The 40,608-nt window shown below is 60.7% G+C and carries 34 protein-coding genes (1 of these 34 only partly in view); 23 read left to right on the top strand and 11 right to left on the bottom strand.

The genetic code is table 11. The annotated features are described in order from the left end of the window. The 3 genes from J5M72_RS18860 to J5M72_RS18850 all read left to right on the top strand — a co-directional run. A partial coding sequence (locus J5M72_RS18860; RefSeq protein ID WP_207866765.1) for a glycosyltransferase family 1 protein occupies positions 1-965 on the top strand: 965 nt, incomplete at its 5' end. Next, positions 958-1,734, top strand: coding sequence for a polysaccharide deacetylase family protein (locus tag J5M72_RS18855; RefSeq protein WP_207866764.1), 777 nt, complete (start codon positions 958-960; stop codon positions 1,732-1,734). The genes J5M72_RS18860 and J5M72_RS18855, both read left to right, overlap by 8 nt. Further along, the gene (locus J5M72_RS18850) at positions 1,731-2,729 is read left to right on the top strand and encodes a lysylphosphatidylglycerol synthase transmembrane domain-containing protein (RefSeq protein ID WP_207866763.1); all 999 of its coding nucleotides are present in this window, start codon (positions 1,731-1,733) and stop codon (positions 2,727-2,729) included. Before J5M72_RS18855 ends, J5M72_RS18850 begins: the two co-directional genes overlap by 4 nt. On the opposite strand, the gene J5M72_RS18845 is transcribed toward J5M72_RS18850, so the two are convergent. Both J5M72_RS18845 and purU read right to left on the bottom strand, forming a co-directional pair. Continuing rightward, complete coding sequence (locus tag J5M72_RS18845) at positions 2,713-2,889, bottom strand: hypothetical protein (RefSeq protein ID WP_007951232.1); 177 nt, start codon at positions 2,887-2,889, stop codon at positions 2,713-2,715. The two genes, J5M72_RS18850 and J5M72_RS18845, sit on opposite strands and share 17 nt — an antisense overlap. Positions 2,890-2,981: 92 nt before the next feature. Further along, positions 2,982-3,830: a formyltetrahydrofolate deformylase gene (gene purU, locus J5M72_RS18840; RefSeq protein ID WP_007912774.1), complete on the bottom strand. Its 849-nt coding sequence runs from the start codon at positions 3,828-3,830 to the stop codon at positions 2,982-2,984. A 339-nt stretch (positions 3,831-4,169) separates the two neighbouring features. Between purU and mvaT the strand changes: the two genes are divergently transcribed. After that, the gene (mvaT, locus tag J5M72_RS18835) at positions 4,170-4,547 is read left to right on the top strand and encodes a histone-like nucleoid-structuring protein MvaT (protein WP_007951234.1); all 378 of its coding nucleotides are present in this window, start codon (positions 4,170-4,172) and stop codon (positions 4,545-4,547) included. A gap of 100 nt (positions 4,548-4,647) precedes the next feature. Here mvaT and sbcB read toward each other — a convergent pair whose 3' ends face one another. After that, positions 4,648-6,078, bottom strand: a complete 1,431-nt coding sequence (gene sbcB, locus J5M72_RS18830) for an exodeoxyribonuclease I (protein WP_207866762.1) — start codon at positions 6,076-6,078, stop codon at positions 4,648-4,650. A 180-nt stretch (positions 6,079-6,258) separates the two neighbouring features. On the opposite strand from sbcB, the gene J5M72_RS18825 reads away from it, so the two are divergent. From J5M72_RS18825 to J5M72_RS18790, 8 genes are all read left to right on the top strand, one after another. Beyond that, positions 6,259-6,984, top strand: a complete 726-nt coding sequence (locus J5M72_RS18825) for an RDD family protein (RefSeq protein WP_207866761.1) — start codon at positions 6,259-6,261, stop codon at positions 6,982-6,984. After that, positions 6,981-7,958, top strand: a complete 978-nt coding sequence (locus J5M72_RS18820; RefSeq protein WP_169431648.1) for a stage II sporulation protein M — start codon at positions 6,981-6,983, stop codon at positions 7,956-7,958. Before J5M72_RS18825 ends, J5M72_RS18820 begins: the two co-directional genes overlap by 4 nt. Beyond that, on the top strand, positions 7,945-9,489 hold the full coding sequence (locus J5M72_RS18815) for a DUF4129 domain-containing protein (RefSeq protein ID WP_207866760.1): 1,545 nt from the start codon (positions 7,945-7,947) through the stop codon (positions 9,487-9,489). Before J5M72_RS18820 ends, J5M72_RS18815 begins: the two co-directional genes overlap by 14 nt. Continuing rightward, entirely contained in the window at positions 9,486-10,649 is a 1,164-nt protein-coding gene (locus tag J5M72_RS18810) for a DUF4350 domain-containing protein (RefSeq protein WP_207866759.1), read from the top strand. Before J5M72_RS18815 ends, J5M72_RS18810 begins: the two co-directional genes overlap by 4 nt. Further along, positions 10,646-11,647 (top strand): MoxR family ATPase, encoded by a 1,002-nt coding sequence (locus tag J5M72_RS18805; protein ID WP_207866758.1) that lies wholly within the window; start codon positions 10,646-10,648, stop codon positions 11,645-11,647. The genes J5M72_RS18810 and J5M72_RS18805 overlap by 4 nt, the downstream gene beginning before the upstream one ends. After that, positions 11,644-12,978, top strand: a complete 1,335-nt coding sequence (locus J5M72_RS18800) for a DUF58 domain-containing protein (protein ID WP_169431652.1) — start codon at positions 11,644-11,646, stop codon at positions 12,976-12,978. The genes J5M72_RS18805 and J5M72_RS18800 overlap by 4 nt, the downstream gene beginning before the upstream one ends. 193 nt (positions 12,979-13,171) lie before the next feature. Next, positions 13,172-13,387: a hypothetical protein gene (locus J5M72_RS18795; protein ID WP_169431653.1), complete on the top strand. Its 216-nt coding sequence runs from the start codon at positions 13,172-13,174 to the stop codon at positions 13,385-13,387. Between the two features lie 542 nt (positions 13,388-13,929). Then, positions 13,930-14,334, top strand: a complete 405-nt coding sequence (locus J5M72_RS18790; protein WP_207866757.1) for a DUF6124 family protein — start codon at positions 13,930-13,932, stop codon at positions 14,332-14,334. A 46-nt stretch (positions 14,335-14,380) separates the two neighbouring features. On the opposite strand, the gene J5M72_RS18785 is transcribed toward J5M72_RS18790, so the two are convergent. Together J5M72_RS18785 and J5M72_RS18780 are read right to left on the bottom strand one after the other, a co-directional pair. Further along, positions 14,381-14,740: a PilZ domain-containing protein gene (locus J5M72_RS18785; protein ID WP_169431655.1), complete on the bottom strand. Its 360-nt coding sequence runs from the start codon at positions 14,738-14,740 to the stop codon at positions 14,381-14,383. A 219-nt stretch (positions 14,741-14,959) separates the two neighbouring features. After that, entirely contained in the window at positions 14,960-15,346 is a 387-nt protein-coding gene (locus tag J5M72_RS18780; protein WP_007951249.1) for a hypothetical protein, read from the bottom strand. Positions 15,347-15,518: 172 nt separating this feature from the next. Between J5M72_RS18780 and pyk the strand changes: the two genes are divergently transcribed. Continuing rightward, positions 15,519-16,970 (top strand): pyruvate kinase, encoded by a 1,452-nt coding sequence (gene pyk, locus J5M72_RS18775; RefSeq protein WP_169431656.1) that lies wholly within the window; start codon positions 15,519-15,521, stop codon positions 16,968-16,970. Between the two features lie 55 nt (positions 16,971-17,025). On the opposite strand, the gene J5M72_RS18770 is transcribed toward pyk, so the two are convergent. From J5M72_RS18770 to J5M72_RS18760, 3 genes are read right to left on the bottom strand one after another with little or no spacing between them, the layout of a single operon-like run. Further along, complete coding sequence (locus J5M72_RS18770) at positions 17,026-17,775, bottom strand: enoyl-CoA hydratase-related protein (protein WP_207866756.1); 750 nt, start codon at positions 17,773-17,775, stop codon at positions 17,026-17,028. 29 nt (positions 17,776-17,804) lie between these two features. After that, positions 17,805-18,740, bottom strand: coding sequence for an iron-sulfur-binding ferredoxin reductase (locus J5M72_RS18765; protein WP_207866755.1), 936 nt, complete (start codon positions 18,738-18,740; stop codon positions 17,805-17,807). Then, on the bottom strand, positions 18,733-19,839 hold the full coding sequence (locus tag J5M72_RS18760; RefSeq protein ID WP_169431659.1) for a GGDEF domain-containing protein: 1,107 nt from the start codon (positions 19,837-19,839) through the stop codon (positions 18,733-18,735). The genes J5M72_RS18765 and J5M72_RS18760 overlap by 8 nt, the downstream gene beginning before the upstream one ends. Positions 19,840-20,360: 521 nt before the next feature. Between J5M72_RS18760 and J5M72_RS18755 the strand changes: the two genes are divergently transcribed. The 9 genes from J5M72_RS18755 (at position 20,361) to J5M72_RS18715 (ending at position 38,254) form a co-directional block, all read left to right on the top strand. After that, positions 20,361-21,884, top strand: a complete 1,524-nt coding sequence (locus J5M72_RS18755) for a fumarate hydratase (RefSeq protein WP_007960181.1) — start codon at positions 20,361-20,363, stop codon at positions 21,882-21,884. 163 nt (positions 21,885-22,047) lie between these two features. Next, positions 22,048-26,502, top strand: a complete 4,455-nt coding sequence (locus J5M72_RS18750) for a SpvB/TcaC N-terminal domain-containing protein (protein ID WP_207866754.1) — start codon at positions 22,048-22,050, stop codon at positions 26,500-26,502. An 8-nt stretch (positions 26,503-26,510) separates the two neighbouring features. Next, on the top strand, positions 26,511-29,246 hold the full coding sequence (locus J5M72_RS18745; protein ID WP_347709522.1) for an RHS repeat-associated core domain-containing protein: 2,736 nt from the start codon (positions 26,511-26,513) through the stop codon (positions 29,244-29,246). A 24-nt stretch (positions 29,247-29,270) separates the two neighbouring features. Then, entirely contained in the window at positions 29,271-32,102 is a 2,832-nt protein-coding gene (locus J5M72_RS18740; RefSeq protein ID WP_207866752.1) for an RHS repeat-associated core domain-containing protein, read from the top strand. An 87-nt stretch (positions 32,103-32,189) separates the two neighbouring features. Continuing rightward, positions 32,190-33,950 carry an ATP-binding protein gene (locus J5M72_RS18735; protein WP_169431660.1) on the top strand — a complete coding sequence of 587 codons (1,761 nt, stop codon included), beginning with the start codon at positions 32,190-32,192 and terminating at the stop codon, positions 33,948-33,950. Next, positions 33,950-35,281 carry a sigma-54 dependent transcriptional regulator gene (locus J5M72_RS18730; RefSeq protein ID WP_207866751.1) on the top strand — a complete coding sequence of 444 codons (1,332 nt, stop codon included), beginning with the start codon at positions 33,950-33,952 and terminating at the stop codon, positions 35,279-35,281. Before J5M72_RS18735 ends, J5M72_RS18730 begins: the two co-directional genes overlap by 1 nt. A gap of 321 nt (positions 35,282-35,602) precedes the next feature. Then, entirely contained in the window at positions 35,603-36,922 is a 1,320-nt protein-coding gene (locus tag J5M72_RS18725) for an MFS transporter (protein ID WP_169431662.1), read from the top strand. A gap of 302 nt (positions 36,923-37,224) precedes the next feature. Beyond that, positions 37,225-37,500, top strand: a complete 276-nt coding sequence (locus J5M72_RS18720; RefSeq protein WP_074688408.1) for a hypothetical protein — start codon at positions 37,225-37,227, stop codon at positions 37,498-37,500. A gap of 124 nt (positions 37,501-37,624) precedes the next feature. Continuing rightward, on the top strand, positions 37,625-38,254 hold the full coding sequence (locus tag J5M72_RS18715) for a flavin reductase family protein (protein WP_169431663.1): 630 nt from the start codon (positions 37,625-37,627) through the stop codon (positions 38,252-38,254). A 6-nt stretch (positions 38,255-38,260) separates the two neighbouring features. Here the strand turns inward: J5M72_RS18715 and J5M72_RS18710 are convergent, their stop codons facing one another. Next, positions 38,261-38,503, bottom strand: coding sequence for a hypothetical protein (locus tag J5M72_RS18710; RefSeq protein ID WP_096818378.1), 243 nt, complete (start codon positions 38,501-38,503; stop codon positions 38,261-38,263). A gap of 43 nt (positions 38,504-38,546) precedes the next feature. After that, the gene (locus J5M72_RS18705; protein WP_119427821.1) at positions 38,547-38,900 is read right to left on the bottom strand and encodes an antibiotic biosynthesis monooxygenase family protein; all 354 of its coding nucleotides are present in this window, start codon (positions 38,898-38,900) and stop codon (positions 38,547-38,549) included. A 336-nt stretch (positions 38,901-39,236) separates the two neighbouring features. Here J5M72_RS18705 and J5M72_RS18700 point away from each other — a divergent pair, with 336 nt between their 5' ends. Continuing rightward, a complete protein-coding gene (locus tag J5M72_RS18700) occupies positions 39,237-40,166 on the top strand; it encodes an AraC family transcriptional regulator (RefSeq protein WP_207866750.1) in 930 nt (309 codons plus the stop codon). A gap of 111 nt (positions 40,167-40,277) precedes the next feature. On the opposite strand, the gene J5M72_RS18695 is transcribed toward J5M72_RS18700, so the two are convergent. Continuing rightward, positions 40,278-40,608, bottom strand: partial view of an ABC transporter ATP-binding protein gene (locus J5M72_RS18695; protein ID WP_207866749.1) — the 3' end only. Its footprint extends 725 nt past the window's final position; only the last 331 of its 1,056 coding nucleotides appear in the window; its start codon lies off the right edge, out of view; its stop codon occupies positions 40,278-40,280.

The raw sequence follows: 40,608 nt of genomic DNA, 5'->3' as shown, positions 1-40,608 counted from the left end.
GCGTTTACACGGTTCCCGCCCCCGCCCTGCCCTTCGGCAAAGGCTATCGTTTTCCCCTGCGCCTGGCCCCGTGGCGAAACGTCCTGCAGGACTTGCAACCGGATCTGATCGAAGTCGGCGATCCGTACCTCACCGCCTGGGCCGCGCTCGATGCGCGTCGGCAACTGGATGTGCCGGTAATCGGTTTCTATCACTCCGACCTGCCGCTGTTGGTGGGCAACCGAATGGGCCACTGGGTCACGCCGAATATCGATGCGTATGTGCGCAAGTTGTACGGTAATTTCGACCGGGTGCTGGCGCCCAGCCAGGTCATGGCCGACAAGCTCAGCGGGCTGGGCGTGCGCAACGTCTTCGTGCAGCCGCTGGGCGTTGACCTGCAGACCTTCCACCCCGATGCCCGCGACGCCGCGTTGCGCAGCGAACTGGGGATCGCCGAGGACACACGCCTGTTGATCTTCGCCGGTCGGGGCTCCAAAGAGAAAAACCTGCCGGTGCTGCTCGATTGCATGAAACGCCTGGGCCCGCGTTATCACTTGCTGCTGGTCGGCTCGTCGATGCCGGCGTCCGTCCCGGCCAACGTCAGCGTGATCGACCGGTTCTGCCCGGCCACCCAGGTCGCACGCCTGATGGCCAGTGCCGACGCGCTGATCCATGCCGGCGATCAGGAAACCTTCGGCCTGGTGATTCTGGAGGCCATGGCCTGCGGCATTCCGGTGGTGGCGGTGGCGGCCGGGGCGTTCGAGGAAATCGTCAGCGAATCCTGCGGCCTGCTCTGTGCGCCGAACAATGCGCAATCCATGGCCAATGCCGTGCGCGAACTGTTCAGTCGCGGGACTGGCTCACTTGGTCAACAGGCGCGCCAACATGTCGAGCGCAATTACGCCTGGGACACCGTGGTCGACAGCCTGCTGGGCCACTACCACGCCGTACTCGGCGATTCGGCTCCGTGGGTGGCCAATGGCTGAATCTCACGAGCGCCCGGCGGTGATGCTGGTGCTGCATGACGTGGCCCCCTCCACGTGGGCCGATTATCGAGGATTCGTCGACGCCGTTGACCGGTTGGGCAACGTACCGATGACGTGGCTGGTGGTCCCGGACTTCCATCGACACGATGCCCTTGAGGCTCACCCGGCGTTCTGTCGAATGCTCGACGAGCGCGTCGCACGCGGCGATGAACTGGCCTTGCACGGCCATTTCCATGAAGACACCGAACCCGGCCCGCGAACGGCGCGCGACTGGTTCATGCGCCGGGTCTACACCCATGAAGGCGAGTTTTATCAACTGTCCCGTGAAGCCGCCCTCGCCCGCCTGCACCCAGGTATCGATCTGTTTCGGCGCCACGACTGGCCGCTGCACGGTTTCGTCGCCCCGGCCTGGCTGATGAGCGCCGGCACACGCCAGGCACTGCGCGAACTGCCGCTGCGCTACACCAGCGATCCGCAGCATCTTTATCACTTGCCGGATTTCACTGCGGTCGAGGCCCCGGGACTGGTCTGGAGCGCACGCAGCGCCTGGCGTCGCGGCATGTCGAAGGTCATCAGCGAACAGCGTGAGCAGCGCTGGCGTCAGGCGCCGGTGATTCGTCTAGGCTTGCACCCGGTGGACATGCGCCATCGGTTTTCCCGGGATTACTGGTGGCGCACCCTTGAACGACTGTTGGCGGACGGACGCGTGCCCATGACCAAAATCGACTGGCTGACGCGCCAGCGCACTCAAGCCGAGCGTGCCGCTTGAGTCGCGGCATTCTGTTACTGATCGGCCTGCTGGTGGCCGTGGCGGTGCCCGTCCTGCTCGGCGGCGGCGAGACTTTGGAGCGCTTGCAGGCTTTTCCGCTGAATTGGCTGTTGATCATGTTCGCCATGGTGCTGCTGTGCTGGGGCATCAACACCCTGCGCCTGCGGCTGCTGCTCGGCGATCAGCGTGACCGGGTCACGCCCGTCAAAAGCCTTGGGGTGGTCATGGCCGCCGAATTCGCCTGGTGCGCCACGCCCGGCGGCAGCGGCGGGCCGTTGACGATCATGGCGCTGCTGGCGCGCAGCGGCGTGCGCCCGGCCCGGGGCAGTGCCGTGTTTGCGATGGATCAGTTGAGCGATCTGCTGTTTTTTCTCTGCGCCCTGAGCGGGATCCTGATCTACGCGCTGTTCCAGCATCTCAGCGACCGTATGGAATGGCTGCTGACCGTCAGTGCCCTGTCGTTGACCGGCGGTCTGTTCAGTTGCGTGCTGGTCGCGCGCTATCACCGTCGATTGATTCGCCTGAGCGGACGCCTGCTGGCCGGGATGAACGTCGAACCGCGTACCCGACGGCGCTGGGCGCGGCAGTTGCTGCACTTTCTGGCCGCATTCACCGATGCGCTGAAATTGCCGTGGCAGACATTGATCAAGGTGTTCGTCCTGACCTGCGTGCATTGGTCGCTGCGTTACAGCGTGCTGTATCTGGCGCTGCGCGGGCTGGGGGCGGATGTGCAGTGGGCCTGGACGTTTCTGATTCAGATGCTTTCGCTGGGTGCGGGGCAGTTCAGCCTGCTGCCGGGCGGTGCCGGTGCGGCGGAATTGACCTCGGCGGCGCTGCTGGCGCCGATGGTCGGCAAATCGACCGCGGCGGCGGCGATCCTGATCTGGCGGGTGGTGACGTATTACTTCTACCTGCTGGTGGGTGGCCCGGTGTTTCTGTTGATGCTGGGCAGGCCGTTGCTGAAAAAATTGCTGAGCGTCAGACAGGCTTCTTGAGGTCGTCCTCTTCGTCCTTGAGTTGCTCCCACAGTTCGGCGGCACCGGGAAACTCCGTGCCGTCCTCCGGGCTCAGGTCATCCGGGTCATAGCGGCTCAGGCAGCCTTCGCCAAGGGTGGCGGGGGCTTTGGAAGTGGCTTTGTCCAGTGGATCGCTCATGAACGCTTCCTCACAGGGCTGCAACAAGGCAAAAAAAAGGGCCTGAGGCGATTGAACGCCCAGGCCCTTTGTTTTTCAACCGAAAGCTTCGATCAGAACACCACGGTCTTGTTGCCGTGCACCAGCACGCGGTCTTCCAGGTGATAGCGCAGGCCACGGGCCAGCACCATCTTCTCGACGTCACGGCCGAAACGCACCATGTCTTCAATGCTGTCGCTGTGGCTGACACGCACTACGTCCTGCTCGATGATCGGGCCGGCATCCAGCTCTTCGGTCACGTAGTGGCAGGTTGCGCCGATCAGCTTCACGCCACGCAGCGAGGCCTGGTGATACGGCTTGGCACCGACGAACGACGGCAGGAAGCTGTGGTGAATGTTGATGACCTTGTGAGCGTATTCGCGGCACATGTCCGGCGGCAGGATCTGCATGTAGCGCGCCAGCACCACCACTTCGGCGTCATGCTGCTTGACCAGGCGCGACACTTCGTCGAAGGCCGGCTGCTTGTCCTGCGGATTGACCGGGACGTGGTAATAAGGAATGCCGTGCCACTCGACCATGCTGCGCAGGTCATCGTGGTTGGAAATCACGCAGGAGATCTCGCAATCGAGTTCATCGCTGTGCCAGCGGTGCAACAGGTCGGCCAGGCAGTGGGATTCACGGCTGGCCATCAGCACCACGCGCTTCTTCTGCTCGGTGTCGGTGATGCGCCAGTCCATCGAGAACTCTTCGGCGATCGGCGCAAACTTCTCGCGCAATACCTCGATACCGAAAGGCAGGGAATCGGCACGGATTTCGTGACGCATGAAGAACCAGCCGACCTGATTGTCCGAGTGGTGGCTCGCTTCGGTGATCCAGCCATTGTGGGCCGCCAGAAAATTACTGACTTTGGCAACGATGCCAACGCGGTCCGGGCAAGAAATCACCAGCCGAAAAGTGCGCATGAGGGGGAAACTCCAGAACTTCGCAAAGGCGGCCATTCTAGCGACTGCGCGGGAAAACTGCAGTATTGATGCCCCCCGGAACCTCGCGGCAGTCCGTCACAGATTTTTTGACGCTGGCAAACGCCAGAATGATGGCGCAGCAATAGCCATGCATGAACAGTCCTGTGTGAATATCTGTGAAGACTCCATCACAATATTTAACTGAACATTCAATTCAGGGCTTTTCAACGTAACTAATTCAAATAAAAACCCCGGTTAAATGTTTACTTGATGAAACAGCCTGACTATTATTGCGGCACTGTCCCCTGCCATCGCGCACTCCCACATAAGGTAGTAATCATGTCCTTGATCAACGAATACCGTGCCACCGAAGAAGCTATCAAAGAGCTGCAAGCTCGTTTGAAGAACCTGTCGCAAGACGACAAACTGCAAGCCGAGCTGGAATTTGAAGGCAAACTGCGCACACTGATGGGCGAATATTCCAAATCCCTGCGCGACATCATCGCGCTGCTGGATCCAGAATCCAAAACCAAAGCACCACGTGGCGGCGCAGCCAAAACTACCGGCACCAAGCGTGCTCGCAAAGTTAAACAATACAAAAACCCGCACAACGGCGAAGTCATCGAAACCAAAGGTGGCAACCACAAAACTCTGAAAGAGTGGAAAGCCAAGTGGGGCGGTGATGTGGTTGAAGGCTGGGCTACCCTGCTGGGCTAAGCCGCAACCCCCGTCGCAGCCCCCTGCGCGGCATAAAAAAACGCCAGCATCCGCTGGCGTTTTTTTATGCCCGTCATTCAGGCGACGGACATGTTCGATTTCAAAGATTCAAACGTTTGCGTAATGCCTGGACATAGTTCTGCCATTCAATCAACACCTGGGCCTGCATCGGCGCAGCACTAAGCAGCCATTGCTTCATGGCCTCGGCAAAAGATTGCAAGGTATTAGGGGCACCCCACTCCGGCTCGGACAAGCGTTGCCGACAAAAGATTTGCCAGCGTTCTTGCTCTTCGAAACTCAACGTATCCGGAAAGTTACGCGCTCGATATCGAAACAACAATTCGGGCAAGCGTTCGTCATCGAACGGCCATTGCTCTCGCGCCAATTGTGCAGGATCTGCCGTCCTCACTTGCTCACATAGTCGCCGGTCTCGATCACCGATAAATCCGTCGTACAACTGTTGTTCCGGATCTTCACTCGGGGTGAAATCTTCGCTGGCATAAATCGCCGAGACTTTATCTTTCCAAACTTGTTGTGCGTCACTTAGTCGCAATGCGCGCGCCTGATAAAGCGCCATGTCCAGCCCCAGACGCTGCTGATCTTCAGCTCTCAGCACCGACAACGGCGCCACCACCGGGCACTTGTTGATGTGAATCAGCTTGAGCGGCACCGGCAGCTCACCCTCGGCCAGATCGTCGCGACGGGTATACAGGCGCTGGCGCAAGGCCTGTGCATCCAGATCCAGCAGGCCCTGCGGGTCCAGATGCAGATCACAGACGATCAACGCATTCTTGTTGCGCGGATGCCAGGCCAGCGGCAGCACCACACCGACAAAACTGCGGGCCGCCGAAAAGCGTCCGGAAATGTGCACCATCGGCTGCAACAGGCGAATCTGGTCCATGACCTTCTGCTTGCTGCGCAGCTGGAACAGCCAGTCATACAACCGGGGCTGTTTCTCGCGGATCAACCGGGCCAGGGCGATGGTGGCGCGCACGTCCGACAGCGCCTCGTGGGCGTTGCCGTGATCAATGCCATTGGCAGCGGTCAGGCGTTCGAGCTTGAGCGTCACCCGGCCTTCGTCATCGGTTGGCCAGACCAGCCCGTCGGGACGCAACGCATAAGCGGCGCGCACCACATCGATCAGGTCCCAGCGACTGTTGCCGCCCTGCCATTCACGGGCGTAAGGATCGAAAAAATTGCGGTACAGGCTGTAGCGGGTCATCTCGTCATCGAAGCGCAGGGTGTTGTACCCCGCGCCGCAGGTGCCGGGGGCGGCGAGCTGGGCATGAACCCGGGTCATGAAGTCGGCTTCGCTCAAACCTTGCTCGGCGAGGCGGCTCGGAGTGATGCCGGTGATCGCGCACGCGGCCGGGTGCGGCAGGATGTCTTCGCTGGGCTGGCAGTAAAGATTGACCGGTTCGTCGATTTCGTTGAGTTCGTGGTCGGTGCGGATCCCGGCCACTTGCAACGGACGGTCGCATCGGGGATTGATGCCGGTGGTTTCGTAGTCGTACCAGAAGATGGAAGTCACGGGCGGTTCCTGAACTGAAGATCGGCAAAGTCTAGGCGTTCGACCGCCGTCGCGGCCAGCACCGCATCATTCAGTCACCTTTGGTTGAAAGATGTGTATGACATAGTGATGTCGTTTCCCCCCGAGAGGCTGCTAGCATCGGATTCACTCGCATCCCGATCCGGCAACATCAGGTAGCCCATGCTCGAGACCACAGCACCGCCAAGGAAAGCACCGCTGGCCCCGCCACTGGAAACGCGGCACCAGGTTGAAACGCCGGAAGGCATCGACCTGCCGCTGCGTCCCGCCGGTCTGATGGTGCGTGCCGTGGCGTTTACCATTGATCTGGGGTTGCGCGGGCTGATCCTGGGCCTGCTGCTGATGTTGCTGGCGCTGCTCGGCAAACTCGGCATCGGCCTCGGCTCATTGCTGCTGTTTGTGGTGAGCTGGTGGTACATGGTGCTGTTCGAAGTACTGCGTCAGGGCCGCTCGCCGGGTAAACAATGGATGGGCCTGCGGGTGGTGCACGACGACGGCACGCCGGTCGGCTGGTCGGCCTCCCTGTTGCGCAACCTGCTGCGTTTTGTCGACCTGATGCCATTCGGCTACTTCCTCGGCGCGATCAGTTGCCTGCAACACCCGACCTTCAAACGCCTCGGCGACATCGCTGCCGGCACGCTGGTGATCTACAGCGAACGCCCGCTCAGGCACCCGCAGTTACCCGATGCCGAACCACGCCGCTCGCCGATCCCGCTGACCCTGACTGAACAACGCGCCCTGCTCGCCTTCGCCGAACGCCAGGGGGAACTGTCGACCGCGCGGGTCAACGAGCTCGCCGCATTGCTGGCCCAGCCGCTGCGCATCAGCGCCCCCAAAGCCGTCGGCGAGCTCAACGGCATCGCCCGTGGCCTGATGGGGCCGACATGAAACAAAGCCTTTTCGAAAGCCGCCACAAGGCCGAATGGGAGCGCTTTACACTCGCTCTCGAACGATTGGAACGAGGCAAGGACACTTCGCAGGTGGCCGAATTTCCCAAGGCCTATCGCCGACTCTGCCAACATCTGGCTCTGGCGCAGGAGCGTGGCTACAGCAGCTTTCTCGTCGACTCCTTGCAACAGCTCGTGCTACGCGGTCATCAACAGCTTTACCGTCATCGCCGACAGCTCGGTGCCAGCCTGCTGAGTTTCATCCTCGCCGGATTCCCGCGGCTGGTACGGGCGCAATGGCCTTTCGTGCTCGTGGCCGGGCTGCTGTTCTTCGGCAGCCTGGCCAGTTTCGGGGTACTGGTGTATCTGAATCCCGAATTGATCTACAACATGATCCCCGCCGAGCAGGTCCGCGAGATGCAGAGCATGTACGATCCGGTCGCCGGCCACCTCGGGCGCTCGGCCGAGCGCGCCGCCAGTGAAAACTGGGTGATGTTCGGCTACTACATCATGCACAACATCGGCATCGCCTTTCAGACCTTCGCCAGCGGTTTGCTGCTGGGTCTGGGCAGTGCGTTTTTCCTGTTCTACAACGGCCTGACCATCGGTGCAGTGGCCGGGCACCTGAGTGAAATCGGCTTCGGTCAGACCTTCTGGCCTTTCGTGATCGGTCACGGCGCATTTGAACTCAGCGCAATTGTCCTGGCCGGCGCAGCGGGGTTGAAACTGGGTTGGACACTGATTGCACCGGGACGCCTGACTCGCGGTGAGGCCTTGAGACACGCGGCGCGCCAGAGTGTCTTGCTGATCTGCGGGGTGATGCTGTTCCTGCTGATCGCCGCGTTCATCGAGGCGTACTGGTCATCACGCACCGGGGTCACGTCGCAGACCAAATACCTGGTCGGCGCGGGACTCTGGCTCTGCGTGGCGATTTATCTGCTGTTCGCCGGAAGGAGCCGCCATGCGCCTGAGTGACGCGACGGTGGTGATCCGCCCACGCAGCACCTGGGAAGCCATGGACCTGGGCGTGCGCATGAGCCAGCAGCATCGGCGCTTGCTGATGACCAGCTGGGCCATCGTCACCCTGACATTGTTTGCGGTCCTGAGCCTGTTGTTCTGGGATTCTCCGTCGCTCGCGGTGTTCATCTTCTGGTGGCTGAAACCGGCCTATGAGCGTTTGCCGCTGTACATCCTCTCCAAAGCCCTGTTCGGCGAAACACCCACTTTGCAACAGGCGTTACGCCAATGGCCGCACTTGCTCAAACCGCAACTGCTGGCCAGCCTGACCTGGCGACGCCTGAGCTTGAGTCGCAGCTTCCTGATGCCGGTGGTGCAACTCGAGGGCCTGGGCGGCCTCGCACGACAGCAGCGTGTGCCGGTGCTTCTGCAACGCAACGCCGGCGCGGCCCAGTGGCTGACGATCATCGGCGTCCATCTGGAAACGGCACTGTGGATTGGCCTGATGGTGCTGTTCTATTTACTCCTGCCACAACAGGTCGAAACCGACTGGGACTGGCAAAGCCTGATCTTCGCCGCCGATCACCAATGGCGCTGGCTCGAGCACTTGACCAATGCCCTCTACGCTCTGGTACTGGTGATCTGGGAACCGATCTACGTCGCCTGCGGTTTCAGCCTCTACCTCAACCGGCGCACCATCCTCGAAGCGTGGGACATCGAACTGGTGTTCCGCCGCCTGCGCCAGCGCCTGAACAGCAGCGCGCTCGGTGTGCTGCTGGTGGTTTGCCTGTTGCTGCCGGGAGTTCCCTCGGCATGGGCAGCCGCCCCCGCCACCGCTCCGGATGCGCCCCGGCTTTTGAATCAGCCACTGACCAGCCAGGCGTCTCGCGACAGCATCAACGCCTTGCTCGAACAACCGCCGTTCAAGAACAAGGAAACCGTCACCCGCTATCGCTTTGGCGAAGATCCCGCCACCGCCGAAAAAGCCAAGGACGGCAAGGCGCCGCAATGGCTGAAAACCCTGCTCGGCTGGCTCAACGGTCAACACCTCAACGGGTTGGCCAAGGCGATTGAAGTGTTGCTGTGGGCCGTGGTGATCGCAGCACTCGGCTGGTTGATCTGGCGCTATCGCGAGTTTCTGCAGACGTTCGTCAGTCGTCGCCCGCCATTGTCCAAGCGGATAAAACGCCCCTTGCCACAGCAAGCCTTCGGCCTCGACCTGAGCCGGGAAACACTGCCCGACGACATCGCCGCCAGTGCCGAACAGCTCTGGCAGACCCAGCCCCGCGCGGCGCTCGGTCTGCTGTATCGGGCGCTGCTCAGTCACCTGCTGCACGATTTCAACCTGACGCTGAAACCCGCTGACACCGAAAGCGAAGTACTGGCACGGATCGAACACTTGCAGCGTCCGGACCTGCTCGCCTACAGCCGTCATCTCACCGGCCACTGGCAGAACATGGCCTACGGACACCGCGTGCCGGCGGCGCATCTGCAACAGGAACTGTGCGATGGCTGGCGGTCACTGTTCGGCCATGGAGCCGCCCGTTGAACCGGCGCACGATCTGGCTGGCCGGCGCGCTGATCGTCGCTCTGCTGAGTGCGCTGGGCGTTTATCTGTACCTCAAGGCCACGCCTTACCAGACCGTGGTCGATCACGGCCCCTCGCCCGCCGCGCAAGCCAATCCTTATCTGGCGGCGGAGATGTTTCTGCGCGGTCACGGGATAACCGTCGGCCATGCCGAAAGCCTGTCCGTGCTGCTCGAGATCGATCCGCGCCAACACACCCTGCTGTTGTTCAACGATCGTTCGAAAATGACGCCGCGTCAGGTCGATCAAGTCTTGAACTGGGCCCGGGCCGGCGGGCGGCTGGTATTCGTTGCCGAGTCGCTGTGGGATGAAAAGACCGGCCAGAGCAACGACCTGCTGCTCGACCGTGTGCAACTGCATCAGTCCCTGAGCAAGGATCTCAAAGACCCGCCGCCGGATGCCGACGAAGATCCCTACCCCAACCTGACCAAGCTCTATCTGGAAGACGAAGACGCGCCGGCCTACGCCGGGTTCGACACCGCGTTCCACCTCGACGACCCGAAAAACCTCGCCCAGGCCTGGGCCAACAGCGCCAGAGCCACCCACATGATGCAACTGCCCTACGGCGTCGGCTCGGTCACCGTGGTAACCGACGCCGAACTGTGGAAAACCCCGGCCATCGCTCAGCACGACAATGCCTGGCTGCTTTGGTACCTGAGCGCCGACACCTCCGTAACCCTGCTGTACAACACCGAACACGACGGTCTGCTGACTCTGCTCTGGCGCTACTTCCCACAAGCCATCGTCGCCCTGCTCGCCTTGATCGGACTGTGGTTGTGGCATGTCGGCGTGCGTCACGGGCCGGTGCAGGCCCCTGTCCCGAGCGGTCGTCGTCAGTTGATGGAACACCTGCGCGCCAGCGCCGATTTCATCCTGCGCCACAACGGCCAACAGACCTTGCTGCAAGCCCTGCAGCAGGACGTCCTGCGCCGCGCCCGTCACCGTCATCCCGGTTTCGACCAATTGAACGTCGCCGAACAATGGCTGGCCTTGTCGCGCCTGACCCGCCAACCGACCCGTGCCATCAGCCAGGCCCTGAGCCCGGCACCGAAGCGGCGCCTGTCCAGCGCCGAATTCTGCCGTCAGGTCGCCCACCTGCAAGCCTTGAGGAACTCGCTATGACCGAACACATCGAACCCGGCTCGCCCAGCCACGCCGCCCAGCAACGTCACCGTGCCAGCCAGTTGGCACAAGCGGTACGCGGTGAACTGCAAAAGGTGCTGATCGGCCAGAACCCGGTGATCGACGACGTGCTGACCGCGCTGATCGCCGGCGGTCACGTGCTGCTCGAAGGCGTTCCCGGCCTCGGCAAAACCTTGTTGGTACGCGCCCTGGCAAAATGCTTCGGGGGCGAGTTCGCGCGCATCCAGTTCACCCCGGACCTGATGCCCAGCGACGTCACCGGCCACGCTGTCTACGACCTGCAGACCGAGCAGTTCAAACTGCGCAAAGGCCCGCTGTTCACCAACCTGCTGCTGGCCGACGAGATCAACCGCGCCCCGGCCAAGACCCAGGCCGCTCTGCTCGAAGCGATGCAGGAACGTCAGGTCACTCTCGAAGGCCGCCCCCTGCCGATTGCCCAGCCGTTCATGGTGCTCGCCACGCAGAACCCGATCGAACAGGAAGGCACTTACCCGCTGCCCGAAGCCGAGCTCGACCGTTTCATGCTCAAAGTACGCATGGATTACCCCGAAGCCGACCAGGAGCTGGACATGGTGCGCCAGGTCAGCCGCTCGACCCGCGCCGACATGCTCGACGTGCAACCGCTGCGCACCGTGTTGCAAGCCAAGGACGTGCAAGCCCTGCAGCGCATCGCCAGCGATCTGCCACTGGACGATCAGGTGCTCGATTACGCCGTGCGCCTGGCCCGCAGCACCCGTACCTGGCCGGGGCTGAGCCTGGGCGCCGGGCCACGCGCCTCCATCGCACTGGTGCGCTGCGCCCGCGCCCGGTCCCTGTTGCGCGGCGGCGAATTCGTGATCCCGGACGACATCAAGGGCTGCGCACTGGCGGTGCTGCGTCACCGGGTACGCCTTGCACCGGAGCTGGACATCGAAGGGCTGCAAATCGATCAAGTCCTTCAGCAACTGCTCGACCAAGTACCGGCGCCGCGCCTGTGAAACCCTCGCGCCTGCTGTTGATCTGGCTGGCGATCCTGCTGGTCATCGGCATTGTGCTGGGCGCGTTGCAGGCGCTGGACGTCGAGGTGCCATCGAGCCTGTTGTCGATCAACTGGGGATTGTTGCTGGCGCTGTTTGCGCTGAGCCTGCTGGACGCGCTGCGCCTCAAGCGCCTGCCCTCGCCCCGCGTACATCGGCATATGCCCGGCAGCCTGGCCCTCGGTCGCTGGAGCGAAATCCGGCTGGAGGTCGAACACGATTTCGCCCAGCCACTGCCCCTTCAACTCTTCGACCATGTACCCGACGGCCTTAGCTACGAAAACCTGCCGCTCTCGACCGAGCTGCAACCTGGCCAGCGCAGCCTGATCGGCTATCGCCTGCGCCCACTCAAGCGCGGCCACTTCAGCTTCGACACCTGCGAACTCAACCTGCCGAGCCCTTTCGGCCTGTGGTCCGGCAAACGCCTGCTGAACATCACTGATCACACCCGCGTCTACCCCGACTTCGCCCGCCTCTACGACGGCCAGCTGCTGGCGGTCGACAACTGGCTCAGCCAGCTCGGCGTACGCCAGCGCCAGCGCCGTGGCCAGGGAATGGAATTTCATCAGCTAAGGGAATTTCGCGAAGGCGACAGCCTGCGCCAGATCGACTGGAAAGCCACCGCCCGCCATCGCACACCGATTGCCCGGGAGTACGAAGACGAGCGGGATCAACAGATTGTTTTCATGCTCGATTGCGGGCGGCAGATGCGAAGTCAGGATGGGGAGCTGTCGCATTTCGATCATGCGTTGAATGCGTGTTTACTGTTGAGTCATGTGGCGTTGCGGCAGGGGGATGCGGTGGGCTTGTCCACCTTCGCCAGTGATCAGCCGCGGTTTATTGCACCGGTCAAAGGTGCGGGGCAGCTCAAGGTGTTGCTCAATGGTGTTTACGATCTGGATAGCACGCGGCGTTCGGCGGACTATCCGGCTGCGGTGAATCAGTTACTGGCCAGACAAAAGCGTCGGGCGCTGGTGGTGCTGGTGACGAATGTGCGGGATAAGGATGATGAGGAATTGCTGAACGCCGTCAGACAACTAAGCCACCGGCATCGAGTACTCGTGGCCAGCCTGCGTGAAAGCAAGCTTGAAGATAGACGGTATGCTCAGGTGCAAACGATTGAGCAAGCGCTTGAATACTGCGCAACAGTGGATTACCTGAACGCCCGATCGGTGCTCCATGAAAAATTGAGTGCCCAAGGAGTACAAGTGATAGATGTCCCCCCAAGTGAATTGAGCACAGACGTAATTTCGCGGTATCTGAACTGGAAAAAATCTGGAGCACTCTGCTAACACACTGTGAAATTCACACAGGAGGGCCAGATTAAAATTACGAAAATCAAAAAGTTCTAAACAATAAGCTGGCTCAGTTCACCCGCGGAGCATCACAGCTGATGCAGCTCACCATTTGAGTAGAAATCGCTAGCCAACTAACACTCGCAAATGCCACTGCTATGCTTAGTTTTTTGCAAAAAGGAGACTAAGAATGGCCGATCAATATTCTCTATCAGACGTGTTGGAAAGGATGTATCAGAATCAACTCGGCTTGGAAGCCGCTCTGATGGAATTTGTACTCCTGGTCGAAGCACAGGGAATGGTGGATACCGGAAACAACGTCCGGGAAGCACTTTTTACTATTGGAGAAAACGCTGGCTTCATCAAGCAAGGTTTGGCAAAGCTGAAAGGAAACCGTCCCAGCTAAAGCTTTCGGACTCTCACCGATGTCCAAGATCTTTCGATGTATTTCTTCTACGGTTCACGTTCTCTAAAACCAATCATTAACCGGGGGGGTTCTTACAGCTCGGCTCTCAAAAAAGCCCCCCTTTGCCTACGAATACGCTAGCCCTGCCCCGCGTGTAAAAACCCTCAAAAGAGATGCAGAACTGTTGTTCTCTCACTTTTTGTGGAGAACAAAAAAACGGTGGAATTGAGGCTACAACACGTGACGCTTTTGCCTACGTGTAAGCGCGAATCCGCTGGCTTGTGCACCTTGGCGTTGCCCCGTAACTTGATACCCGTCGCTGCCAATCAGCGGCCGGGTTTAGTCGCCCGAGGTAAGATAGGTTTGCAAACGCATCGTCCAGTCGGGTATTCCCTATCCCTGCACTCGATGGTGGCTGTGAGCAGGGTGCCCCCGGGCACGCCGGAAAAAGCCTACTTCCCCGGTCGACTAACCTGCTTACAGCTGCCACCCCCTCGTTTAGTCGCGAAGCGGTAACAGCCCAACTTATTAGGAAGTTAGGTATGTTCAAAGCTACACCAAATCCCCCATCAGACACCGATCCAAAGGACCCGACCGATCAACCCGATCCGGTCTCCCCCTACGCTTCAATCGATTCGAAAAAACTTCACGACGCAGCCCACAAGGCCCTCGACTTCTACCTGAACCCCAAGGCCGAAAAACCGCGCAACTCCGTGGATCGCGGCATGCAGATGTTCAAGGTCGACCCGGACATCAACCCCGAGGCGATCGCCATCCAGACCTACGAAACCTTTTCTTCGGTGAGCATCCTGCTGCTGGACCTGGCCGACAGCCTGGACGACAAGCCGCGGCATCTGGCGATGGCGATCTATCAGTTGAGCGAGATGGGATTGTTGCTGGCAGAGAGGACGCTGGATAACGAACGGGCGATTGCGATAACCGAGTAAGAAAAAAGGGCCACAACCTTCGGCAGGTTGTGGCCCTTTTTTGTTTTCAGGCCGAAGCCGGCAACGGCTGAAAACTGAAGTACTGCTTCAACGCCTCGACCAGTTGCCCATACTCCGGTGGTGTCCGGTACAAGCTGAAACCGGCGTCGTAATGCCGGGGCGTCGCGTCTTCATGGCACCACAGGCAGCAGGCGCTGAGATCAATCACCTGCTGACAGTCAGCGCCTACAGGAATCTTCAGACGCAATTTGAATTCGGCACCGATCATCATCGGCAACTGGCTGATGAGCATCAGCCCGTCTTCGGAGACGTTGCCCAGAAAGCCGATGGGTTTGTCGGTGACGCTGTTGAACACTCGCAGAAAATACGGCAACTGGTGCCGTTCGATTCGACGGTCAGTAAACATGAACTTATCACCATGCAGGGCCCGGTAAACGGACCGCACTGTGCTTCGGAACGAACCTGCCCGACAGGTCCGCTCTCCCCGCTTCCGGTGTGGCGCTCGCCACGTAATGCTCATGCCAGTCGCAGGTGTCGCGCCGATGTGGAGTCCAGGCTCTAAACCGGTGTCATTGGACTATAGCTCACCTTGTACAGCCGGCCATATTTTGTAGGACAACCGCCATCAGAACCGGGTTGGACGTACCACCGCGGCAGCGCTGCGAGTCGGGTAGTGACCCAGACTCTGCAGGGTTTCCAGACGCGCGCGGGCGCGGTAGGCGTATTCGCTATTGGGGTACGAGGCGATGATGAACTGATAGGTCTGCGCCGCATCGACGAACATTTTCTGCCGCTCCAGGCACTGGCCGCGCATCATCGATACCTCCGGCCACACGTAAGGGCGGGCACGGCTGGCGCGTTCGACCTTGGACAGTTCGAGCATCACCTGCTCGCAGTTGCCACGGTCGTAGGCGCTGTAGGCGTTGTTCAAATGATGGTTCATCGACCAACGGGTGCAGCCCGTGACGGCGAGGACGCTGAGGGCAAGGGCGGCAATGGGCACGAATCGCATGGGGTATTCTCCTGTCTTGTGATCATTATCGACCTCTGGCGAGAAATCTTCAGAGCCCTTTGCTCCGATTGTCGCGTTCAATAAAGAAAACAATAAGTAGTGCAAACGAACAATGACTACACCCAAAGAGCGTAGTAGCCTCTGCGAGCGCTTGAACCTGAGGAGTCTTTGCATGTCCGTCCGTCGTACCAAAATCGTCGCTACCCTTGGCCCGGCCAGTAACTCGCCGGAAGTTCTCGAACAGCTGATTCTGGCTGGCCTGGACGTCGCCCGTCTGAACTTCTCCCACGGCACCCCCGACGAGCACAAGGCTCGCGCGAAGCTGGTGCGTGACCTGGCTGCCAAGCACGGCCGCTTCGTCGCCCTGCTGGGTGACCTGCAAGGCCCGAAAATCCGTATCGCCAAATTCGCCAACAAGCGCATCGAGCTGAAGATCGGTGACAAGTTCACTTTCTCCACCAGCCATCCGCTGACCGAAGGCAACCAGCAGGTGGTCGGCATCGACTACCCGGATCTGGTCAAGGACTGCGGCGTGGGCGACGAGCTGCTGCTCGACGACGGCCGCGTGGTGATGCGCGTTGAAACCGCCACCGCGACCGAACTGAACTGTGTCGTGACCATCGGCGGCCCGCTGTCCGACCACAAAGGCATCAACCGTCGCGGCGGCGGCCTGACCGCGCCGGCCCTGACTGAAAAAGACAAGGCCGACATCAAGCTCGCCGCTGAAATGGAAGTCGACTACCTCGCCGTGTCCTTCCCGCGTGACGCTGCCGACATGAACTACGCCCGTCAACTGCGCGACGAAGCCGGCGGCACTGCCTGGCTGGTGGCGAAGATCGAACGCGCCGAAGCCGTGGCCGACGACGAAACCCTCGACGGCCTGATCAAGGCGTCCGACGCGGTAATGGTTGCCCGTGGTGACCTGGGTGTGGAAATCGGCGACGCTGAACTGGTGGGCATCCAGAAGAAAATCATTCTGCACGCACGCCGCCACAACAAGGCGGTGATCGTGGCGACCCAGATGATGGAGTCGATGATCCAGAACCCGATGCCGACCCGCGCCGAAGTGTCCGACGTGGCCAACGCCGTGCTCGACTACACCGACGCCGTGATGCTGTCGGCCGAATCCGCTGCCGGGGCTTACCCGCTGGAAGCCGTGCAGGCCATGGCGCGCATCTGTGTCGGCGCTGAAAAGCACCCGACCAGCAAGACCTCCAGCCACCGCATCGGCAAGGAATTCGAGCGCTGCGACGAGAGTATTGCGCTGGCGACCATGTACACCGCCAACCACTTCCCGGGCGTCAAGGCGATCATCGCGCTGACCGAAAGCGGCTACACCCCGCTGATCATGTCGCGTATCCGTTCGTCGGTGCCGATCTACTGCTTCACCCCGCACCGCGAAGCCCAGGCCCGCGCTGCGTTGTTCCGTGGCGTGTACACCGTTCCGTTCGACCCGGCCTCGCTGGCCCCGAACGAAGTCAGCCAGAAAGCCATCGACGAGCTGGTCAAGCGCGGCGTGGTGGAGAAAGGCGACTGGGTCATCCTGACCAAGGGCGACAGCTACCACACCACCGGCGGCACCAACGGCATGAAGATCCTGCACGTGGGCGACCCGCAGGTCTGAGTGACCGGTTGCTGAAAACGAAAAGCCCCGCCATGTGAATGGCGGGGCTTTTTCGTTAATGCCGCTTGATGAACCCGGTCAACGCCGCCAACGCCTCCGGCGAGCGCAGTCGCTGGGTGAACAGTGCGCCCTCCTCCTCGATCACTTTGCGAATCAACTCGCGATCCGGTGCGCGCATCAACTGCTTGCTGATCCGCACCGCCTCGGCCGGCAGCTCGTCAAACCGCAGCGCCATCTCCCGCGCCTTGGCCAACGCGGCTTCGCCGCTGCCCAATGCCTCGGTCGCGATCCCCCATTGCGCCGCTTGCTCACCGGTAAAGCCCTCACCGAGCAGCAACAATTCCGAGGCTTTGGCCTGCCCGAGCAATCGCGGCAGGATCAGGCTGGAGCCGAATTCCGGGCACAACCCGAGGTTGACGAACGGCATGCGCAACCGGGCATTCCGCGCCACGTACACCAGATCGCAATGCAACAGCAGCGTCGTACCAATCCCCACCGCCGCCCCGGCCACGGCGGCGATCACCGGTTTGCGGCATTCGAGCAGTTCAAGCATGAAATGAAACACCGGGCTGTCGAGGTCGCTCGGCGGTTGCTGGATGAAGTCGGCGATGTCGTTGCCGGCGGTGAAGCACTCGGCGCTGCCGGTGATCAGCACGGCGTTGATTTCCGGGTCGCGGTCGGCCTGTTTCAGGGCGTCGGCCAACTGGCTGTACATGGCGCGGGTCAGGGCGTTTTTCTTGTCCGGGCGGTTGAAGCGCAGGGTCAGCAAACCGCGTTCACGGTGCAGCAGGATGGCGTCGGGCATGGCAGGTCTCGCGTCTGAGAATTCAGCGCTCAACCACGGCTCAGGAAGACATCGGCCAGCAGTTGATTGCGCGGCAGTCCGGCCAGAAACAGGCGCTTGGCAAAGGCGTCGACGCTGGCCGTCGAGCCGCAGACTAAGGCCAGGGTTTGCCGGGAAACAAGGCGCAGTTGCGCCAAAGCGCCCGGCAACTCGGCCGCCGTCCACCGTTCGACGCTGAGGTTTTCCCGCTGCGCGGCCAGTGCCTCAAGGGGTTTGGCCAGGTAATGCCCGTCCGCATCATGGGCCAGATGAATAACGCGAATGGCGCCCCGATGATCGTGACGCAAGGCTTCGCGCAACACGCCGAACAACGGGCCGAGCCCGGTGCCGGCGGCGAGCAGCCACAGCGGCCGGTCGTGCCAGTCCGGGTCGTAATGCAGCGCGCCGCCGCGCAGTTCGCCGAGGCGGATCGGGTCGCCGATCTGCAAGCGCCGGGCAGCATCGCTGAATTCGCCGGGCTGGCGGCAATCGAGGTGAAATTCGAGAAAGCGGTCCTCTTCCGGCAGGCTCGCCAGCGAATACGGCCGCGCAATGTGGCCGGCCCACAGCACCAGATGCTGTCCGGCGCTGTAGCGCAACGGCCGCTGGGGTGTCAGGCGCAATCGCAACACGCTGTCGCCGAGCCAGTCCAGCGCTTCGACCGTGGCCGGGCGCCCATCGGTGACAGGGTCGAAGGTGTGCACCTGCAAGTCTTCGATGACCTGACACTGGCAGGCCAGCCGCCAGCCCTGATCACGCTGTTCGGCGCTCAGGGCATCGGGGCGACTGTCGGCAGGCAAACCCCGGACGCATTGCACCAGACACGCATGGCAACTGCCGGCGCGGCAGCTGTAAGGCACCGCCACACCGTTCTGATTGAGGGCATCGAGCAGGTTGCTGCCCGCCGCCACCGACCACTGTCGTTCACCGACCCGCAGTTCAGGCATCGACGTTCTCCCACGCCGCCGCGCAACGGTTGCGCCCGTCGCGCTTGGCCCGGTACAGCGCCTGATCGGCGCGCTGCAAGGCGTCGTCCAGATCATCGCCCAGTTCCAGCAGGGTCATGCCGGCGGACAAGCTCAGGTTTTTCACATTCAGGCCCACCAGTTCAACGTCGGTGAAGGCGATGCGCAGGCGTTCGCAACAGGCGGTCAGCCGCTCGGCGTTGCAATCGGGCAGCAGCACCACGAATTCTTCACCACCATAACGCGCCAGCACGTCGCCGTCGCGCAGGCAGGCACCGGCCACTCCCGCGAAGGCTTGCAAGACCTGATCGCCGGCGGCGTGGCCGTGAATATCGTTGATGCGCTTGAAGTGGTCGAGGTCGATCAGCGCCAGACCGTGCACCACGTCGGCCTCCATCGCATTCAACTCGCGGGTGGCCAGGCGCAGGAAATGCCGACGGTTGAACAGCCCGGTCAATTCGTCGGTAGCCACCAGGTCTTCGAGCTGGCGCATCATCCCGCGCAACGTGTCCTGATGCGCCTGCAAGGCAAACCGGCGCTGGCGCATGCGTTGTCGCGAGGTCTGGACGAAGCGCGCGTAAATCACCAGCCACGCCAGCACAATCAACAGGATGCAGGCCTGCAACGCGGACAGCGCCGGATCGTGCAGACGCATGTGATAACCGTCCCACAGCGTGATCGCGCAGAAACTGAAGAACACCAGCATCGCGCAGCGCACGAAGGCCCGGCGCGACAGATGGAACAGGCCGAACAGCAGGATCAGCACATAGAAGACCAGAAACTCGCCCCGGGCCTCTTGCAGATGCGCGATCAGCCACGTCTGCCAGCCGAGGCCGAGCAGCACTTGCGCTTCGGTCAGGCTCGGGTCGGAAAACCGCAGGTTGGCGCCTGAGAAAAACACCGCGAACAGAGTCGCCTGGCTGATGACCACCAGGGCGCTGCCGACAGCGACGCCTGCCAGCGAGTCTTCGTAGTGTCCGGTGAAATACGCCAGCCACAGCAGCAGCAAGGCCAATCCATAGGTGGCTGCAGCGAGGGCAAAGCGTTTAAGCAAAAGACGTTGAATGGCGTTATGGGTCAATCGTTGACTCACCGTGCGATAAGAGGCTGACCGAGTGTCCTACTCTACAGACCGGCTGCCACTTTAGTGGCCCAGTCGATAAATGACCATTGATTTTCGGGCCGGGTATTTGGCGTCAAAGGCATGACCTTCGCGTACCGCCAAGAGCGCCCTCACCCTAACCCTCTCCCGGAGGGAGAGGGGACTGACCGTGATATTTTGTCGAATGTCGGCATCCTGAAATATCGCGTCAGACATCTATTTCAAGCTCTACACAAATCAGCTCCCTCTCCCTCCGGGAGAGGGTTGGGGTGAGGGCAGCGATATGAAAGTGAAAACCGATGCCAAATCTTCCCCCAACCATGCGACCAACGAATGACTACCGGCGCGTGTCACCACCGGGGAGGCGCGGTATACTGCCGCGCCTTTTTAGCGTCGCGCCAGCAGCCCCGGCGTGCCTTGAAAGGTGTCTGCGACCGACCGATGCACCCAAGCCGCAGGCACCTTATTGAATGTTCCCGTCTTTTAGAGGAGCGCGACTCATGACCGTGATCAAGCAAGACGACCTGATTCAGAGCGTTGCCGACGCCCTGCAATTCATTTCCTATTACCACCCCGTGGACTTCATCCAGGCGATGCACGAAGCCTACCTGCGCGAAGAATCGCCAGCGGCCCGTGACTCGATGGCGCAGATCCTGATCAACTCGCGCATGTGCGCCACCGGCCACCGGCCGATCTGCCAGGACACCGGCATCGTGACCGTGTTCGTGCGTGTGGGCATGGACGTGCGTTGGGATGGCGCGACCATGAGCCTGGACGACATGATCAACGAAGGCGTGCGCCGCGCCTACAACCTGCCGGAAAACGTCCTGCGTGCTTCCATCCTGGCCGACCCGGCCGGTGCGCGTAAAAACACCAAGGACAACACCCCGGCGGTCATCCACTACTCCATCGTCCCGGGCAACACCGTGGAAGTGGACGTGGCGGCCAAGGGCGGCGGTTCCGAGAACAAGTCGAAAATGGCCATGCTCAACCCGTCCGACTCGATCGTCGACTGGGTACTCAAGACCGTTCCGACCATGGGCGCCGGCTGGTGCCCGCCGGGCATGCTGGGCATCGGCATCGGCGGCACCGCCGAGAAAGCCGCCGTCATGGCCAAGGAAGTGTTGATGGAATCCATCGACATTCACGAGCTCAAGGCCCGTGGCCCGCAGAACCGCATCGAAGAAATGCGTCTGGAGCTGTTCGAGAAGGTCAACCAGCTGGGTATCGGCGCCCAGGGCCTCGGTGGCCTGACCACCGTGCTCGACGTGAAGATCATGGATTACCCGACCCACGCCGCTTCCTTGCCGGTGTGCATGATCCCGAACTGCGCCGCTACCCGTCACGCGCACTTCGTGCTCGACGGCTCCGGCCCTGCTTCGCTGGAAGCGCCACCGCTGGACGCCTACCCGGAAATCGTCTGGGAAGCCGGCCCGTCGGCCCGTCGCGTCAACCTCGACACCCTGACCCCGGAAGACGTGCAGAGCTGGAAGCCGGGCGAAACCGTCCTGCTCAACGGCAAGATGCTCACCGGTCGCGACGCCGCGCACAAGCGCATGGTCGAGATGCTGAACAAGGGCGAAACACTGCCGGTAGACCTCAAGGGTCGCTTCATCTACTACGTCGGCCCGGTTGATCCGGTCGGTGACGAAGTGGTTGGCCCGGCCGGCCCGACCACCGCCACGCGGATGGACAAGTTCACCCGTCAGATCCTCGAGCAGACTGGCCTGTTGGGCATGATCGGCAAGTCCGAGCGCGGCCCGACCGCCATCGACGCGATCAAGGACAACAAGGCTGTGTACCTGATGGCCGTCGGCGGTGCCGCTTACCTGGTGGCGCAGGCGATCAAGAAGTCCAAGGTCCTGGCGTTCGCGGAGCTGGGCATGGAAGCGATCTACGAGTTCGAGGTCAAGGACATGCCGGTCACCGTTGCGGTGGACAGCAAAGGTGAGTCGGTGCACATCACCGGTCCTGCGATCTGGCAACAGAAGATCAGCGAAAGCCTGGCGGTTGAAGTGCAGTAAGCGCTTCATCTGCCAGCAAAAAGGCCGGGCGGTCAGCAATGATCGCCCGGCCTTTTTTTCGCCTGCCATAAAGTGCCGGCACCAGCACCTGTCAGATCTGACAGGTGTCGAAAGAAAAATGCTTTGTTAGCGTGCAATCTCGGCATTCACTGGTTACGTCGCCATGGTTCCTGATGCAGATGCGCTCGTCACCCCGCCCTCCATTGCCAAAACCGCGTCCATTGCCACCCATGGGCGCAGTTGGGGAGAGATCGGTACGACCGGGCAACGGTCTTACTCTCTGACGCTGCCGATCATCGCTGCGCGCTCGCTCAATCCTGACCTGCAACTGGTTTATGACGGCAATGCGGGCAACGGCAAGTGCGGGATCGGCTGGGATATGCCGAATGCAGCCATCTCGCGCAAGACCAGCTCCGGCGTGCCGCATTACCTGCCAACGGACACCATGCTGGCCGACGGCGTCGAACTGCGGCCCGAACTGACGACCCGAGGCAAGATCAAGGCCAAAAAGCGCACGCGAGGTAAAGGCAGGAGTGCCAAAACCTATTCCGTGGTGCTCTACATTCCGCGTCTGGAAACGACCTTCACCCGCTACGAACTCTGGACTCCCGCCGATGGCGGTCATCCGTTCTGGGTGGTCTTTGGCGCCGATGGCACTCAGTATTGCTATGGCAACACCCTGGATGCCTGCATCCATGACCCGGCGGACCCGGCGCATGTCGCTGTGTGGTTGCTGGTGGAAGTCAGGAATCCCGTGGGCGAAAACATCCTTTACCAGTACAAGGCCGACGACAAAGTCACTGACGCCCGTTTTGACTACAGCGCCCAGCGCTATCTGCGACAGGTCTGTTATTGCAACAAGACCGCCAGTGCCGATCTGTACTGTCTTGATCACGCGCAACCGGAGTTACTCGACTGGCTGTTCCGACTGATTGTTGACTACGGCGAACGCGTTGCCGGGTATGACGATGTACCACCGTATGCCGCCAACGAGGATGCCTGGTCGGTGCGTTCCGACCCGTTTCGTATGCATCGCCCTGGCTTTGAAGTCGGCACTCGGCGCCTGTGCCGACAGTTTCTGCTGTACAACAACATCGGCCCCGCTCCGGCACTGGTCCATCGCCTGCTGTTGGAACACGAATCCACATCACATCGATACAACCACCTGAAAGCAGCGCACTACATGAGTTACGACGCTACAGGTCGCGTCAGACACATGCCGCCCCTCGACTATTTTTATGAGGCGCTGATACTCGACACCACCCCCAAACCCTTTCTGCAACTTGATCACATGCCCGGCCTCAACGACGGCCAGCCCTACCATTGCGTCGATCTTTACGGCGAAGGCCTGCCCGGTTTTCTCTGCCAGTACGACGGTGCCTGGTATTACCGCGAACCCTTGCGCGGCACGCCCGGCACCGACGAAATCGTCTACGGCCCCTGGACCCTGCTGCCGTTGATACCAAACGCCGATACCAGCAAACCGGTGGTGCAGATTCTCACCGACCTCACTGGCGATGGCCGCCTCGACTGGATCGTTGCCCAGCCCGGCGGCAGCGGGTATTACACGCTCAACCCGGATCGCACCTGGTCGTTGTTCAAACCGTTCAGCCAGTTCCCCGTGGAATTTTTCCACCAGTTGGCCCAGATGGGCGACGTGAACGGCGCCGGTCTGGACGACCTCGCGCTGATCGGCCCGAACAGCGTACGGGTGTATGCCAACCTGAAAGCAAAAGGATTCGCTCCCGGCCAGGAGGTGCCCCATACCCCGGACAGATTGCCGCTGTTCAGCAATGCCCGCAGCGAACTGGTGTCATTCAGTGGAATGGGCGCCAGCGGCATGGAGCTGTGCCGGATCCGTCACGATGAAATCCGCTGCTGGGCCAGCCTCGGACATGGTCGGTTTGGAGAGGGCTTCAAACTGAGCGACCTGCCGTTCGGCTATGGCGAATTCGATGCCGACCGAGTGCGCATCGCCGATCTGGACGGTTCCGGTGCACCGGCCTTCATTTACCTGTCTTCGGATTACTTCGAAATCAGGTTCAACCAGGGTGGCAATGGCCTGGCCTCGACACCCGTGCGGGTACCATGGCCCACCGGCATTCGCTACGACAACCTCTGCCAGGTGACCTTCGCCGACCTGCAAGGCATTGGCTGCGCCAGCCTGCTGCTGACCGTGCCACACATGACACCGCAGCACTGGGTGTATCACTTCGTCAGTCAACGGCCGTACCTGCTTACCGGTTGCAACAACATGGGCTACAGCGCCATGCTGCAACATCGCAGCAGTGCGCAATTCTGGCTGGATGAAAAACGTCTGGAACTGATGGCGCGCCGGCGTCCGGTCTGCCTTCTGCCCTTTCCCCAGATGGTGCTTCACTGGTTGCGCCAGGACGATGAAATCACCGGCAATTACCTGATGCAGTTCCACGAATATTTCGAGGGCTACTACGACGGTTACGAACGCGAGTTTCGCGGCTTCGGCAAGGTCTGCCAGACCGACAGTGAACTGGAACCGGGCAAGGCCGAAAGCGGACACACGGCGCCGATGCGGGTGACGCACTGGTTTCATACCGGCAGCAGCATCGATCTTGTCTTGAAAGGTATCTGCGAACTCGACAACGAGATCACGCCGCTGGGGCGCACTCTCATTTCAGAATTCGATGCCAAAGGCCAAAAGGAACGTGTTCGCACGCGACGCAAGACCGACGACCCTCGCGAAATTGCCTACGCCCTGGCCGGTCGTCCGCTGCGCAGCGAGGTGTGTCAGGCGGACGAGCACGCACCGGCGCGCCTGTTTTCCCTGAGTGAATTTCGCTATCGGGTACGGGTGGTCAAAGACAACCCGTCCAGCCTGCTGGTGCTCGAACTGGAAACCCGCAGTCATCAATACGAACGCTTCATGGACGACCCGAACTGTCAGCATGCCGTCAATCTGGCATGGGACGCGTTCGGCCATTTGACTCACGGCTTCACGGTGGCCTGCGCTCGCCGCCGCACCGTGACGGACAAACCGCCCTTTGATCGAGAGGACCAACTGCGAGCATGGGAGGACAGCCACGATGAACAACAGCAGTCCTTTTATCTGACAGAAACCCTTGCCGAATTCATTCACCTGAACACTGACGGCCACTGGCTGCTCGGCTTGCCCTGGCGTCAGCGCGGCAACGCAATGAAGCTGCCCAAGGGCGCACTGCCGGGCGGGCTGCGCGCCGCGGATATCAGTTTCGAAAATGTCGATCGGCATAAAGACAGTGCCGAATGGACAGCTGCGCGGGAACTGACCTCGCTCTCGCAACACACTTACCTGGAGGCTGCCGGCAAGATTCTCTACCCGCCGCGTCAAGGACCGACAGAACAGGCTGTGTTCGACAAGAAAGCGCTGGAGGCCTACGACGATGTTCCGATTGTCATTCGGGACGAGCTGGAGACAATCGGCTACACCCCCATGAAGCTGTTTTTCCCGACAGATCCGGCACAGGACCTGCTGCAAAACCTGTGGTCGGCCCGAAGCGGCTTTTTCACCTACGCCGATGCCCGCGGTTTTTACCATGTCACCGAGGTACAGCAGACTGCCAGCCATGGCGTGACGCAAATCACCTGGGATGCAGACCATCTGCTGACCATTGCCATCACCCTGCCGGACGGCTGTGCGACGTCAGTGACCTACAACATGCACACCCTGCAGACACTGAGCGTCACAGACCCCAACGAGAACATTCAGGAAGTTCTTCATGACGCGGGCGGTCAGCCCTTGGTGCACAGTTTTCATGGCACCGAAGAAGGATTGCCGGCCGGGTTCGCGCGGTTGTCCGCCTACCCGCCGCAGCCTGATCTGAGCGTCGAATACGCCCTTGCCAATCCGCAACTGGTTCTCGCCCACGCAGCCGGTGTAGTGCGCACCGAGCTGTTCAGCTGGATGCCGTTGGTCCCGCTCAAAACATTGCCGTTCAAAAGAAAGGAATGGATCGCCAAGGGCCTGATCCTTCCTGATGGTCGCATCCGAGCCTCGGCCTTGCGCTGGCTGAACCAACACAAAAAACGTACGACCAGCGAACAGACCCTGCTGAAGATCATCCGTACAGCCCTGAGGCAACCCGTGCATATCCTCAGAATGGTCGCAGACCGCTACCACACCGACTCGCTGCAACAGATTCAAAGAACGATCAGCTACGTCGACGGCTTTGGCCGCGAGTTGCAAAGCAAACAGTTCGTCTCGCCGGGCGATGCCTTTGTCGCCACAGACGAGGACGGCCTCGCGACCGGCGCCGACGGCAAGCCGATTGAACTGCCGGCCATTCAGCGCTGGCGGGTACAGAGTCGCGTCGAATACAACCACAAGGGCGAAACCATTCGGGTCTACCGCCCTTATTTCCTCAACTTCCCTCGCTGCATCAATGACAGTGCGATGCGTGAGCACGGCTATCACGATCAAATGTTCTACGACGCGTTGGGACGTCCGGTCCGGACACTCAATGCCTTGGGCGATCTGGCATTCGACATCCTGCATCCGTGGTTCAAACTCAGTTACGACTTCAACGATACGTACGAACCACCGCCCGTCGGGCCGGCAAAAAAAGCCACGCCGGCAAAACCTGCAAAACGGGTCAAGTCATGAACGCCGGCGTGCACCATCTCACACCGAAGATGTCGGTAATCGGCCCGCGCGGCGAGGCTGTAAGAGAAGTCGACTACCTGCGCACGGTGGCCGGCAAGGAGGTGCGAGCGCTGATCAACCGACTGCAATATGACGTTGCTGGCAGCCTGGTTGCACAACAAGATCCGCGTCTGCCCACGCCCATTACAACAACGGTGCACACGCTCGACGGCCTGGCGGTCAAAACTCACAACGTCGACAGTGGAGTAAACACTGTCCTGCCAGGACCTGGTGGCGAGTTCCTGCAGAGCTGGGATGCAAACGGCAATCAGCGAGAGATGAGCTACGACCCGCGGCTACGCCTGCGAAGCGTTAAAGAAAACGACGTAACTGACTTCGAAACCTTCAACTACCTCGATGCGTCGGCCGATCAGACCCGCAACCTGCGCGGGCAGATGACGGCGCTGAGCGACCCATCAGGCACGGTGCAATTCAACAGCTTCAGCATGGGCGGCCAGTCACTGGAAGAAACCCGCACTTTCAAGGACGGCAAGATCTGCACCCACCGCCAACGCTTCAGCGCCGTTGGTGCGTTGCTGCAAACCACCGACGCCGGCGGACATGTACAACAATCGACCTACGACATCGCCGGGCAACTTATTCAAGTGCAGTTGCAACTCAGTGGACAAAACTTCCAGGAGATTTTGAACGGCGCGAATTACAACGCCGCCGGCCAGATCACCGAACAACGGCTCGGCAACGGCGTGACCAGCCACTGGCACTACCGGGAGGCCGACGCAAGCCTGCTTCGACACTATGCGCAAAAGGCTTCAGAACCGGCGGTTCAGGATTTCGAGTATGAATATGACGCCGCAGGAAACGTCATCCGCATTATCGATCACACCTACAAACCAACGTTTTTTCGCAACCAGCGGGTCGACGGTGAACGCACATTTGTCTACGACTCGGTAAACCGGCTGACCCAGGCCACCGGCTACAGCGACGCCCCACCCGCAGACAATCCCGGGCGACCGATACCCGCCGATCCTAATGACCGACTCAACTATGTCGACTCTTTCGAATACGACGACAGCAACAATCTGAAAAAGCTGACCCACGTTCGCGACAGCAACACCTACACCCGCGAGATGTTCATCGACCCTGCCAGCAATCGCGGTGTGCGCTGGAAACCGGGGGACCCGGCCCCTGACTTTGGCACTCAGTTCGACCCTGCCGGCAATCCCAGGCACCTGCAGGCCAGCCAGCCTCTCGACTGGAACAGCCGCAACCAACTGCGATCGCTGACCCTCGTCGAACATGCCGGCGGTCCATCGGATCGGGAGTTGTACCAATACAGCCAGGGCAAAAGGGTCTACAAACATCACGAAACCCACACCCGTAAAGTCAGTCATGTCGATGAAGTGCATTATGTGGGGAGTCTGGAAGTCCGCACCAAAAGCAGCGGTGAAGAACTGCACCGGATCACGGTCGCCACCGGTATCGGTGAGGTGACGTGCCTGCACTGGGTAGCCGGCAAACCGCCGGGCATCGACGCTGATCAGGTGTGTTATTCCCTGACGGATCACCTGGGCTCAAACGTGACAGCGCTCGATCAACAGGCGCGGATAATCAGCCAGGAAGGCTATTACGCCTACGGTGGCACCGCCTGGATGGCCGCGCGCTCGCAGATTGAAGCGGACTATCAGTTCACCCGTTATTCGGGCAAGGAAATGGATGTCACCGGGCTTTATTACTACGGCGCCCGGTATTACGCGCCGTGGTTGGGTCGCTGGGTCAACGCCGATCCGGCCGGGGACGTGGACGGGCTGAACCGGTATGCATTCGTGGGGAATAATCCGCTGCGCTACTTCGATAACGGCGGGTTCAATCGCACACCCGCCGAGCTGAAACGAACCATCATCTGGCAGATGCAGACACTGTCAGCCGTCGAGCAAAACATGGCGGTACTGGAAAATCAGATGTTCGATCTGCAGCAACCCGGACGATGGCGCAAGACGTTGGCCAAAAACGTCGCATTCCAGATTGGCAGCGCCGCAGTCGGCTGGTTCACCTCTTTTTACGCGTCCTCAAGCGCGGCCGAAGTACTGCCCAATTTATCTGGTGATCTGATTGGTTTGACCTTCGGCAACAATATTGCCGACGCCAGCGTCGGCCAATACAAGGAACTGGTCAACGCACTGAAACTCGACACGCCGATTGTACCGCGCACCTCGACGCTCTCTCGGGAAGCCATCGCCGCAGAGCTCTCGCCCGCGCCGATCCTGCCTTCCCGCGACACCTACGACCTGAACACTCGCGAGGGAGCGCTACAGTTTTCAGGCGACACAATCGGCAAGGTCGTTGGCGCCTACGTGCCGGGCGTGGGAGAAACCATGGCGCTCGGCAGCACGGCACAGGAGGCCAACCAGGCAGAAGAAGGTTTGTCGTCAATGAAGATGGGGAAAATCCTGAACGTGGTGGATGACATGCTGAGTTATGTCACGCAACTGGAAGTCTCGATCAACGCCAACTTTGCCGAGTTGGGCATCGAGGAGTTCTACGACCAGGACAACTCATGGCAATACCTGGTCGACCTTGGACTCGGCCGGGTCGGCACCGAGCGGGCCGCGACCATTCGTCACTCAGACGCGGTGGCTCTGGGGAAAAAGGCGAGTAGCCGCGTAAAGAGCGCCAAAGACTTTCTGAAAATGTATGAGGAGAAACTGCCGGCCATCCGTCAGCGATGGTTCGGCGGCTCAAATTAGCGTCGAGGTAGAAGGGCACACGATTTGGCCATCAATCCCCACTCGAATACTCCCTCCCTGACAGCGTTCGACAGCCGAGGCCTGCCGGTCAGGCAAGTCGCCTACTTGCGCACTGTATCCGACAGCCCTGTGCAAGCGTTGATCACCCGCCTGCACCACGATGCGGCCGGGTCTCTGCTCGAACAACGCGACCCGCGGCTGTCCACCCCCAACCTGGTGAATGTATTCGGATTGAGCGAGCAGCCGCTGAAAGTCGACAGCATCGATGCCGGGTCAAGCCTGCTACTACCGGGACTGGCAGGGGAAGAGCAACAGCGTTGGGATGCAATGGGCAACCACTGGCGCATTCATTATGACCACCAGGTGCGCCCGATCAGCATCGACGAGAATTCGATACCCGCTGTCGAAACCTTGATCTACGCCGACGCCACGGCCGATCCCGGGCTCAATTTGCGTGGAAATATCACTTGCGTGAAAGACCCTTCCGGGAGCCTGGCGTTTAGCAGCTACAGCCTGACCGGATCGGCGCAGCGAGAAACCCGGACCTTTCACGACAACAAAAATTTCACCACCCTGCGCACGTTCGGACCAACCGGCGCTCAGCTGGAACAGATCGATGCAGGGGGGCACAAACAACAGTCAACACACGACGTTGCCGGGCAGCTTCAACAAATCAGATTGCAACTCAAGGACGCTTCCGATTGGCAAACGGTGCTGCGCGCTGCCCGCTACAACGCCGCCGGACAGATCATCGAGCAACTCGCCGGTAATGGCGTCATCAGTCGCTGGCAGTACGATCCGGCCAACGGACGCCTGCACCGGCAGATCGCACAAGCGGATCCGGCGACAGTGCATCAGGATCTCGAATACCGTTACGACCGGATGGGCAATATCACCGCCATCTTCGATCACACCTTTACGCCCCGTTTTTTTGCCAATCAGCGAATTACAGGAGACCGGACATTCACTTACGATTCGCTGTATCGCCTGCACAGTGCCACTGGTCATGCCGACACCCCGCCTTCGGACAATCCCGCAAGGCCACAGCCAACAGATCCGAATGACCGGCGTCCGTACACGGAAACGTACGAATACGATGACAACAACAATCTGATCAAAACCGTCCATGTACGCGAAGGTGCCCATCATACCCGCGAGGTTTTCATCGACCCCGCGAGCAACCGCGGCGTGCGCTGGAAACCGGGGGATCCGACTCCCGATTTCAATCGGTTGTACAGTCCTGCCGGCGATCTGCTCGCCCTGCAATCTGGCATGCCTTTGCAATGGAATAGCCGAGGTCAGCTGGAAACCGTAACCCTCGTCGATCGCAATGGAAGCAGTGCCAACGACAAAGAGTTCTATCGCTACAGCCAGGGCGAGCGGGTCTACAAATGTCACGAGACCCACACGACGAAAAGTACACACTTCCACGAGGTCCGTTACCTGCCCGGGCTGGAAATCCGTACTCGGGACAACGGCGAAGAACTGCACCGTATCAGCCTTGCCAGTGCCCAGGGCTTCGTGGTCTGCCTGCACTGGATGGCTGGCAAACCGCCGGGCATTGCAGCCGATCAACTGCGTTACCTCCTGCAGGACCATCTGGGCTCAACCGTGAAAGAGCTGGATGGACAGGCGCAATTGATCAGCGATGAAACCTATCTGCCGTTCGGTGCCACCGCCACGCTGACCGCACGCTCCGCTGTCGAGGTCAATTACAAGACCCTGCGCTATTCGGATAAAGAAATGGACGTCAGCGGCTTGTATCATTACGGCGCCCGCTACTATGCATCTTGGCTGGGGCGCTGGATCAGTGCCGATCCGGCAATGGATATCGACGGACTCAATCTCTATACCTTCGTGGGCAACGATCCGATCGGTCATATTGATGCCAAAGGTGAAGTGAAGCTGCCGGCGCGTGGAGATCTGGATGCGGGAGTAGATCGGATCATTGCCTCGCAAAGCGCCAGCTACGCCAAAAACAGGCAAGCCGACGCAACGCGACGCATGAAAAACCAGCTGAGCAAACAGGTGACACGTCACATTGAAATACTCGGGCTTACCAAAGGGCGCGCGAGCGACGCTGCACAACAACTCGACAGAATGGGTTCAGGCAGTGACGTTGCTCTTGCCGCGACCCGCAGGACCCTGACGCTGGTTATCGGCAAGGGGATCAGCTATGGCGTGGGAATCGGCGTCGGGATCGGCGCTCAGGCCTTGGGAGTCGTAGCGCCTGGTGTGGGTAATGTGGTGGGGGCAGGCTTGGGCATCGGCGCAAAAATTGCGGTCAGCGGCCTGATTGACTATGTGGCCGAACGAACGGGCATGAGCGCGCCGGTTAACCTGAAAACCGGCAAACTGACGGCGAGCAAGATTATTCAGAGAGCCGAATACAAGCAGATGGAGCCGCTTGAATATCTGAAGGCTAAATACCAGAACATGAATCTGGGCAGCCAGAAATCCCAGCTGAAGTTTTCCAAGGAGGCTGCCACTCAGGCTTCCGGGGTTATTTTGAAGTCGACGCTGACCTCCCTGCCTTCCGAAGCGGTCAGCGCTATCAGCACCGGCGTTGCTGTGCTGCTGGGATTGCCAGAGATTGTGGATGAAACCCTGGGAGCGCTTTCGGACAAATCAGGCGAGAAGATGCTGGAGTTCGAACGCCAGATTCTTGGGCTCGTTGATGAGATCGAATCGAGCAACGCTACGATTCATGAATTTGCCAATGCACTATCCACGACAAGTATCGGCGGGATTGACCTGGATGACCTGGATCGGCAAACGGGAAAAGTCACGAACATGCTCCGCGGTCTGGCCAATACGGTTCTAACCCACAGAGCCAGCCCAAAAGTCGTGGCCTGAACGCACATAATTTATGCCTCGACAACCCTGCCGCCACAGGGAGGCATGTTATCGTGCCACCCCGTCCTGCCATCCATTCGTCCCAGCATGCTGCCGACTTCCCGTACCTTGCGTCTGTCGTTGTATACCCTGCTGATCATCGCCGGCGCCGCCCTTGCTGCAACGCTGGCAATCCGTCACGCCGAACGCCAGGCGCTGGAAGAAGACGCTGCCCGGGCCAATCAGCAACTGGCGCTGTACGCCAACTCGCTGCACACCCTGATCGACCGCTACCGCGCCCTGCCCGCCGTGCTCGCGCTGGATCCGCAATTGCGTGCGGCGCTGGCCGGTCAGGTGGATGCCGAACAGCAGGCTGCGCTGAATCTGAAGCTGGAAAAGATCAACGGCGCCGCACAGTCCTCGACCCTGGAGCTGCTCGATCACACGGGTCTGGCGGTGGCGGCCAGCAACTGGCGCTTGCCCAGCAGTTACGTCGGCCACAACTATGGCTTTCGCCCCTACTTCAGCCAGACCCGCACTCAAGGCACCGGGCGCTTTTATGCGGTCGGCGTGACCAGCGGGATTCCCGGTTATTTCCTGTCCAGTGCCGTGCTCGGTGACAGCGGCGAGTTCCTCGGGGCGATGGTGGTCAAACTCGAATTCCCGGAGCTTGAACGCGAATGGAGCCATGGCAACGATACTCTGCTGGTCAGCGATGCCCGGGGCATCATCTTCATCGCCAACCAGCCGGACTGGCGCTATCGCCTGCTGCACCCGCTGAGCCCGGCCGATTACCGCGAGATCAAGGCCACCCGCCAATACGACAAACAGTCGCTGGTGCCGCTGACGCATCTGTCGCTGCGGCGCTTCGATGACAACAGTGATCTGCGTCGCGTCGAAGGTCCGCAAGGCACGGCGGATTACCTGTGGGAATCGCTGCCGCTGACCGCCGAAGGCTGGACCCTGCACCTGCTGCGTCGCCCGCAACTGTCCTTCGAAGACCAACGCAATGCCGGGCTCGCTGCTGCCGGGGTGTGGCTGGCGCTGGTATTCCTGTTGCTGTTCCTCAACCAGCGCTGGCGCCTGGCAAAAATGCGCCAGCGCAGCCGCGAAGAGCTTGAGCAACTGGTCGAAGAACGCACCCGTGATTTGCGTACCGCCCAGGATGGTCTGGTGCAATCGGCGAAACTCGCGGCACTGGGGCAGATGTCGGCGGCGCTGGCTCACGAAATCAATCAGCCGCTGACCGCCCAGCGCATGCAACTGGCGACCCTGCGCCTGCTGCTCGATCATGGGCGCGTCGATGACGCCTACAAGGCGCTCAAACCGGTGGATGACATGCTCACGCGCATGGCGGCCCTCACCGGTCATTTGAAAACCTTCGCCCGCAAGAGCCCCAGCGGCCTGCGCGAACGGCTGGACCTGGCGACGGTGGTCGATCAGGCCTTGCAGTTGCTGGACGCCAGAATGCGCGACGAACAGGTCAGTCTGGTGCTGCACCTGACCCGGCCGGCGTGGGTACGCGGCGATGCGATCCGTCTCGAACAGGTGCTGATCAACCTGCTGCGCAACGCCCTCGATGCGATGCAGGGCAAACCGTGCAAGCGTCTGGAAATCCGCCTGGAAACCGACGAGCAATTGTGGCGCCTGAGCGTCATCGACAACGGCGGCGGCATCGCCGAAGAACATCTGGGGCAGGTATTCGATCCGTTCTTCACCACTAAACCGGTGGGTGACGGGTTGGGTCTGGGGCTGGCGGTATCGTTCGCCATCGTTCATGAATCCGGCGGACGCCTGTGCGCCGAAAATGGCGACAACGGCGCGGTGTTCAGCCTGACTTTGCCGATCGATCTGGAGGCGCACATCTGATGCTCAATTCGGTGATGGTGGTCGATGACGAAAGCAGCATTCGCAGTGCCGTCGAACAATGGCTGAGCCTGTCCGGGTTCGAGGTGCAGCTGTTCAGCCGCGCCGAGGAATGCCTGGCGGCGTTGCCGGCGCATTTTGCCGGGGTGATTGTCAGCGACGTGCGCATGCCCGGCCTCAGCGGTCTTGAACTGCTGGCCGAAGTGCAGCGCCGGGATGCCGATCTGCCGGTGATCCTGCTCACCGGCCACGGCGATGTGCCGATGGCGGTCGAAGCCATGCGCGACGGCGCCTACGATTTTCTGGAAAAACCCTTCAGCCCCGATACCCTGCTCGGCAGCCTGCGCCGGGCACTGGACAAGCGTCGGCTGGTGCTGGAAAACCGCGCCCTGCACGAACAGGCCGACAACCGCGCCAGACTGGATGCGACGCTGCTGGGTGTGTCCCGTAGTTTGCAGACCCTGCGCCGGCAGGTACTGGACCTGGCGACGCTGCCGGTCAACGTGCTGATCCGTGGCGAAACCGGCAGCGGCAAGGAACTGGTCGCCCGTTGCCTGCACGACTTCGGCCCCCGCGCCGACAAGCCGTTCGTGGCGCTGAACTGCGCGGCGATCCCCGAGCAACTGTTCGAAGCCGAGTTGTTCGGGCATGAAAGCGGCGCGTTCACCGGCGCCTCGGGCAAACGCATCGGCAAACTGGAATACGCCGATGGCGGCACGCTGTTTCTCGATGAAATCGAAAGCATGCCGCTGGCCCAGCAGGTGAAACTGCTGCGGGTGTTGCAGGAGCAGAAGCTGGAGCGGCTGGGGTCGAACCAGAGTATTCGCGTGGACTTGCGCATCGTCGCGGCGACCAAACCCGACTTGCTGGATGAAGCGCGGGCCGGGCGTTTTCGCGAAGACCTGGCGTATCGGCTGAACGTCGCCGAGTTGCGATTGCCGCCGCTGCGGGATCGTCGGGAGGACATTCCGTTGTTGTTCGAGTCCTTCGCCCAGAGCGCCGCCCAGCGCTTGGGCCGCACTTTTCCGCCACTCAGTGGTGCGCAGTTGAGCCATCTGCTGAGTCATGACTGGCCGGGGAATGTGCGTGAGTTGGCAAACGTGGCCGAGCGTCAGGTGCTGGGGCTGGATGAACCGGTGCAGGGCATCGATCCGGGCCAGTCGCTGGCGGCGCAGCAGGAAGCGTTTGAAGCGCAGTGTCTGCGGGCGGCGTTGACCCGGCACAAGGGTGATGTGAAAGCCGTGCTTGAAGAGCTGCAACTGCCGCGCCGAACCTTTAATGAAAAGATGCAGCGCCATGGTTTGACCCGGGAGATGTTTGTGCAGGGTAGTTGATTTTTACAGTGCCTGATCGGGCCCCTTCGCGGGCAAGCCCGCTCCCACAGGGATTTTTGTGAACACAGAATTTGTGAACACTCCCGACCACTGTGGGAGCGGGCTTGCCCGCGAAGAGGCCGGCACAGACAACAATGACCTATCCGTCAGGGTGAGCGAATTTCCGCTCAATACAACTCATACATTAAGCGGATTTCCGCTCATCCATTCTTCCCAGCCCCTCTAAACCGGCCCTCCATCCGTTGGCACAGGTCCTGCTATAGCCCTCGCAGGCTGCGTTTCAACGCGCTCCACAAAAACAATTAAACGAAGGATCCTTCAATGGATAACTCCAACGCCCTGCCTCTGGGGTCGGCAGCCGTGCCGGCCAAAGAACGAACCACCGCCAGTCGCATCAAGTCGATCTTCAGCGGTTCCGTCGGCAACATGGTCGAGTGGTACGACTGGTACGTCTATGCCGCCTTCTCGCTGTACTTTGCCAAGACCTTCTTCCCCGCCGGTTCCACCACCGCCCAGTTGATGAACACCGCCGCGATCTTCGCCGTGGGTTTTCTGATGCGCCCGATCGGTGGCTGGCTGATGGGCCTGTACGCCGACAAGGTCGGACGTAAAAAAGCGCTGATGGCCTCGGTTTACCTGATGTGCTTCGGCTCCCTGCTGATCGCCCTCAGCCCGAACTACGAAACCATCGGCATCGGCGCGCCGATCCTGCTGGTGTTCGCCCGTCTGCTGCAAGGCCTGTCGGTGGGCGGCGAGTACGGCACCTCCGCCACTTACCTGTCGGAGATGGCAACCAGGGAGCGTCGCGGCTTCTTCTCCAGCTTCCAGTACGTGACCCTGATTTCCGGCCAGCTCATCGCGCTGGGCGTGTTGATCGTGCTGCAGAACATGCTGACCACCGAACAGCTGTATGCCTGGGGCTGGCGTATTCCGTTCGCCATCGGCGCACTGTGCGCAATCGTGGCGCTGTACCTGCGTCGTGGCATGGAAGAAACCGAGTCGTTCACCAAGAAAGAGAAGTCCAAGGAAAGCGCCATGCGCACCTTGCTCCGTCATCCGAAGGAACTGCTCACCGTGGTCGGCCTGACCATGGGCGGTACGCTGGCGTTCTACACCTACACCACCTACATGCAGAAATACCTGGTGAACACCGTCGGCATGAGCATCTCCGACTCCACCACCATTTCCGCCGCCACGCTGTTCCTGTTCATGTGCCTGCAACCGATCATCGGCGGCCTGTCCGACAAGATCGGTCGTCGTCCGATCCTGATCGCCTTCGGCGTGCTGGGGACGATCTTCACCGTGCCGATCCTGATGACCCTGCACACCATCCAGACCTGGTGGGGCGCGTTCTTCCTGATCATGGCGGCACTGATCATCGTCAGCGGCTACACCTCGATCAACGCCGTGGTGAAGGCCGAGCTGTTCCCGACCGAAATCCGCGCACTGGGCGTCGGCCTGCCGTACGCACTGACCGTGTCGATCTTCGGCGGCACCGCCGAATACATCGCGCTGTGGTTCAAGAGCATCGGCATGGAAACCGGTTACTACTGGTACGTGACCGCCTGCATCGCGGTGTCCCTGCTGGTGTACATCACCATGAAAGACACCCAGAAACATTCGCGCATCGTCACTGACTGATCCGGCAACGCGAATCAAAAAAGGGGCAGACCTTCACGGGTCTGCCCCTTTTTTCGTTGGCCGATCAGCGGTTCCTGGCGATTAATCGCTGGTTAATTCGCCGAAGCGATCCTGCACCTACCTGATCGATGACCTGCGCGACGCTCGCTCCGACGACGAAAGCGAATGGAATGCGTCGCCCTTAATATCAATTTAATCGATTGTTTTTAGCATTATCTTGCGCTTTTTAATCAATTTAATTGGCGTAGCATGAATCCCATGCGAAACACATCGCCAACCAATTTCGAATCTGGAGAACGACCATGAAAACCAAACTGATCCTCGCCCTGACCCTGTCCGTACTGGCCGCCAACACCTTTGCCGCCGACGGTTCGGACAAAACCAAATCCGCCGACTTCATTTCCGGCGCCAGCGCTGCCATCGAAACCAGCCACACCGGCACCTATGCTGCTGACGGTTTCGACAAGACCAACGTCGGCAAAGCCGTGGCTGCCGATGGTTTCGATAAAACCGGCACTGCCAACGCCATCGCCGCCGACGGCTTTGATAAAACCGGTACTGCTGCAGCCATCAGTTGATCGCTGGATACACACACCACAGCCCGGCTTCGGCCGGGCTTAGTCATGTCTGGAGGACTGGAAATCAGCCGCCCGTCCTTGCACTATGGCCGCTCTCTGACAGCCGTTTCCAGGAACACCCGCCATGCCCGATGACATCCATTTCTACGAACCGGCCAACGGCCACGGCCTGCCTCACGATCCGTTCAACGCCATCGTCGGCCCGCGTCCCATCGGCTGGATTTCTTCGCAGGATGCCGAGGGCCGGCTGAACCTGGCGCCCTACAGCTTTTTCAACGCGTTCAACTACATTCCGCCGATCATCGGGTTCTCCAGCGTCGGTCGCAAAGACAGCCTGAACAACATCGAGCAGACCGGCGAATTCGTCTGGAACCTCGCCACCCGACCGCTGGCCGAGCAGATGAACCAGAGCTGCGCGATGGTCGCGCCCGAGGTCAACGAGTTCGAACTCGCAGGGCTGACGCCGGTGGCGTCGAAAGTGATCGCCGTGCCGCGCGTGGCCGAAAGCCCGGTGTCCTTCGAGTGCAAGGTCACGCAGATCATTCAGTTGCAGCGCGCCGACGGCGAGACCGTGCCGAGCTGGCTGGTGCTGGGCGAAGTGGTCGCCGTGCATATCGCCAAATGGCTGTTGAAGGACGGGATCTACGACACCGCCGCGGCAGAACCGATTCTGCGGGGCGGCGGGCCGGCGGACTACTTCCAGCTGGGGCCGGAGGCATTGTTCAAGATGTGGCGCCCGGGCGCCGTCAAGTAAACGCGATTACCAGATCAGCTCGGCGTCATCAGTGACGCCCTTGAGCTTGTCCAGCTCGTTGATAGCCGCTTCATCGGCGGCAATGGCGCCAGGGAACACCTGGTCATTCAACAGCTTGTGAAAGCGTGGCGCACCACCGTCGACCAGGGCCTTGACCGCGATTGCCGCGTGATAACCCTTGTTGCTGCCCAACTCGACGGGGACTACAGCGGAAACCGCTTCGAAGTGTTCGAACTCTTTACGTGCCATGTCGCAGGTCCTGGCTCAGTCAAATAGGCTGGCCATTAAACCCTCAACCGGCGAGTTTGTGTATCGGCGCGCAACTTTGACCAAGCGCCTGCGCCGCCGACACGTCTTTAAACGTGTGGAAATCCAGGCTGTTGACCACCAGGTCCTGCACCAGCTCGGCAAAAACTTCCATCGACGGGCTGCTGAAATAGGCGGTCATCGACTGTTGGTTGCTCCAGAAACCGGAGACCAGCCACAGCTCGGGATCACACTGCGAATGCTGCAAGGAAAAGCTCAGGCAACCGGCGGCGGCACGAGACGGCTCGATCAATGCGCTCAGGCGCATGCCGAGTTCCGCCGAGCGGCCGGCGCGCGCTCGAACGAAGGCCATATGACTGACGGGAATCTGCTTGGACATGTTCAACCCTCCCAGGGAGTCGCGTGGCAGCCGGGGACGGGCTGCGACAGGATCCAAGGTTAAGGGCCGGGCAGCGCTCGCCGTTAGTCGATTCCTGCCGTCGCATTGCACAATCCTGCGAGACTGTCTTGCACACCTGTAACCAGTCGTGAATTGCTGTCACCGTCCTGTCACACCGGTTTCGGGCAATTCTGACGACCTGCGTCCTGCTATGGCTGGGCGAGCCAACAACCCAATGCAGGATCAGGCAAGCATTTCGCAGGATGTGTCTACCGCTTGCGCTTGCACAAACTTATGCTCTGCCCCATTCCACCGACTTTGCCGAGGATGCCGCACATGACGTCATTCGATCGTTTTCAAACGCCGCCCGATGCCGACATGGAAAAGCAGCGCGAGGAACTGGCGGCGATCATTCGCCGCAACACCTGCGAAGATGGCAGTTATGCCACCGCCATCGGCTCGCTGTTCATGTCGCGCCACACAAAATCCCATGACTTCGCCCCGGTGCTCGCGCAACCGGCGCTGTGCATCATGGCCCAGGGTCGCAAAGAGGTACGGCTGGCGGACGAATTCTTCAATTACGACCCGCTGAATTACCTGGTGGTATCGGTTTCGATGCCATTGAGCGGTCGGGTGGTGAACGTCTCGCCGGAGGAACCGATCCTCGCCGTGCGCCTGGACATTGATCCGGCGGAAATCACCGCGCTGATCGCCGACGCCGGCCCGATGGGCGTACCGACCCGGCCGACCGGGCGTGGTCTGTATGTGGAGAAAATCGACAGCGCCATGCTCGATGCGGTGCTGCGTCTGGCCCGCCTGCTCGACGCACCGAAAGACATCGCCATGCTCGCGCCACTGATCCGCCGGGAGATTCTCTATCGCCTGTTGCGCAGTCCGCAGGGCCATCGGCTGTACGAAATCGCCATCGCCAACAGCCAGAGCCACCGCATCAGCCAGGCGATCAAATGGCTCAACGGCAACTTCGAACAGCCGCTGCGCATCGATGATCTGGCGAAGGAAGTGAACCTCAGCGTCTCGACGTTGCATCACCGCTTCAAGGCGATGACGGCGATGAGTCCGTTGCAGTATCAGAAGCAACTGCGTCTGCAAGAGGCGCGGCGGTTGATGCTGGCTGAGGGGCTGGAGGCTTCTGCGGCCGGGTATCGGGTGGGGTATGAAAGCCCTTCGCAGTTCAGCCGCGAGTACAGCCGGTTGTTTGGGGCGCCGCCGCTAAGGGATCTGGCGCGGTTGCGGCTGACCGTCTGACCCGTTTTTTTTTGCGGCCACTGGCCCCATCGCGAGCAGGCTCGCTCCCACATCGGATCGGCGTACTACTGAACCTGTGGGAGCGAGCCTGCTCGCGATGGGGCCTTTGATTCAAGCGCCGAGCACCCGACACGCCTCACTCGGCAACGTCACCGACACCAGATGCCCGATCCCCAGCCCGATGCCCTGACACGGCGTACTCAGCGCCGTAAAGGTCACCCCGGAACATTCCACCGTAGTCTCGATCGTCGCACCGATATCCCGAACGAACGTCACCTTGCCCAGCAGACGATTGCCCGCCGTAGCCTGGGGCGCCGACAGTTGAAGGTCTTCGGGGCGGATCAGCATCTTCACTTTCTGCCCGACCACGATGCTGCTGCAGATCGGCACTTGCAGGGCATCGCCGCCCGGCAGCACGACCTTGCCATCGCCCAGTGCGGTG

Source organism: Pseudomonas sp. 58(2021) (assembly GCF_017491585.1).
Taxonomy (GTDB): Bacteria; Pseudomonadota; Gammaproteobacteria; order Pseudomonadales; family Pseudomonadaceae; genus Aquipseudomonas; species Aquipseudomonas fluorescens_BT.
This window is presented reverse-complemented; position numbering and strand designations above follow the sequence as displayed.

Bases quoted from the DNA above. Each gene is read 5' to 3' on its own strand.
- J5M72_RS18730 (WP_207866751.1), top strand. From the start codon at position 33,950: ATGCTCAATTCGGTGATGGTGGTCGATGACGAAAGCAGCATTCGCAGT.
- J5M72_RS18780 (WP_007951249.1), bottom strand. From the start codon at position 15,346: ATGCGATTCGTGCCCATTGCCGCCCTTGCCCTCAGCGTCCTCGCCGTC.
- J5M72_RS18700 (WP_207866750.1), top strand. From the start codon at position 39,237: ATGACGTCATTCGATCGTTTTCAAACGCCGCCCGATGCCGACATGGAA.
- J5M72_RS18815 (WP_207866760.1), top strand. From the start codon at position 7,945: ATGCGCCTGAGTGACGCGACGGTGGTGATCCGCCCACGCAGCACCTGG.
- pyk (WP_169431656.1), top strand. From the start codon at position 15,519: ATGTCCGTCCGTCGTACCAAAATCGTCGCTACCCTTGGCCCGGCCAGT.
- J5M72_RS18720 (WP_074688408.1), top strand. From the start codon at position 37,225: ATGAAAACCAAACTGATCCTCGCCCTGACCCTGTCCGTACTGGCCGCC.
- J5M72_RS18790 (WP_207866757.1), top strand. From the start codon at position 13,930: ATGTTCAAAGCTACACCAAATCCCCCATCAGACACCGATCCAAAGGAC.
- J5M72_RS18845 (WP_007951232.1), bottom strand. From the start codon at position 2,889: ATGAGCGATCCACTGGACAAAGCCACTTCCAAAGCCCCCGCCACCCTT.
- J5M72_RS18725 (WP_169431662.1), top strand. From the start codon at position 35,603: ATGGATAACTCCAACGCCCTGCCTCTGGGGTCGGCAGCCGTGCCGGCC.
- J5M72_RS18750 (WP_207866754.1), top strand. From the start codon at position 22,048: ATGGTTCCTGATGCAGATGCGCTCGTCACCCCGCCCTCCATTGCCAAA.
- J5M72_RS18735 (WP_169431660.1), top strand. From the start codon at position 32,190: ATGCTGCCGACTTCCCGTACCTTGCGTCTGTCGTTGTATACCCTGCTG.
- J5M72_RS18755 (WP_007960181.1), top strand. From the start codon at position 20,361: ATGACCGTGATCAAGCAAGACGACCTGATTCAGAGCGTTGCCGACGCC.
- J5M72_RS18855 (WP_207866764.1), top strand. From the start codon at position 958: ATGGCTGAATCTCACGAGCGCCCGGCGGTGATGCTGGTGCTGCATGAC.
- J5M72_RS18710 (WP_096818378.1), bottom strand. From the start codon at position 38,503: ATGGCACGTAAAGAGTTCGAACACTTCGAAGCGGTTTCCGCTGTAGTC.
- J5M72_RS18825 (WP_207866761.1), top strand. From the start codon at position 6,259: ATGCTCGAGACCACAGCACCGCCAAGGAAAGCACCGCTGGCCCCGCCA.
- purU (WP_007912774.1), bottom strand. From the start codon at position 3,830: ATGCGCACTTTTCGGCTGGTGATTTCTTGCCCGGACCGCGTTGGCATC.
- J5M72_RS18785 (WP_169431655.1), bottom strand. From the start codon at position 14,740: ATGTTTACTGACCGTCGAATCGAACGGCACCAGTTGCCGTATTTTCTG.
- J5M72_RS18805 (WP_207866758.1), top strand. From the start codon at position 10,646: ATGACCGAACACATCGAACCCGGCTCGCCCAGCCACGCCGCCCAGCAA.
- J5M72_RS18715 (WP_169431663.1), top strand. From the start codon at position 37,625: ATGCCCGATGACATCCATTTCTACGAACCGGCCAACGGCCACGGCCTG.
- J5M72_RS18820 (WP_169431648.1), top strand. From the start codon at position 6,981: ATGAAACAAAGCCTTTTCGAAAGCCGCCACAAGGCCGAATGGGAGCGC.
- J5M72_RS18765 (WP_207866755.1), bottom strand. From the start codon at position 18,740: ATGCCTGAACTGCGGGTCGGTGAACGACAGTGGTCGGTGGCGGCGGGC.
- J5M72_RS18705 (WP_119427821.1), bottom strand. From the start codon at position 38,900: ATGTCCAAGCAGATTCCCGTCAGTCATATGGCCTTCGTTCGAGCGCGC.
- mvaT (WP_007951234.1), top strand. From the start codon at position 4,170: ATGTCCTTGATCAACGAATACCGTGCCACCGAAGAAGCTATCAAAGAG.
- J5M72_RS18770 (WP_207866756.1), bottom strand. From the start codon at position 17,775: ATGCCCGACGCCATCCTGCTGCACCGTGAACGCGGTTTGCTGACCCTG.
- J5M72_RS18795 (WP_169431653.1), top strand. From the start codon at position 13,172: ATGGCCGATCAATATTCTCTATCAGACGTGTTGGAAAGGATGTATCAG.